At 70.4% G+C, this 55703-nt stretch carries 55 protein-coding genes and 4 pseudogenes (2 of these 59 cut by a window edge); 35 read left to right on the top strand and 24 right to left on the bottom strand.

Annotated features, from left to right (window positions below):
- The 9 genes and pseudogenes from OG385_RS31200 to pgm all read left to right on the top strand — a co-directional run.
- Positions 1-546, top strand: partial view of a LacI family DNA-binding transcriptional regulator gene (locus OG385_RS31200; RefSeq protein ID WP_266859839.1) — the 3' portion only. Its footprint begins 546 nt before the window's first position; 546 of the gene's 1092 nt are visible here — the last part of the coding sequence; the start codon falls outside the window, past its left edge; the stop codon is at positions 544-546.
- A gap of 100 nt (positions 547-646) precedes the next feature.
- Positions 647-1600 (top strand): ABC transporter substrate-binding protein, encoded by a 954-nt coding sequence (locus OG385_RS31205; protein ID WP_266859841.1) that lies wholly within the window; start codon positions 647-649, stop codon positions 1598-1600.
- Between the two features lies 1 nt (position 1601).
- Positions 1602-2588, top strand: coding sequence for an amino acid ABC transporter permease (locus OG385_RS31210; RefSeq protein WP_266859843.1), 987 nt, complete (start codon positions 1602-1604; stop codon positions 2586-2588).
- Entirely contained in the window at positions 2585-3355 is a 771-nt protein-coding gene (locus tag OG385_RS31215; RefSeq protein ID WP_323183919.1) for an amino acid ABC transporter ATP-binding protein, read from the top strand. Before OG385_RS31210 ends, OG385_RS31215 begins: the two co-directional genes overlap by 4 nt.
- Positions 3355-4599, top strand: coding sequence for a M20/M25/M40 family metallo-hydrolase (locus OG385_RS31220; protein ID WP_266859845.1), 1245 nt, complete (start codon positions 3355-3357; stop codon positions 4597-4599). The genes OG385_RS31215 and OG385_RS31220 overlap by 1 nt, the downstream gene beginning before the upstream one ends.
- Before the next feature lie 102 nt (positions 4600-4701).
- Positions 4702-5622: a MurR/RpiR family transcriptional regulator gene (locus OG385_RS31225; protein ID WP_266859847.1), complete on the top strand. Its 921-nt coding sequence runs from the start codon at positions 4702-4704 to the stop codon at positions 5620-5622.
- A complete protein-coding gene (locus tag OG385_RS31230; RefSeq protein ID WP_266859849.1) occupies positions 5622-6389 on the top strand; it encodes a class I SAM-dependent methyltransferase in 768 nt (255 codons plus the stop codon). The genes OG385_RS31225 and OG385_RS31230 overlap by 1 nt, the downstream gene beginning before the upstream one ends.
- Before the next feature lie 163 nt (positions 6390-6552).
- Positions 6553-7596: pseudogene (locus OG385_RS31235) on the top strand (chitinase); the annotation flags it as partial.
- Positions 7597-7801: 205 nt separating this feature from the next.
- Positions 7802-9442, top strand: a complete 1641-nt coding sequence (gene pgm, locus OG385_RS31240) for a phosphoglucomutase (alpha-D-glucose-1,6-bisphosphate-dependent) (RefSeq protein WP_266859851.1) — start codon at positions 7802-7804, stop codon at positions 9440-9442.
- A 33-nt stretch (positions 9443-9475) separates the two neighbouring features.
- On the opposite strand, the gene rho is transcribed toward pgm, so the two are convergent.
- On the bottom strand, positions 9476-10624 hold the full coding sequence (gene rho / locus OG385_RS31245; RefSeq protein WP_266859853.1) for a transcription termination factor Rho: 1149 nt from the start codon (positions 10622-10624) through the stop codon (positions 9476-9478).
- Between the two features lie 435 nt (positions 10625-11059).
- Here rho and OG385_RS31250 point away from each other — a divergent pair, with 435 nt between their 5' ends.
- Positions 11060-11557, top strand: coding sequence for a DUF5709 domain-containing protein (locus tag OG385_RS31250; RefSeq protein ID WP_266861281.1), 498 nt, complete (start codon positions 11060-11062; stop codon positions 11555-11557).
- A 58-nt stretch (positions 11558-11615) separates the two neighbouring features.
- Here the strand turns inward: OG385_RS31250 and OG385_RS31255 are convergent, their stop codons facing one another.
- Positions 11616-12755, bottom strand: coding sequence for a chemotaxis protein (locus tag OG385_RS31255; RefSeq protein ID WP_266859855.1), 1140 nt, complete (start codon positions 12753-12755; stop codon positions 11616-11618).
- Positions 12756-12852: 97 nt separating this feature from the next.
- Here OG385_RS31255 and glsA point away from each other — a divergent pair, with 97 nt between their 5' ends.
- Complete coding sequence (glsA, locus tag OG385_RS31260; protein ID WP_266859857.1) at positions 12853-14175, top strand: glutaminase A; 1323 nt, start codon at positions 12853-12855, stop codon at positions 14173-14175.
- A gap of 186 nt (positions 14176-14361) precedes the next feature.
- On the opposite strand, the pseudogene OG385_RS31265 reads toward glsA, so the two are convergent.
- Positions 14362-15228, bottom strand: a pseudogene (locus OG385_RS31265) (family 16 glycosylhydrolase); the annotation flags it as partial.
- A gap of 475 nt (positions 15229-15703) precedes the next feature.
- Here OG385_RS31265 and OG385_RS31270 point away from each other — a divergent pair.
- Complete coding sequence (locus OG385_RS31270) at positions 15704-16330, top strand: LAETG motif-containing sortase-dependent surface protein (RefSeq protein ID WP_266859861.1); 627 nt, start codon at positions 15704-15706, stop codon at positions 16328-16330.
- A 158-nt stretch (positions 16331-16488) separates the two neighbouring features.
- On the opposite strand, the gene OG385_RS31275 is transcribed toward OG385_RS31270, so the two are convergent.
- Genes OG385_RS31275 through dhaK form a run of 3 tightly spaced genes read right to left on the bottom strand, consistent with a single transcriptional unit; the run spans position 16489 to position 18512 of the window.
- The gene (locus tag OG385_RS31275; RefSeq protein WP_266859863.1) at positions 16489-16893 is read right to left on the bottom strand and encodes a PTS-dependent dihydroxyacetone kinase phosphotransferase subunit DhaM; all 405 of its coding nucleotides are present in this window, start codon (positions 16891-16893) and stop codon (positions 16489-16491) included.
- Positions 16890-17486: a dihydroxyacetone kinase subunit DhaL gene (gene dhaL, locus OG385_RS31280; RefSeq protein WP_266859865.1), complete on the bottom strand. Its 597-nt coding sequence runs from the start codon at positions 17484-17486 to the stop codon at positions 16890-16892. The genes OG385_RS31275 and dhaL overlap by 4 nt, the downstream gene beginning before the upstream one ends.
- Before the next feature lie 33 nt (positions 17487-17519).
- Positions 17520-18512 carry a dihydroxyacetone kinase subunit DhaK gene (dhaK, locus tag OG385_RS31285; protein WP_266859867.1) on the bottom strand — a complete coding sequence of 331 codons (993 nt, stop codon included), beginning with the start codon at positions 18510-18512 and terminating at the stop codon, positions 17520-17522.
- Positions 18513-18630: 118 nt separating this feature from the next.
- Between dhaK and OG385_RS31290 the strand changes: the two genes are divergently transcribed.
- The 3 genes from OG385_RS31290 to OG385_RS31300 all read left to right on the top strand — a co-directional run bounded on the left by OG385_RS31290 (position 18631) and on the right by OG385_RS31300 (position 20603).
- Positions 18631-18774, top strand: coding sequence for a hypothetical protein (locus OG385_RS31290; RefSeq protein ID WP_266859869.1), 144 nt, complete (start codon positions 18631-18633; stop codon positions 18772-18774).
- An 87-nt stretch (positions 18775-18861) separates the two neighbouring features.
- Complete coding sequence (locus tag OG385_RS31295; RefSeq protein ID WP_266861283.1) at positions 18862-19716, top strand: oxaloacetate decarboxylase; 855 nt, start codon at positions 18862-18864, stop codon at positions 19714-19716.
- Positions 19717-19787: 71 nt separating this feature from the next.
- Positions 19788-20603 carry a hypothetical protein gene (locus tag OG385_RS31300; RefSeq protein WP_266859871.1) on the top strand — a complete coding sequence of 272 codons (816 nt, stop codon included), beginning with the start codon at positions 19788-19790 and terminating at the stop codon, positions 20601-20603.
- Here OG385_RS31300 and OG385_RS31305 read toward each other — a convergent pair.
- Together OG385_RS31305 and OG385_RS31310 are read right to left on the bottom strand one after the other, a co-directional pair.
- A complete protein-coding gene (locus OG385_RS31305; protein WP_266859873.1) occupies positions 20584-21954 on the bottom strand; it encodes a sensor histidine kinase KdpD in 1371 nt (456 codons plus the stop codon). The two genes, OG385_RS31300 and OG385_RS31305, sit on opposite strands and share 20 nt — an antisense overlap.
- Positions 21951-22616 (bottom strand): response regulator transcription factor, encoded by a 666-nt coding sequence (locus OG385_RS31310; RefSeq protein WP_266859875.1) that lies wholly within the window; start codon positions 22614-22616, stop codon positions 21951-21953. The genes OG385_RS31305 and OG385_RS31310 overlap by 4 nt, the downstream gene beginning before the upstream one ends.
- A 626-nt stretch (positions 22617-23242) precedes the next feature.
- Between OG385_RS31310 and OG385_RS31315 the strand changes: the two genes are divergently transcribed.
- From OG385_RS31315 to OG385_RS31330, 4 genes are all read left to right on the top strand, one after another.
- Positions 23243-24511, top strand: coding sequence for a glycosyltransferase (locus tag OG385_RS31315; RefSeq protein ID WP_266859877.1), 1269 nt, complete (start codon positions 23243-23245; stop codon positions 24509-24511).
- A complete protein-coding gene (locus OG385_RS31320; RefSeq protein ID WP_323183920.1) occupies positions 24508-25113 on the top strand; it encodes a polysaccharide deacetylase family protein in 606 nt (201 codons plus the stop codon). The genes OG385_RS31315 and OG385_RS31320 overlap by 4 nt, the downstream gene beginning before the upstream one ends.
- 286 nt (positions 25114-25399) lie before the next feature.
- Positions 25400-25783, top strand: a complete 384-nt coding sequence (locus OG385_RS31325; RefSeq protein ID WP_266859879.1) for a BlaI/MecI/CopY family transcriptional regulator — start codon at positions 25400-25402, stop codon at positions 25781-25783.
- Between the two features lie 3 nt (positions 25784-25786).
- Entirely contained in the window at positions 25787-26707 is a 921-nt protein-coding gene (locus OG385_RS31330; RefSeq protein ID WP_266859880.1) for a M56 family metallopeptidase, read from the top strand.
- A 51-nt stretch (positions 26708-26758) separates the two neighbouring features.
- Here the strand turns inward: OG385_RS31330 and OG385_RS31335 are convergent, their stop codons facing one another.
- Positions 26759-27775, bottom strand: coding sequence for an NADP-dependent oxidoreductase (locus tag OG385_RS31335; protein ID WP_266859881.1), 1017 nt, complete (start codon positions 27773-27775; stop codon positions 26759-26761).
- Between the two features lie 111 nt (positions 27776-27886).
- Between OG385_RS31335 and OG385_RS31340 the strand changes: the two genes are divergently transcribed.
- Positions 27887-28492, top strand: a complete 606-nt coding sequence (locus OG385_RS31340) for a TetR/AcrR family transcriptional regulator (protein ID WP_266859883.1) — start codon at positions 27887-27889, stop codon at positions 28490-28492.
- Here the strand turns inward: OG385_RS31340 and OG385_RS31345 are convergent.
- The 3 genes from OG385_RS31345 to OG385_RS31355 form a co-directional block, all read right to left on the bottom strand.
- Positions 28478-28600 carry a hypothetical protein gene (locus OG385_RS31345; protein ID WP_266859884.1) on the bottom strand — a complete coding sequence of 41 codons (123 nt, stop codon included), beginning with the start codon at positions 28598-28600 and terminating at the stop codon, positions 28478-28480. The genes OG385_RS31340 and OG385_RS31345 overlap by 15 nt on opposite strands.
- A gap of 137 nt (positions 28601-28737) precedes the next feature.
- On the bottom strand, positions 28738-29598 hold the full coding sequence (locus OG385_RS31350; protein ID WP_266859885.1) for an RNA polymerase sigma-70 factor: 861 nt from the start codon (positions 29596-29598) through the stop codon (positions 28738-28740).
- Positions 29595-30173: a carboxymuconolactone decarboxylase family protein gene (locus tag OG385_RS31355; RefSeq protein WP_266859888.1), complete on the bottom strand. Its 579-nt coding sequence runs from the start codon at positions 30171-30173 to the stop codon at positions 29595-29597. The genes OG385_RS31350 and OG385_RS31355 overlap by 4 nt, the downstream gene beginning before the upstream one ends.
- Positions 30174-30375: 202 nt before the next feature.
- On the opposite strand from OG385_RS31355, the gene OG385_RS31360 reads away from it, so the two are divergent.
- Together OG385_RS31360 and OG385_RS31365 are read left to right on the top strand one after the other, a co-directional pair.
- On the top strand, positions 30376-31146 hold the full coding sequence (locus OG385_RS31360; RefSeq protein WP_266859890.1) for a class I SAM-dependent methyltransferase: 771 nt from the start codon (positions 30376-30378) through the stop codon (positions 31144-31146).
- A pseudogene (locus OG385_RS31365) lies at positions 31133-31237 on the top strand (IS5/IS1182 family transposase); the annotation flags it as partial. The gene OG385_RS31360 and the pseudogene OG385_RS31365, both read left to right, overlap by 14 nt.
- A gap of 8 nt (positions 31238-31245) precedes the next feature.
- Here the strand turns inward: OG385_RS31365 and OG385_RS31370 are convergent.
- Positions 31246-32169 (bottom strand): CDP-diacylglycerol diphosphatase, encoded by a 924-nt coding sequence (locus OG385_RS31370; protein ID WP_266859892.1) that lies wholly within the window; start codon positions 32167-32169, stop codon positions 31246-31248.
- A 486-nt stretch (positions 32170-32655) separates the two neighbouring features.
- Entirely contained in the window at positions 32656-33873 is a 1218-nt protein-coding gene (locus tag OG385_RS31375; RefSeq protein WP_266859894.1) for a glycosyltransferase, read from the bottom strand.
- Between the two features lie 109 nt (positions 33874-33982).
- On the opposite strand from OG385_RS31375, the pseudogene OG385_RS31380 reads away from it, so the two are divergent.
- Positions 33983-34168 (top strand): annotated as a pseudogene (locus OG385_RS31380) (MerR family transcriptional regulator); the annotation flags it as partial.
- Between the two features lie 19 nt (positions 34169-34187).
- On the opposite strand, the gene OG385_RS31385 reads toward OG385_RS31380, so the two are convergent.
- The 4 genes from OG385_RS31385 to OG385_RS31400 all read right to left on the bottom strand — a co-directional run bounded on the left by OG385_RS31385 (position 34188) and on the right by OG385_RS31400 (position 38784).
- Positions 34188-34802: a cysteine hydrolase gene (locus OG385_RS31385; protein WP_266859896.1), complete on the bottom strand. Its 615-nt coding sequence runs from the start codon at positions 34800-34802 to the stop codon at positions 34188-34190.
- Positions 34803-34980: 178 nt separating this feature from the next.
- Entirely contained in the window at positions 34981-37239 is a 2259-nt protein-coding gene (locus tag OG385_RS31390) for a cation-translocating P-type ATPase (RefSeq protein WP_266859898.1), read from the bottom strand.
- Positions 37240-37350: 111 nt separating this feature from the next.
- On the bottom strand, positions 37351-37617 hold the full coding sequence (locus OG385_RS31395; RefSeq protein WP_266859900.1) for a heavy-metal-associated domain-containing protein: 267 nt from the start codon (positions 37615-37617) through the stop codon (positions 37351-37353).
- Positions 37618-37773: 156 nt separating this feature from the next.
- On the bottom strand, positions 37774-38784 hold the full coding sequence (locus tag OG385_RS31400; protein ID WP_266859901.1) for a cation diffusion facilitator family transporter: 1011 nt from the start codon (positions 38782-38784) through the stop codon (positions 37774-37776).
- Positions 38785-39681: 897 nt separating this feature from the next.
- On the opposite strand from OG385_RS31400, the gene OG385_RS31405 reads away from it, so the two are divergent.
- Positions 39682-40332: a DUF305 domain-containing protein gene (locus OG385_RS31405; protein WP_266859903.1), complete on the top strand. Its 651-nt coding sequence runs from the start codon at positions 39682-39684 to the stop codon at positions 40330-40332.
- A gap of 109 nt (positions 40333-40441) precedes the next feature.
- Here the strand turns inward: OG385_RS31405 and OG385_RS31410 are convergent, their stop codons facing one another.
- On the bottom strand, positions 40442-40648 hold the full coding sequence (locus OG385_RS31410) for a hypothetical protein (protein ID WP_266859904.1): 207 nt from the start codon (positions 40646-40648) through the stop codon (positions 40442-40444).
- Between the two features lie 290 nt (positions 40649-40938).
- On the opposite strand from OG385_RS31410, the gene OG385_RS31415 reads away from it, so the two are divergent.
- Together OG385_RS31415 and OG385_RS31420 are read left to right on the top strand one after the other, a co-directional pair.
- Positions 40939-41751, top strand: a complete 813-nt coding sequence (locus OG385_RS31415) for a hypothetical protein (RefSeq protein WP_266859906.1) — start codon at positions 40939-40941, stop codon at positions 41749-41751.
- A 124-nt stretch (positions 41752-41875) separates the two neighbouring features.
- Positions 41876-43177: a PP2C family protein-serine/threonine phosphatase gene (locus OG385_RS31420; protein WP_266859908.1), complete on the top strand. Its 1302-nt coding sequence runs from the start codon at positions 41876-41878 to the stop codon at positions 43175-43177.
- A gap of 18 nt (positions 43178-43195) precedes the next feature.
- Here OG385_RS31420 and OG385_RS31425 read toward each other — a convergent pair whose 3' ends face one another.
- Positions 43196-43906: a DedA family protein gene (locus OG385_RS31425; RefSeq protein ID WP_266859910.1), complete on the bottom strand. Its 711-nt coding sequence runs from the start codon at positions 43904-43906 to the stop codon at positions 43196-43198.
- A gap of 377 nt (positions 43907-44283) precedes the next feature.
- Between OG385_RS31425 and OG385_RS31430 the strand changes: the two genes are divergently transcribed.
- Together OG385_RS31430 and crcB are read left to right on the top strand one after the other, a co-directional pair.
- The gene (locus OG385_RS31430) at positions 44284-44763 is read left to right on the top strand and encodes a CrcB family protein (RefSeq protein WP_266861285.1); all 480 of its coding nucleotides are present in this window, start codon (positions 44284-44286) and stop codon (positions 44761-44763) included.
- Between the two features lie 97 nt (positions 44764-44860).
- The gene (gene crcB / locus OG385_RS31435) at positions 44861-45235 is read left to right on the top strand and encodes a fluoride efflux transporter CrcB (protein ID WP_266859912.1); all 375 of its coding nucleotides are present in this window, start codon (positions 44861-44863) and stop codon (positions 45233-45235) included.
- A gap of 75 nt (positions 45236-45310) precedes the next feature.
- On the opposite strand, the gene OG385_RS31440 is transcribed toward crcB, so the two are convergent.
- From OG385_RS31440 to OG385_RS31450, 3 genes are all read right to left on the bottom strand, one after another.
- The gene (locus tag OG385_RS31440) at positions 45311-45958 is read right to left on the bottom strand and encodes a phosphatase PAP2 family protein (protein ID WP_266859914.1); all 648 of its coding nucleotides are present in this window, start codon (positions 45956-45958) and stop codon (positions 45311-45313) included.
- 229 nt (positions 45959-46187) lie between these two features.
- Positions 46188-46916 (bottom strand): dipeptidase PepE, encoded by a 729-nt coding sequence (gene pepE / locus OG385_RS31445; RefSeq protein WP_266859916.1) that lies wholly within the window; start codon positions 46914-46916, stop codon positions 46188-46190.
- A 73-nt stretch (positions 46917-46989) separates the two neighbouring features.
- The gene (locus tag OG385_RS31450; protein ID WP_266859917.1) at positions 46990-47802 is read right to left on the bottom strand and encodes an IclR family transcriptional regulator; all 813 of its coding nucleotides are present in this window, start codon (positions 47800-47802) and stop codon (positions 46990-46992) included.
- Between the two features lie 128 nt (positions 47803-47930).
- Here OG385_RS31450 and OG385_RS31455 point away from each other — a divergent pair, with 128 nt between their 5' ends.
- Genes OG385_RS31455 through OG385_RS31465 form a run of 3 tightly spaced genes read left to right on the top strand, consistent with a single transcriptional unit; the run spans position 47931 to position 51595 of the window.
- Positions 47931-48884 (top strand): DUF1177 domain-containing protein, encoded by a 954-nt coding sequence (locus tag OG385_RS31455; RefSeq protein WP_266859919.1) that lies wholly within the window; start codon positions 47931-47933, stop codon positions 48882-48884.
- Positions 48885-50261: a cytosine permease gene (locus tag OG385_RS31460; RefSeq protein ID WP_266859921.1), complete on the top strand. Its 1377-nt coding sequence runs from the start codon at positions 48885-48887 to the stop codon at positions 50259-50261.
- A complete protein-coding gene (locus OG385_RS31465) occupies positions 50258-51595 on the top strand; it encodes a M20/M25/M40 family metallo-hydrolase (protein WP_266859923.1) in 1338 nt (445 codons plus the stop codon). The genes OG385_RS31460 and OG385_RS31465 overlap by 4 nt, the downstream gene beginning before the upstream one ends.
- Positions 51596-51780: 185 nt before the next feature.
- Here the strand turns inward: OG385_RS31465 and OG385_RS31470 are convergent, their stop codons facing one another.
- On the bottom strand, positions 51781-52269 hold the full coding sequence (locus OG385_RS31470; RefSeq protein WP_266859925.1) for a MarR family winged helix-turn-helix transcriptional regulator: 489 nt from the start codon (positions 52267-52269) through the stop codon (positions 51781-51783).
- Positions 52270-52495: 226 nt separating this feature from the next.
- Here OG385_RS31470 and OG385_RS31475 point away from each other — a divergent pair, with 226 nt between their 5' ends.
- From OG385_RS31475 to OG385_RS31490, 4 genes are all read left to right on the top strand, one after another.
- Positions 52496-52687 (top strand): ferredoxin, encoded by a 192-nt coding sequence (locus OG385_RS31475; RefSeq protein ID WP_266859927.1) that lies wholly within the window; start codon positions 52496-52498, stop codon positions 52685-52687.
- Between the two features lie 52 nt (positions 52688-52739).
- The gene (locus OG385_RS31480; RefSeq protein WP_266859928.1) at positions 52740-53954 is read left to right on the top strand and encodes a cytochrome P450; all 1215 of its coding nucleotides are present in this window, start codon (positions 52740-52742) and stop codon (positions 53952-53954) included.
- Positions 53955-54148: 194 nt separating this feature from the next.
- Entirely contained in the window at positions 54149-55054 is a 906-nt protein-coding gene (htpX, locus tag OG385_RS31485) for a zinc metalloprotease HtpX (protein WP_266859929.1), read from the top strand.
- Positions 55055-55160: 106 nt separating this feature from the next.
- Positions 55161-55703, top strand: the 5' portion of a protein-coding gene (locus OG385_RS31490; protein WP_266859931.1) for a hypothetical protein. The gene runs 45 nt beyond the window's last position; only the first 543 of its 588 coding nucleotides appear in the window; the start codon lies at positions 55161-55163; its stop codon lies off the right edge, out of view.

Consider the following 55703-nt stretch of genomic DNA (forward strand, 5'->3'; position numbering starts at 1 on the left):
CGCAGGCTGGCGTTCGTCTCCGGTTCCGTGCACAGCGTCAACCGCCGGGAGCGGCTGCGCGGGTTCCACGCCGCGCTGGAGGCGGCAGGGCTCGACCCGCGGGACGCGGTGGTCTGGCCGGGCGCGGTCACCACGGAGTTCGGTGACAAGGACGCGGCCGAGCTGGGCCGGAACGCCGCGCGGGAGCTGCTGACCGGGGACCGGCCGCCCACCGCGTTCGTCGCCATCAACGACATGTGTGCGATCGGGATCTGCCGGGGCGCCAAGGACGCGGGGCACAGGGCGGGGCAGGACGTCTCGGTGGTCGGCTTCGACGACATTTTGCTCGCCGACCTCTTCGAACCGCCGCTGACCACCGTGCGCCAGCCGCTGCCGGAGATGGCGGCCGAGACCTTCCAGCAGTTGCGGGCCTGCATCGAATCCGCGCCCGCGGCCGGCCGGTCCCTGCTGATCCGGCCGCGCCTGGTGGTGCGGGAGTCCACCGCACCGGTCCGCAGCGGACGGTCCGGCCGGGTGGCGCGACGTGAGCCCGTTACCGGGATGTAATAGAAATTACAGTAGAGCGATAATTACATGAGTGTGTAACGTGCCAGATGCCATCCGGCGGTGAACCCACCGCACGGGACATCCGTGGGAGGCATCTGTGTTGCACACCCGCTCATTCCGTCGCGCAGCAGCGGCGACCGCACTGTCCATTTCGTCGGCCATCTCGCTGTCCGCGTGCGGAGAGCACACGGACAGCGGGGGAGCGGCCCAGCCGGCCACCGCGAACATCGCCGGTGTGCACGTGACGCGCGACGCGGCCCTGCACGCCGCTCTGCCCGAGCCGGTCAGGTCCTCCGGAACGGTCCGGGTCGCCACCGACGCGCCGTACGCGCCGTTCGTCATGTTCGTGACCGACGGCGAGCCCGCGCTCACCGGCATCGACTACGACCTCGGGCAGGCAATCGGCGCCAAACTCGGCGTGCGATTCGCCTTCACACCACAGAAGTTCGACGGCATCGTGCCCGCCATCCAGGCGGGCAAGTTCGATGTGGTGATGTCGGCGATGACCGACAGCAAGGCGCGCCGGCGGGTCCTCGACTTCGTGGACTACTCCGTTTCCGGCTCCGGGATTCTCGTCACCAGGGGAAACCCGCACAGGATCGCCCGCCTGGACGACCTCTGCGGCAGAAAGGTGGGTGTGGAGGCCGCGGCCCACCAACTGGACGTGCTCAAGGCGCATCAGTCCGCGTGTGCCCACATCGGCAGGGCCCCTATCGCGATCCAGAGCTTCCCCAAGGACTCCGACGCGCAACTCGCCCTGCGCTCCGGGAAGGTCGCCGCCGATCTGCTGACGGAACCCGCGGCCGGGTGGACGGCGCGGACCGCCGACGGGGGCCACACCTTCGCACTCGTCAAGGACCCGGCGCACGGCGCGGGTTACGACGCCACCCCCAACGGCATCGGCGTCACCCAACGGCTTCCCCGGCTGACCGGCGCGATCCGGAAGGCCCTGCGGGAACTGATCGGCGACGGCACACTCAGGAAGATCTGCGCGAAGTACGGTGCGGCCTCCATCGCCGTGAAGGACGCGACCAGCAACCCGGCGGTGTCCTGATATGCATGCCACCACACCGTCGGGAGCCACGCAGGGCAGCGCCACGACCGTGGCACCGCCCGTGCCGCAGAGCCTCACCGTCGTACCGGTCCGCCACTGGGGCCGCTGGATCGCCGCCGCGGTCGCGGCCGTCGCTCTCGCCGGACTGATCGGTTCGCTGGCCGGAAACAGCAACCTGCACTGGTCCGTCGTCGGGCGCTACGTCTTCAACGGCCTGGTCTTCCGCGGTCTGGCCACCACACTCTGGCTCACGGCTGCCGCCATGGCGCTCGGCCTCGGCCTCGGTGTCCTCGTGGCCGTGCTCCGCCTGTCGCACAACCCGGTCCTGAGCACCCTGTCGACCTCGTTCGTCTGGTTCTTCCGGAGTACCCCGCTCCTGGTCCAGATCATCTTCTGGGGATACGCGGGCGCGCTCTACCACCACGTACTGATCGGCGTCCCGTTCACCCACATCACCTTCCTCAGGGCGGACACCAACTCACTGCTCACCCCGGCGGTTGCGGCGCTGCTGGCCCTGGGGCTGAACGAGGCCGCGTACATCAGCGAGATCGTCCGGGCCGGCATCCAGTCCGTCGATCCGGGGCAGGCCGAGGCGGCCCACTCGCTGGGGATGGGGCCCGCCCTGACCACCCGGCGCATCGTGCTGCCCCAGGCCATGCGGGTGATCATTCCGCCACTGGGCAACGAGACGATCAACATGCTCAAGATGACCGCTCTGGTCTCCGTGATCTCGGCGCACGACCTGATGTCCAACATCCAGGACGTGTACGCCCAGAACTACCAGGTCATGCCGATGCTCGTGGTCGCAGCCATCTGGTACCTGATCCTGGTCACCGCGCTCAGCCTGCCGCAGGCCTGGCTGGAGCGACGGTACGGCCGCGGCGCGACCGTACCGGCCGCCGGTCCCGTGAAGCGCCTGGTGACGGGCGCCTTCCTGCGCATCGCCCGGCCCGGCCCCCGACCCGACGAACCGGACATGGAGCGATGACTGTGGGAACACCGATGGTGCACGCCGACGGCGTACGCAAGAGCTTCGGGAAGGCCGCCGTGCTGCGGGGCATCGACCTCACCGTGGAACGCGGCCAGGTCTGCTGTCTGCTGGGCCCCTCCGGTTCGGGGAAGTCGACCTTCCTGCGCTGCATCAACCACCTGGAGAAGCTCGACGCCGGCACACTGACCGTCGACGGAGCCCCGGTGGGCTACCGCCAACAGGGCGGCAGGCTGCACGAACTGAGGGAGCGTGAAGTCGCCCTCAGGCGGCGGCATATCGGGATGGTCTTCCAGAGGTTCAATCTCTTCCCGCACATGACGGCGGTGCAGAACGTGATGGAGGCCCCCGTGAGAGTGGCCGGCGTCCCGAGGGCCGCGGCGCACACCGATGCGCTGCGCCTCCTCGACCGGGTCGGCCTCGCCGACCGCGCCGACTGCTATCCCTCCCGGCTCTCGGGCGGCCAGCAGCAGCGTGTGGCGATCGCCAGGGCGCTGGCGATGCGGCCGGAACTGATGCTCTTCGACGAGCCGACGTCGGCACTGGACCCGGAACTGGTCGGCGATGTACTCGACGTCATGCGTCAACTCGCGGCGGACGGAATGACGATGATCGTCGTCACCCATGAGATCGGTTTCGCCCGGGAAGTCGCCGACACCGCCGTCTTCATGGACGGCGGGGTCGTGGTCGAGTCGGGAGATCCGCGGCAGGTACTCGGCGAGCCCCGGCACGAACGCACCCGCGCCTTCCTTTCGAAGGTCCTGTGATGGCCCGCGTACGGCAGCACGGCACGGCTGCCCACGCCGCTGCCCTGCTGCTGCCCGACGCCGTCGCCCGTCAGGACCGGTACCTGGCCGATCTGGCACACCTCGTGTCGATCGACTCCGGCTCCTACACCCCCGCGGGAGTCAACCGGGTCGCGACCTGGACCGTTCGCCGGCTGGCGGCCATGGGATTCGAGACGGACCGGATACCGGTCACCGTCGACCGCGCCCATGGCGCTGACCGCCCCGGTCCGGAGTGCGGTGATCTGGTTGTGGGACGACTGCACGGCCGCCTCCCGGTGGAAGAGGGCGGGCGGCGCATCCTGCTGGCCGGGCACATGGACACCGTCTTCGAGGAGGGAACCGCGGCGGAGCGGCCCTTCGCCGTGGACGACGGATTCGCCCGCGGCCCCGGATGCAGCGACGACAAGGGCGGCCTGCTGGCCGGTCTCGCCGCGGTCGAACTCCTGGTGCACCGGCGGATGCTGGATTTCGCGGAGGTCGTCCTCCTCGCCACCCCCGACGAGGAGATCGGTTCCCCGGCAAGCCGGCCCGTGACGGCCTCGCTCTGTGCGGGCATCGACTACGGTCTCGGCCTGGAGTGCGCGCGGGAGAACGGTGACCTGGTCATCGCCCGCAAGGGTGTGGTGGACCTCCTCGTCACCGTCACAGGGCGGGCGGCCCACGCCGGTATCGAACCGGAACGCGGCGCGAACGCCGCGCTGGCCGCCGCGCACCTTCTCATCGACTGCCAGCGGCTGAACGGACGCTGGAGCGACGTGACCGTCAATGTGGGGATGGTCAGGGCGGGCAGCCGTATCAACATCGTCTGTCCCGAAGCCGAGTTGCACGTGGAGATACGGTCGTCGACCGCCGAGGGCATCCGGTGCGCGAAGGAGGCGGTCACAGCCGCCGCTGCCCGGCTGTCCGTGCCGGGCACGACCGCGACCGTACGGCAGACCGACAGCTGTCCGCCGATGGAGGACACCGCGCGGGCCCGCGGCATGCTCGGACAGGCGCGGGAGGCGGCGGAGGCTCTGGGAATCGGTCTGGGAGCCGCTGCCACGGGCGGTGTCGGTGACGCCAACACCATCGCCGGAACCGGAGTACCCGTCCTCGACGGTCTCGGCCCGGTCGGCGGCGGCGATCACAGCCCGGACGAGTGGCTCGACGTCAGCACGGTGCCCGTCAGGACCGCCCTGCTGGGAGCCCTGATCGTGGCGCTCGGGGACGCGCGGAGCGGCTGACCGGCCTCGCGGAGCGGGCCGCCGGCGGGCGGCCCGCCCATGCGATGTCACGGGGAGCGGCCCGCCTGCGTAATCTGAAGCCTCTGAAAGGTGGCGTGGTCCATGTCCTCACTTGCCGAAGAGATCCGGCACAGACTCGGCGACCTGAGTCCCGCCGAGCGCAAGGTGGCCCGGGTACTCCTCGCGGGCTACCCGTCGGCGGGCTTCGAGACCGTGGCCACACTCGCCGAACGGGCCGGGGTGAGCGCCCCCACCGTGATCCGCTTCGTCAACAGGCTCGGATACAAGGGGTTCCCCGGCTTCCAGGCAGCGCTCCGCGACGAGCTGGAGGAACGCAGCGCCTCGCCGCTGGAGCTGTACAGCACGCGCGGATACGGCAGTGGTCCGCTCCTCCCGCAGCCGGACGACGCACCGGAGGAGGGAGCGCGGGAACAGGAGGAGGAGCAGGGAGAGGGCGACCGGGAACAGGACGTGTTCAGCGCGGCGGTGGCCCGTACGCTGCGCGAACTGCCGCCGCACGACCTGCGGGCCGCGGTCGGACTGCTCAGCCATCCCAAGCACCGTGTCGTCCTCGTCGGCGGCCGGTTCACGCATCTGCTGGCCCAGTACCTGGCTCTGCACCTGATGCAGCTGCGCGACGATGTGGTGCTCCTGCCCGACCGCGACGTGGAGCGGACCGCCGTGCTCGCCGGACTCGGCAAACAGGACGTCCTCGTCGTCTTCGACTACCGCCGCTACGAACCGGACAAGAGCGTCATCGGTGAGATGGCACGGCGGCGCGGCAGCAAGATCGTGCTCTTCACCGACACCTGGCTCTCCCCGGTGACCAACGTCGCCGATGTCGTCCTGCCGAGCCAGGTGGCCGCCCCCTCTCCGTACGACAGCCTGGTGCCGACGCTGGCCACGGTGGAGACGGTCCTCGCTGGGGTGCTCGGACAGCTGGGCGAGGCGGGACGCAGCCATCTCGCGCACAGCGAGGCGGTGGCCCGGCAGGCAGGGCTCCAGCCGGAAGGGGGCAGCTGATGGCTTCCCGGGTCAGGGCCGCGCTCTCGGGCCTGCGGCGGCCGTTCGCCCCGCAGGGTCCGACCCTCCGGGAGCTGACCGTGCAGGCGCTCTCCTCGATCGAGCGGGGATACGACCTGCTGGCACCGAAGTTCGACCAGACCCCGTTCCGTACGCCCGACCGCGTCCTGGACGCGGTCGGCGGCGCGCTGCGCCCGCTCGGCCCGTTCGGGGCGGGGCTCGATGTCTGCTGCGGGACGGGAGCGGGCACCCAGGTGCTGCGCTCGCTCTGCCCGGAGCGCGTCACCGGGGTGGACTTCAGCGCCGGGATGCTGGCCGCCGCCCGCCGGGCGGAGGCGGGTGCCGCCGTACCGGTGGCCGAGTGGGTACGCGCCGACGCCCGGGACCTGCCGTTCCGGAGCGCCTTCGACCTGGCCGTGAGTTTCGGCGCTTTCGGCCACTTCCTGCCCGCTGAACGCCCCGGCCTGTTCGCCGGGGTCCACCGGGCGCTGCGGCCCGGCGGAGTCTTCGCCTTCCCCATCGGGGCGCCGCAGTCCTTCCGTGACCCGCTGTACTGGACGCTGCTCGGCTTCGACTCGGTGATGCGGGTGCGGAATCTGGTGTGGCGGCCGCGGTTCGTCATGTACTACCGGACGTTCCCGCTGGGCGCGGTGCGGGACGATCTGACCCGGGCCGGATTCTCGGTGGAGCTGCTGCCGCTGGAAGAGTTCGGCCGGAGGCCGGACGGCAGCCCGCGCTGGCGCCTCGTGGTGGCCCGGCGGATGTGACCGGGGCGCCGTAATGATCTGACTCAACGTCAACTCTGTTCTCTGGCAGGGGAGTACAAGGCAAACACTCAGGCACGAACTGGTCTGGACCCTTGACGTCATGATGGTCCAGACCAATCATGGGGCCCGGTCCGCCTGTTGTCCCACCCCACTGGGAGCCCCCATGAGACTGATGAGATCCGTTCGCGCCCTGCTGACCACCCTGGCGACCGCCGCGGCCTCCGCTGGGATGGTCCTGACCGGAAGCGGCGCGGCGCACGCGGCCGCGACCCCCCTGCCCGCGCACGTCTTCGCCCCGTACTTCGAGGCGTACAACGGCGACAGCCTCGCGGACCTCTCGCAGCAGTCCGGCGCCAAGTACCTGACCATGGCCTTCCTCCAGTCCGACGCGCAGGGTTCCTGCACGCCCTACTGGAACGGCGACACGGGCCAGCCGGTGTCCTCGTCGGTGTACGGAGCGGACATCACGACGATGCGCTCGCGCGGCGGCGACGTGATCCCGTCCTTCGGCGGGTACGCGGCGGACGACGGCGGCACCGAGATCGCCGACAGCTGCACCAGTGTGGACTCCATCGCCGCGGCGTACGAGAAGGTCATCACGACCTATGACGTCTCGCGTCTCGACATGGACGTCGAGGACAACTCGCTGACCAACAAGGCGGGCATCGACCGCCGTAACCAGGCGATCAAGAAGGTGCAGGACTGGGCGGCGGCCAACGGCCGCCCGGTGCAGGTCTCCTACACGCTGCCCACCACCACGAGCGGCCTCGCGAGCAGCGGGCTCGCCGTGCTGAAGAGCGCGAACACCTACGGTGCCAAGGTCGACGTCGTCAACCTCATGACGTTCGACTACTACGACAACGCCACCCACAACATGGCGGACGACACCCGGACCGCGACGAGCGGTCTGGAGAAGCAGCTCGCCTCGCTGTACCCGTCGAAGACCGAGGCACAGCTCTGGGGGATGATCGGCGTCACCGAGATGCCGGGCATCGACGACTTCGGGGCCGCCGAGACGTTCACCACGGCCGACGCGGCCTCCGTCTACGACTGGGCCACCACCAAGGGGCTCAGCACCCTCTCGTTCTGGGCGTTGCAGCGCGACAACGGCGGCTGCCCCGGGACGGGTGGCTCCGACACCTGCTCCGGTATCGCACAGGACACGTGGTACTTCAGCCACACCTTCGCCCCCTTCTCCGGCGCTGGCAGCGCGCGGGGGAGCGACGGCGTTCCGCTGAGATGAGATGACCTGAGCCGAGCCGCCCCGGGCCCGGCCGGTGGCCGAGGCGGATACCGCGCCCGTCACCGGCCGGGCCCGCCGCCGTACGGCGGGGCATCCGCCGAACACGCCGCAGACCCGTGAGGATGAGCTGACAAACTGATTCCGACGACCGATGTGGAGGAGTGGGCAGATGGCGCACGAACGAGCGGGGCAGCCGGCGCGACCGGAGGACCTCACCGATGTCGCCCGGCTGGTGACCTCGTACTACGCGCTGCACCCGGACCCCGACGAGCCCGCCCAGCGCGTGGCGTTCGGCACCTCGGGACACCGTGGCTCGTCCTTCGCCACCGCGTTCAACGAGGACCACATCGCCGCCACCAGCCAGGCGATCTGCGAGTACCGCGCACAGCAGGGGACCGACGGTCCGCTCTTCCTCGGCGCCGACACCCATGCGCTGTCCGAGCCGGCCCGGGTCACCGCCGTCGAGGTGTTCGCGGCCAACGAGGTGACCCTGCTTGTCGACTCGGCCGACGGCTACACCCCGACCCCGGCCGTCTCGCACGCCATCCTCACGTACAACCGCGGCCGGACCTCGGGGCTCGCCGACGGTGTGGTGGTCACCCCCTCGCACAACCCGCCCGCCGACGGCGGGTTCAAGTACAACCCGCCGAGCGGCGGCCCGGCCGGATCCGACGCGACCGGCTGGATCCAGGACCGCGCCAACGAGATCATCGCCGCCGGTCTCAAGGACGTACGCCGGCTGCCGTACACCCGCGCGCTGACCGCCTCCACGACCGGGCGCTACGACTTCCTCGGTACGTATGTGAGCGACCTGCCCGCCGTGCTGGACCTGGACGCCGTACGCGCCGCCGGCCTGCGGATCGGCGCCGACCCGCTGGGCGGGGCATCCGTCGCGTACTGGGGCCGGATCGCCGAACAGCACCGCATCGACCTGACCGTGGTCAATCCGCTCGCCGACCCGACCTGGCGGTTCATGACCCTGGACTGGGACGGGAAGATCCGGATGGACTGCTCTTCGCCGTACGCGATGGCGTCGCTGATCGAGCGGTGTGACGAGTACCGGATCGCCACCGGCAACGATGCCGACGCCGACCGGCACGGCATCGTCACCCCGGACGCCGGGCTGATGAACCCCAACCACTATCTGGCCGCCGCGATCTCGTACCTGTTCACCCACCGGGAGCGGTGGCCCGCGGGCGCGGCCATCGGCAAGACGCTGGTCTCGTCGGGGATGATCGACCGGGTGGCGGCCGGCCTGGGCCGCGAACTGGTCGAAGTTCCGGTCGGGTTCAAGTGGTTCGTGGACGGCCTGGTGGGCGGCTCGCTGGGCTTCGGCGGCGAGGAGTCGGCGGGAGCGTCGTTCCTGCGCCGCGACGGGTCGGTGTGGACCACCGACAAGGACGGCATCATCCTGGCCCTGCTCGCTTCCGAGATCCTCGCGGTCACCGGGAAGACCCCGTCCGAGCACTACACGGCGCTCACCGAGCGCTTCGGCGCGCCCGCCTACGCCAGGATCGACGCCCCTGCCGACCGTACGGAGAAGGCGGTGCTCGCCAGGCTCTCACCGGGGCAGATCACCGCGGACACCCTGGCGGGGGAGCGGGTCACGGCGGTGCTCACCGAGGCACCCGGCAACGGCGCGGCCATCGGCGGCATCAAGGTGACCACGGAGAACGCCTGGTTCGCGGCCAGGCCGTCGGGTACCGAGGACGTCTACAAGATCTATGCCGAGTCCTTCCTGGGGGCCGGCCATCTCGGGCAGGTCCAGGAGGAGGCGAAGGCTGTCGTCTCGGCGGCCCTGGCCGGCTGAGGCTCCCCGGCGGGGGCCCCGTGCGCCGGGAGATCAGGCGCCGGGGACCGTGCGGTGGATCTGGCGCAGGAAAGCGGCGTTGTCCGGCGTGTGCCGGATCTTGTCGAGCAGCGCTTCCAGCGTCGTCTGCCCGTCCCTGGAGCGCAGCGCCCGGCGCAGCCCCCGTACGACAGCCAACTCGCCCTCGGCGAGGAGCAGTTCCTCGTGCCGGGTGCCCGAAGGTGTGATGTCGACGGCCGGGAAGACGCGCTTGTCGGCCAGTGCGCGGTCCAGCCGGAGCTCCATGTTGCCGGTGCTCTTCAGCTCTTCGAAGAAGTAGTCGTCGGCGCGGGAGCCGGTGTCGACCAGTGCAGTGGCGAGGATGGTCAGTGATCCGCCCTCCTCGGCGAGGCGCGCGGCGCCGAAGAGCCGCTTGGGGCCCTGCACCGCCGCGGCGTCGACACCGCCCGACAGGGTCCGGCCGCCCGATGCGGCCGTGTTGTTGTGCGCCCGGCAGAGCCGGGTCAGGGAGTCGAGCAGGATGACGACGTCCTCGCCCTGTTCGACCAGGCGCTTGGCACGCTCCACCGCGAGGTCGGCGAGTGCGATGTGCTCCTTCGCCGGCCTGTCGAAGGTCGACGCGAGGACGTCGCCCCGTACGGAGCGGCGCATGTCGGTGACCTCCTCGGGGCGTTCGTCGAGCAGCACCACCATCAGATGGCACTCCGGGTGATTGGCCGCGACGGCGGCCGCGAGCTGCTGGAGCAGCACGGTCTTACCGGTCCTGGGCGGCGCGACGATCAGGCCGCGCTGCCCCTTGCCGATCGGGGCGATCAGGTCGATGAGGCGGGTCGCCGCGGCGCCGCCCGGCGTTTCGAGGCGCAGCCGCTCACGCGGGTGCAGAGGTGTCAGGTCGCGGAAGTGCCGGCGGCCCCGAAGGGCCTCGGGCGGGCGGCCGTTGACCCGGTCGACCCGGGCCGGGGCGCCGGGCCGTGGACAGGTTCCTTCGACGAAGTCGCCTGTACGCAGGCCGAACTGGCGAATCTGAGCGGCCGTCACCTGGACATCGTCGGGCGACGGGCGGGAGCCCGGCCCGGCGTGGGTGCGCAGCAGGCCGTGCCCCCGGCCGGTGACATCGAGGACGCCGGAGGCGGCGACGGACAGATCCTGCTGGACAGGAGGGCGTTCGAGTGTGGTGGTCATGGCGAGTCCTTTCGCGGGCATGCCGTCTCGGGGCATGCGGAGGAGAGACCCGGCGGGGGCGGTGTCGGCACGCCCCGTGCGACGGGCGGAAGAGCCCGGGCCGGGAGAGGTGGTGCTTGTGAGCCGGATCGCCGATCATGAGAAGAAAGGCGCAGCAGCAAGAGAACGCGATACGCGGTAAATGCGATAACTGGCACCGGCGCCCATCGAGGGGCGTACACAAGTGCTGATCGCACCGTACCACATATCCCGCACCGCGCCGCCGGCCCGTATCGGCCGGTACGGCTGCGGCCCCCGCTGGGCCGTCCGGGACCTGCGGCGTTGTCGTGGCACGGATATGCGAGCACGCTGGAAGGAAGACAGGTCCTGCCGGGCGAGCGGCCCGGAGGCATGAACGGACGCACCGAGGGACGGACGGAGGAGCACACCGTGGCGATGGGAGCGGACGACGCCAGGGGTGACGACGTCTACCAGCCGGACGGCAGTGAAGTCACCGAGGACTCGGGCATTCTCGACCGCGAGGACACACTCAACGGCCGGGCCTCCGATCCGTACGACGAGGGCTGGTCCCCGCCGGAACGGCCGCTGGGCGTCTACCACGCGGGAACCACCCAGGGGGAGCAGGAGGAGGGCGAGACGCTGGACCAGCGCCTGGCCGAGGAAGTGCCCGACCCGGCGCTGCTCCGCGCATCGGGCGGCGACGGCATCGGCGACACGTCCGACAGCGACGGGGAGCCGCTGGACGACGAGGTGGGCGACGGCCGGTCGGGCCGACTGGTCGCCCCGGACGAAGGGGCGCACGAGGAGGCCGAGAAGGACATGCTCGCGGAGGACGTGGGCATCGACGGCGGCGCGTCATCCGCTGAGGAGGCCGCCGTGCACGTCGTCGGTGACCCGGCGGCGGCCGAAGGCGGCCGGCCGCCGGGCCAGTAGCGCGGACAGGGCCTGTAGCGCGGACCGCAGCCACGCGGTCAGTAGCGCCGCCACGCGGTCAGTAGCGCAGGTCGGCCGCGATGCGGTCGTGGTCGGCGAGCGTCCCGTCGGGGAGGAAGACGACTTCGGCCCCGGTGTCGAGGGCCAGCTCCACGAGCTCGTCGACGATGTCCTCACGGACGGCCTCGCCGTTGGAAGCGGGCGCCCCCGTTTCCTCCGGATCGACCGGGATCAGGTGGCCCTCCTTCACCCGTACGGTCCGCTGGAAGTTCTCCTCGACCGCCACCAGGGCGACGCGGCCCTCCCGTACCGACTCCCACACCTCGTCGAGGCCCGCGGCGAAGGTCCGCCTGCCGCGCGCGGCGTTCAGCCGGTCCGCCGTCCGCTCGGCCGTCTGCTCGCGGAATGCGCGCAGGCTCGGCTCCAGCTCCCTGTACAGCGCGGGTGCCGGGCCGTTCACCAGCCCGCCGGTGAGGACCTTGGCCACCGCGTGCCGGGTGGCGGTCCCCACGTCCTCCAGGAGACTCAGCGCGGGGGCCAGGCCCACCACGTAGAGCGGGCGGGGGGTCGCGGCGAGGACCGCGGCGAGCGCGCTGTCCACGTCACGGAGGAACCGCCGGGTCTCCTCGTCCTGGAACGTACTGGCCACGTCGCCGATGCGTTCCTCGCGCTGCACATCGGTCTGCAGCTCGTCGGGGGTGACCGGGAAGCTGTTGCCCGTGTGCTCGCGCACCGTCCCCTGCGATCCGTGCCAGAGCGTGGCACGGGTCGCGGCCACGACGAGCACCCAGTACGGGGTGGCCCGGGCCCGCGCGGCGACCAGGTTCCTGGTGAGGTAGCTGTCGCTGATCACCACGCGCTCCGGAACCGCTCGCGGCAGTACCCAGCTCTGGTACGCGTCGGCACTCGCGAAGATCACCAGCCCGTCCAGGGAGTACCGCAGGTCGACGTCCGCGTGCGCCCGGTCGAGCTGGGCCCTGAGCCCGGCCCGCACCTCCCTCGGCAGTGGTTCGCCGGAGTCGTCGGTCCAGGTGTCGATCCGGTGGCCCGCCTCGGTCACGAGATTGCGCAGCCGTACCCCGTCCTGGGCGTTGTCCGGCTCGCGCCGGTGCGTCGGCATACTCACGGACACCACCGGACGGGGCTGCTTCTTGCGCAGGCTCTGCAGGACCGCAGGCGTCAGAGCGTTGGTTTCCATGACTCCCTTTCTGGTGCTGGTGCCCCTTCACGATCCACCAGCCGCCGCACGGCTGCATCCGGACGCGGCCCGCCCATATCCGTGATTAGCATGACGAATGGCGAAGGACAGCCCCGTACTCGATGTGGTGACGGAATCCCTTGCGGAGCTCCACGACCGGCTCGGCGCACTGCGGGACGGCGCGGTCGCCACCTACATCCCGCAGCTGGCGCTCGCGGACCCGGACACCTTCGGGCTCTCGCTGGTGAGCATGTACGGACACCGGTACCGGGCGGGCGACGCGGAACTGCCGTTCACCATCCAGTCGGTGTCGAAGCCGTTCGTGTACGCGCTCGTCCTCTCGCTGCTCGGCCTCGACGAGGTGACCCGGTGGGTGGGTACCGAGCCGAGCGGCGAGGGTTTCAGCGCCATCAGCCTGGAGCCGGACACGGGTCGGCCGGACAACGCGATGATCAACGCGGGGGCCATCGCCACCACCGCCCTGGTGCCGGGGCCCACCGACGCGGAGCGCTTCGAGCGCATCCTGGACTGTCTGAGCCGCTTCGCCGGCCGCCGGCTGGACGTCGACGAGACCGTGCACGCCTCCGAGGCGGAAACCGGTGACCGCAACCGCGCGCTCGCGTATCTGATGAGCAGCCTCGGGGCACTGCCCGGTCCGCCCTCGGTCGTGGACACCTACTTCAGGCAGTGCGCGGTACGGGTCACCACCGGCGACCTCGCGGTGATGGCAGCGACCCTGGGCAACGGGGGCGTCAACCCGGTGACCGGCGAGACGGTGGTGTCCGAGACCGTCGCCTGCCAGGTCCTCGCAGTGATGGCGTCCTGCGGGATGTACGACGCGTCCGGTGCGTGGCTGCTGCGGGTGGGTCTGCCCGCGAAGAGCGGGGTGTCCGGCGGGCTCATCGCGGTGAGCCCGGCCCGGTTCGGGGTCGCCGTACACAGTCCGCCCCTCGACGCCACCGGCACTCCGGTGCGCGGTATCGAGGCGCTGCGGGAGCTGTCCGAGCGGTTCGGGCTGCATATGATGCGCCACCCCACGCTGTCCGCCCCCACGATCACCGAGGCGGACCACGGGACGCGGACGGGGCTGGTGGCCGCACAGGGCGCCCTTGACTTCACCGCGGCCGAACGGCTGCTGCACGGGCTGTCCGATGTGGTCCCGGAGTCCGGCGGCTGGGTGGTGCTCGACCTGCTCGACGTCACCAGCGTGGAACCCTCGGGCGCCTCGGTCGTGGCCTCCGCGCTGGCCCGGCTGGAGGGGGAGGGGCACCGGGTGGCCGTCGTGGTCGATCCGCGCGCGCCGGGCGGATCGAGACTGACGCCCTGGCGGCGGTTCCCGTCCCGTGAGGAGGCCGTCGCCTGGTGCGAGCGGGGGCGGTCCGCCGGGAGCGCGAACGACCCTCGTACCGGGGCGGGCTGAGGAACTCAGGGCCGCTGCCGGCGGCGGACGAGCCGATCGGGGGCGGACCCGCGCAGTCTCGCGGATCCGCCCCCCGGGTGTCTCAATGCGGGCAAGTCGCCGTGCTGTTGGTGTGCTGGTGCCGCCGTGTCCGAACGCAGCCGTGTCTCAGTGCTGCCGGGCTGTCCCGGCCGCTGGTGCGGTGTTGCTGGTGGTGACCTGTACGTCGTCGACGACCAGCTGCTGCGGGAAGGCGGTGCTGCCGTCCGGGTCGCCCGGCCAGTATCCGCCGACGGCCAGGTTGAGGATCAGGAAGAAGGGCTTGTTGAACACCCACTGGTTTCCGCCCACGTCGGCGGGCGTACGGGTCTGGTAGACGTTCCCGTCCACGGACCACTTGATGGAGTCGGGCGCCCAGTCGACGGCGAACGTGTGGAAGTCGTCGGAGAACGCCTGGCCGCCCGGGAGTGAATAGGGGGCGCCGATGCCGGCCGAGCCGGAGTAGCCCGGGCCGTGGATGGTGCCATGGACGGTCGACGGTTCGAAGCCGACGTTCTCCATCACGTCGATCTCACCGGAGTTGGGCCAGCCGACCTGTCCGATGTCGTCACCCAGCATCCAGAACGCGGGCCACATGCCCTGCCCCTTGGGGATCTTCATCCGGGCCTCGACATGGCCGTACGCGGCCGAGAACTTGCCCGAGGTGTTCAGCCGCGCCGATGTGTACTCGCACGAGCCGTACCAGCACTGGTAGTTGTTCGGATTCTCCTTGCGTGCCGTGATGACCAAATGGCCCTGGCCGTCGAGCGCGGCGTTGGCGTTGCCCGGGGTGTAGTACTCGCGTTCGTGGTTGTCGACGTTGTCGCCGGTCTCCGTCTGCCACTTGCTGCCGTCGACGGCGGAGCCCGCCGGACCGTCGAAGGTGTCGGAGAAGGCTCCGCCGGCCGCCTTCACTGCCGGACGGCCGGTGGATGAGGGGTTGTCGGCGCTCGCGGTGGACGCGACGACCGGGGCGAGGAGCAGGGCTGAAGCGGTGGCGACGAGGAGCCGCCGGGTCAGGCGTGTGGAGGCCATGGTTCTCCCTTCCGGTGCACGGATCAGGTGCGCTGAACGGGCATGTATGACATGGATATGACAGACATGCGCAACAAGGCCGCCCGGGGGAGCGCGGCGGCCGGGGTGGGGGGTGCGCGGTTCACTTCGAGATTTAAGAAGTGAACCAACCCGCTGTCAAGGCCTTGGTATGTACCACTCCGGGTAAAGGTGAATTCATGCCTGAACGCATGGAAGTGAAAAGGGATATGTGTCCGAGTTGTGTGTTCGAGAACTGAAAGGAGAGCGCGCCGGGAGGGCTTGACGATCCGTCCGGACCGGACCCCCGGAATTCACCAGGGCGACAGCGGCCGGGACCCCGTACGCCAACTGACCGGTGATCCACGGTGATTGGTTACGGGAGTGAAGCCCGGGGCGCCTGTGCGACCGGTGGCGCGGGGGCGGTACCCTGCGCGCGCACCGCCAAACGGGCGGCGCAGCATGTGTGGAGGATTCTGTGACCGTTTCCAATAGATCGTGGCGGCTCCGGGGGGCTTTCATAGCCGCAGCGGCGAGTGTGGTCGGCGTCGGTCTGTGTGCTGTCCCGGCTCAGGCGCACACTCCGACGTGGAGCGTTTCGTGCTCCGAGGTCACCCTTGACCTCACGGCGTACAACCCCGGCGTCACCAACACCGTGACCGTCAGCGTGGACGGGAAGGACATCCTCCCCACGGAGAAGTTCGGCTCGTCGGTCAACAAGACCCTGCCGCTGGGTGAGCACACCAAGCCGCTCACCGTGCACCTGGTCGTGAAGGCCGGCGACGGGGACCAGTTCTCGAAGGACGACACGAAGACGGCACCGGTCTGCGCCACGCCGCCCCCCACGGCGCCGCCCGTCACGCAGACCCCGACGGGGGCCCCGAGCTCCGCGGCCCCCGCCCCGAGCAAGTCCCCGAGCTCCGCGCCCAGCAGCCCGGCAGCGGCGGCCCCCGCGCCGTCGCCGAGCGCCAGTGCGCCGTCGGACCTGGCCGAGACCGGTTCCTCCAGCGCCACGCCGCTCATCGCGGGTGCGGCTGCCGTGGTCATCCTCGCCGGTGGCGGCATCATGTTCGCCGCACGCAAGCGCCGCAGCAGCGAGAACTGAACCACCACGACTGCCGGCGCCTCCGTGTGAGCGCCGGCAGTTCTGTGTGCGGGGGCTTCGGTGTCCCGTTCCGGAGGACATGCCCTACTGCCCTACCGGCTCAGCATGGCGCCGCCATTGACGTGCAGGATCTGTCGGGTCAGGAGAGCCGGATGCCCTCACACCTTGCGGTAGTCGTACGCCTCCACGGCCGCGGCCTCCACCGCGTCCAGGTCGCCCCCCGCTGAGGCGGTGACCATGGCCGCCACCGAACCCTCCAGGAACGGCGCGTCCACCAGCCTTGTGCCGTCCGGGAGTTCGTCGCCCTCGGCCAGTAGCGTCTTCACGGTCAGTACCGCGCTGCCGAGATCCACGAGGACCGCCACACCGGCACCCCGGTCCACCGCCGCGGCTGCCGCCGAGATCAGCTCCGAACTGGTACCGAGGCCGCCGTCCGGAGTTCCGCCCGCGGCAGCGACCGGGGCGGTCGTCGCTCCGCCGGCCAGACCGGTCGCCAGCTCGGCAACAGCCGCCGCGACCGGCGCGCTGTGGGACACCAGGACGATCCCGACCAGGGCGCTCATGCGGCGGCCTCCGCCAGGGCGCCGAACAGCAGCGCCGAAGACGTCGCCCCCGGATCCTGGTGGCCGATGCTGCGCTCGCCGAGATAGCTCGCCCGGCCCTTGCGCGCCAGCATCGGTACGGTCGCGAGAGCACCGTCACCCGCTGCCTTCGCCGCCGCGGCGAAGGACTCCCCGAGCGCGTCGGCAGCGGGCAGCAGCGCATCCAGCATCGTCTTGTCGCCCGCGGCCGCGCCACCGAGCCGGCCCACCGCCTCGGTCCCGGCCTTCAGCGCAGCGGACAACTGCTCCCGGTCGACGGAGGGGGAGTCGCCGAGCGTCTTGCCGGTACGGCGCAGCAGCGTCCCGTACAGCGGTCCGGACGCCCCGCCGACGGTGGAGATGAGCTGCCGGCCGGCCAGTGTGAGGATCGCGCCCGGAGTCTGCGGGGCCTCCTTCTCCAGCGCGTCCTGCACGGCGGCGAACCCGCGCCGCAGATTGCTGCCGTGGTCGGCGTCGCCGATGGCCGAGTCGAGTTCGGTCAGCCGGTCCGCCTCCCTGTCGACGGCCGCGGCCGTCCCGGCCATCCAGCGGCGGAAGAATTCGGCGTCGAGCACAGGTCCTCCTTGGTGAGTCGGTGCACGGGACGGTCAGCAGCCCCAGCGCAGCGCGGCGGTGCTCACCGGCGCGTCCCACAACCGCAGCAACTCCTCGTCCACCTGGCAGAGCGTCACCGAGCAGCCTGCCATGTCGAGTGAGGTCACATAGTTCCCCACGAGGGTACGGGCGACGGTCACGCCACGCTCGGCCAGTACCCGGTGCACCTCGGCGTTGAAGCCGTACAGCTCCAGCAGGGGAGTCGCCCCGGCGCCGTTCACCAGCGCGATGACCGGAAGTTCCGGCCGTAGATCCTCCAGGACGGCGTCCACCGCGTAGTCCGCGATCTCCCGCGAGGTCATCATCGCGCGCCGCTCACGCCCCGGCTCGCCGTGGATCCCGACGCCCAACTCCAGCTGCCCGGACGGAAGGTCGAAGGTGGGGCCGCCCTTGGCGGGCGTACTGCAGGCGCTCAGAGCCACCCCGAAGGACCGCGCACTGGCACATACCTTCCGGGCGACGGCCTCGACCCGCTCCAGCGACGCGCCCTCGTCGGCCGCGGCCCCCGCCAGTTTCTCCACGAAGAGAGTGGCCCCGGTGCCGCGCCGGCCGGCGGTGAAGGTGCTGTCGCTCACCGCCACGTCATCGTTGACCAGCACCTTGGCGACCCGTACGCCTTCGTCCTCCGCGAGCTCGGCCGCCATGTCGAAGTTGAGCACGTCGCCCGTGTAGTTCTTCACGATGAACAGCACGCCTTCACCGCTGTCGACGGCTGCCGCGGCCCGCACCATCTGATCGGGCACCGGAGAGGTGAACACCTCGCCGGGGCAGGCGGCGGAGAGCATCCCGCGCCCGACGAACCCGCCGTGCAGCGGCTCGTGCCCCGACCCGCCGCCCGAGACCAGCGCGACCTTCCCGGCCACGGGTGCGTCGCCCCGTACGATCACCCGGTTCTCGACATCGACGGACAGCTCAGGATGCGCGGCCGCCATGCCTCGCAGGGCGTCCGCGACCACCGTTTCCGGGACATTGATCAGCATGTTCATTGGTGTCCTCCAGTGACGCAGGCGGGTAGGCCGCTGAGCTGTCTTTTCCCTGGTCGGGCAAGGTGCCGCTAGTTGTTGGTCCTGGATTTTTATCAGCATAGTCGTCAGGCGGGGGAGTGTGGAGGACAACCAGCGGGTGTCGGGCGCGAGCGGGACACCGGAGCACAAGCCGATGTACGGCGCGGTGAACCGCGTGGTGCGGTGCCCGGAGGACCGGTCCGGTCGGGCCGGTCTGGCCCGCGTCTTCCTGAACGCAGTCTGAACACGTTCGTTCCCGGCGTGACCCGTGTGGGACGGGCGTTGTTGGGCAGCGCGGAACAGGGTGACCTCCGGTAAGGGAGATGGATTGATGCGTCACGGAAACGCGCTGCGCGATGCGATCGGTGCGGCGGGAACGACGCCCTTGATCGGCGTGTACGACATGTACTCGGCCTCGATCGCGGCCTCGCACTACGACGGGATGTTCGTGTCGGGCTTCGGCTTCGCGGCATCTCACTACGGGCTGCCGGACATCGGGTTCATCGCCTGGCCGGACATGCTGGCCTTCGTGGAGCGGCTCCGCGGAGCCTTCCCGGCCCATCATCTGCTGGTGGATGTCGATGACGGCTACGGCGATCCGGAAGTGGCCTGCCACGTCGTGCGACGTCTGGAGCGTGTCGGCGCATCGGGTGTGATCCTGGAGGACCAGAAGCGCCCCCGCCGGTGCGGACACGTGGCCGGGAAGCAGATCCTGCCGCTCGACGAGTACCTCGACAAGCTGGAGCGTGTGCTGGCCTGCCGGACCGATTTGCTGGTGGTGGCGCGGACGGATGCCACCGACGAGGACGAGATCCTGAGGCGGGCCAAGGCGCTGGCGGCCACCGACGCGGACGTGGTGCTGGTCGACGGGGTGCGCGATGTTGCGGCGATCCGGCGCATCCGGGAAAGCGTCGGTGACAAACCCCTGCTGTTCAACCAGATCGCGGGAGGCCGCTCCCCGCGGCTTTCCCTGCCCGAGCTGGGCGAAGTCGGTGTCGACGTGGCGATCTACAGCACGCCCTGCCTGTTCGCCGCGCACGAGGCGATGGACAGAGCGCTGGCCGGCCTCCGGGCCGCGGACGGGCGACTGCCTGCCGCCGAGGACGAACACGGCATCGGTGTCGTTCAGTCCATCGAGCTGTTGAACCGCAATCTTCGGAGAGCACGCACGGCTCCTGCGCTATGACGCCCGGCATATGAGGGCCAGGGCGCAGCGCTCAGGATGTGTTCAGGTTCCTGATGGCACGGTCTGGCGTCATGACATCCGATACGTACAGCAGGCCCGGCGCAGCTCGTGGTCACGGTCTGCGCTGGAACAAGGTTCCCGAGGTCACCGTCTACTTCTGGGTGATCAAAGTGCTCTGCACGACGGTCGGCGAGACCGGGGCCGACTATCTCAATTCCCAGCTGGGGCTGGGGCTGACCGGTACCTCGCTCGTGATGAGTGTGTTGCTGGTGGTGGCCCTGGTCGTGCAGTTTCGCTGCACCGCCTACCGGCCGGGGATCTACTGGCTGGCTGTGGTGCTGATCAGTGTGGTCGGAACCCTGATCAGCGACAATCTGACCGACAACGTGGGAGTGCCGCTGCAGGACACCACCGCTGTGTTCGCCGTGGTGCTCGCGGTGGTGTTCGTCGCCTGGTTCAGGGCCGAGCGGACGCTCTCCATCCACAACATCGACACGGTGAGCCGGGAGGTCTACTACTGGCTTGCTGTGCTGTTCACCTTCGCGCTGGGCACGGCCGCCGGTGACCTCGTCGCCGAGCAACTGGCCCTGGGCTACTGGGTGTCCGCGGTGCTGTTCGCGCTGGCCATCGCCGCGATCGGGGTGGCGCACTTCGCGATGGGCCTGAACGCCGTATGGAGTTTCTGGATCGCCTATGTGCTCACGCGCCCGCTGGGAGCATCCATGGGTGACTACCTCTCGCAGCCGACCGGCGACGGCGGGCTCGGCCTGGGAACCGTGGTGACCAGTGTGTTGTTCCTGGCGGTGATCCTGGGACTGGTCGTGTATCTGACCGTCGCGCGACGGGATGCGACGGAGCCCAGGGAGCTCATCCGGTCGGCAGACTGACCACGAACCGTGCACCGGTGGTGTGCAGTTCGTCGTAATACACATCACCACCCGCGGAGCGGGCCAGGCGTCGCGCGAGCGACAGGCCGAGGCCCGCTCCGGTGTGCTCGTCGTCGGGGGCCGCGCGCCGCCCGGGGTGGAACAGGTACGGCACGAACGGCTCCGGCACGCCGGGCCCGTCATCGGTGACCTCGATCCGTACGCCGTCCGGCAGGCGGGAAGCGTGCAGGCTGACGCCCGATTCGGCATGACGCAGACCGTTGTCGAGGAGCGGGCCGACGATCCGTTCGAGCAACGCGGGGGAGACCCCGGCAGATACTTCCGGGTCTCCGCCCACGACGGTGAGCCCCGGAGTGCGGGGGCCGTTCGGGCCCTCGGCCAGCCGGTTCAGCACCGGCAGGACGAGGGCGGTGCCGGGTGTGCTGCGAGCGCCCGCGCGCGCGTCGTCCAGCAGGGTCTCGCAGATCGCCTGCATGGACTGCGCGGCGTCGGCGACGGCCAGGTGACAGGTGCGGGTGTCCTGCGCCGAACGGGGACGGGCCTGCAACCAGTCGAGTTCGGCGACGATCCTGGCCAGTGGATTGCGCAGCTCGTGCGACAGCTCCTTGGTGAGCTGCTGCTCGTGTCGCAGCACCGCCCGTATGCGGTCCAGAAGCGCGTCCAACGAGCTGCCCAGTTGGGTGAGTTCGGTCGGCCCCGCCCTGCCGCGGAAGCGTTCGTCGGAGTCGGCGGCGCTCCATCGGGTGGCCTGGTCCGTCATGGTGTGCACCGGGCGCAGTGCCCGCCCCACTGCCAGTCGGGTGAGGGCGTAGGTGCAGGCCAGCATGGTGATGTCCAGTGCGATGGACGCGAAGAGCATGGTGCCGGCGGAGCTGAGGTAGGGCGCGAGGTCCAGTGCGGTGACCACGACTGCGCGAGGCGCGGCGCCGTCGGTCGTCGGGACGGCCACGGCGCACAGCCGGACCGTTCTGCCGGTGTGCAGGGTGGTGCAGCCCTGCCCGCCGTGTCCGGCGAGGGTGTCGGCGGCGCGGGTGAGGGGCTGCACATCGGAGCTGTTCGGCGGATGTTCGAGCAGGAGCCCGCCCGCGTAGATCCACACGTTGTCGTCCAGCAGTGTGTCGTTCGGCGATTCCAGCACTCTTACGGAGCCGCCAACCGTGTCGACCGTCGTGGCGACAGCGGTGGCCCGGGTGCGCAGATGGTCGTCGGCCTGGTGCTGGAGGCGCTGCTGGACGATCGTATTGAAGACGACAGTGAGGATCGCCATCAGCAACAGGGCGGTGGCCACCGCGACCAGGGAGAGCCGGCCGCGCAGGGTGCGTGGCCACCAGCAGGTCGGACGGGCTGTCATGAGAGGCGGTGACCGACACCGCGCGCGGTGCTGATCGTCAGCTCGCTGCCCGCGTCGCGGAGCTTGCGGCGCAGCCGGGTGAGGTACTGGTCCAGAGTGTTGTCACTGACCTGGGCGCCCTCCGGCCAGCCCGCCCTGATCAGCTCGCGCCTGCGGACGATCGCCCCCGCCGCTGCCATGAGTGCGGCCAGCAGTCGGAACTCCGTCGGGGTCAGCCCGGCTGAGGTGCCCCGGACCGTCATCGAGTGCCGGACGGCGTCCAGGACCAGGTCGCCCGTTGCGGTGGGGGAGGGTGGTCCGGTCCGCTTGAGTGCGGCCCGCAACCTGGCGGCGAGCTCGGCGAGATGGAACGGTTTCGGCAGGTAGTCGTCGCCGCCCGCCGAGAATCCGGTCAGCCGGTCGGTGAGCCGGTGATGGGCGGTCAGGAAGACGACGGGGGAGAGGAAACCGTTCGCCCGCAGTGCCTGGCACACATCCCGTCCGTCGGCATCGGGCAGTCCCACGTCCAGCACCACCCCGTCGATGTCGGCTGTCGCCAGCCGCAGGGCGCTCGCGCCGTCGGGTGCGGAGACCGTCTCGAAGCCCTCGTCGCGCAGGCCGCGCCGCAGGACGTCCCGCAAGGCGTGATCGTCCTCGACGACCAGGATCCTCTGCTGCTGCACGGCTCGGTCTCCTTTCTGCGGTTCTCGATGGAGCGGCTGGGCCGTCGGCCGGCGGATGAGGTGGGGACCGGTGCGGGGCGAGAGGCGTGTTCGGGCGCCGGATCGTGCGAGGGGGAGCAGACCGGACCGGAGTGACTCCACCTGACACCTGAACCCATTGTCTACATGACTGTAGACGATAGCTGGAGGTGGGGATTCCGAGGCGCCTGCCGCGAAATGCCCGGCGGGCCCCCTGGGGCGCCTCCTCCACCGCGCCTCTACATCGTGTAGTAGTTTCCTGCGTGCATGCCGCGTGTCGACGCCTGTGCCGACATGGGCACACGTGTGGTTGCGGCTGCCGCCGGGGGTTCGGGGCTCGTCGCGATGTACGTTCCCATAGTTCTACATCATGTAGTAGTTTCGGCGGCGGCCCCCGGCTCCGGCCCGAGCAAGCAGACCGTTCCGGGCGGCGCCGTCCTCGCACGCCTGAAACCGCGGCTCGCCGATGCGACCGAGGCAATTCCCTTTTGCGCCCTTTCCAGCATGGAGGCTGATCGGCTGTGCCCCACCGTGGCAATCCTGCGAAGGCGTGGGCTCTCCCGCCGTCGTCCGACGTCCGGCCGCAGAGGCCGTCCGCCCCTCGGGTCGTGATCATTTCGGCGAGTGTGGGCGCGGGGCATGACGGCGCCGCCGACGAACTGGCGCGAGGCCTCCAGGCCGGCGGGATTCTTGTGGATCGGCACGACTTCCTCGATCTGCTGCCCGCTCGGCTGGGGAGACTGCTGTCCGGCGGATACCACCGGCTGCTCACCTGGGCGCCCACGGGATATCAGCGGATCTACGCCGCCACCGAACGCACCGGGCGCCCGGGGCTCCTGGTCCGCTCCCTGTTCCGTAGCGCGGAGCGCCGTACCCTGCGGGCCATCACCCCCGATACTCGCGCGGTCGTCTCGACCTACCCCGGAGCCGGTCAAGTGCTCGGCGCGATGCGCTCGCGAGGGCTTCTCGGGGTGCCCGCCATCACCTACCTCACCGACTTCTCCGTCCACTCCCTGTGGGTCGCGTCCGGTGTCGACGTACACCTCGCCGTACACGCGATACCGGCCGGACAGGCTCACGCCCAGGGTGCCGCGGGGGTCACGGTGACCGGCCCGGTGGCTGCCGCCCGATTCACCCCCGCCACCGTCGAGGAACGGCAGGCGGCACGCGTCCGCTTCGCTCTCCCCGAACGGTCCCCACTCGCGCTGCTGGTCGCCGGTTCCTGGGGGGTGGGTCCTGTGGAGCAGGTGGCCGCCGAGATCCAGGAGAGCGGTTCCGCGGTGCCCGTCGTGGTGTGCGGCAGGAACGAGGCCCTGGCCGAACGCCTCCGCAAGGCCGGTGTCGAGCATGTGTACGGCTGGGTGGATGACATGCCGGACCTCATGTCCGCCGCTGACGTCCTGGTGCAGAACGCGGGCGGCCTCACCTCGCTGGAGGCATTCGCCAGCGGCCTGCCGGTCGCGAGCTACCGCTGCATACCCGGTCACGGACAGACCAACGCCGCCGCACTCCAGGAGGCCGGTCTCGCCACCTGGATCCAGGATCCAGTCTCCCTCAAACCGGTACTCGACGAACTGCTCAACGGCCCCCTCGGTCACCAACAGCGCGCCCGGGGACTGCAGTTGTTCCGCCCCGGCGACGGCCCGGTGCAAGCCGTGGCCGCCGTGGCGAACTGCGCAGTTCCCCTTCGGGACAGGGTGGCCGGCTCCATGGTCCGACGTCCCGGCCGACGCGTACGCCTCGGAGTCCCGGTCGCGACCGCTGCGGTCGCGGCCACCGTGCTGCTCGGCGTCGGCGCCCCGATGGCCGAGGCATACGGCGACTCCCCGGCGCACCTGGGCGCACTCACCCGATTCCTGGACGGACACGAACGATGACCACGGCCCGAACTCTCCTGCGCGCCGGAGCCGTGACGCTGCCCGCGCTCGCCGCCCTGCACGCCGCGCCGGTCATCTCCACCTTCGGGCCGCTGCGTAACCGGCTCATGCCCCGCCTCTCCGGCCGAGGGCGATCCGACCACGTCGCGCTCACCTTCGACGACGGCCCCGACCACCTCTCCACTCCGCATTTCCTGCGTCTGCTGGAAACCCGGGAGTTGCGCGCGACGTTCTTCCTGCTCGGCTCCATGGCGGTGCGCTCACCCCGGCTGGTGAAAGCCATGCACGGCGCCGGGCACGAGATCGCGGTCCACGGCTGGGCCCACCGCCCGCTGCTGTTGCGGGGCCCCCGGGCCACGTACGACGATCTGGCCCGTGCCCGCGACACGATCGGCGGCCTCACCGGCACCCCGCCCCGTCTGTTCCGGCCCCCCCTACGGCGTCATGACCACCGGCACATACCTGGCCTGCCGCCGTCTCGGCCTGACGCCGGTCCTGTGGAGCGCCTGGGGCGAGGACTGGCGTGCCCGGGCGACACCGGATTCCGTCTACGACAATGTCGCCCGCGATCTGCGCGGCGGAGCCACCGTCCTGCTGCATGACTCCGACTGCACCTCCGCCACCGGATCCTGGCGCAACACCCTCGGTGCGCTGCCCCGCATCCTCGACACCTGCCGAGAGGGCGGTCTGAGGGTCGGACCGCTTCGCGATCACACCGGTACGAGCCCGGAGGAGCAGGGAGCACCCGCACGGTCCTTTCTACAGGGTGTAGTACCTTGAGTCCTCCGTGCACTCCGTCATGTCAGTCAACGACCGAGGCCGACGACCAGGTCCGGTGGTGGGTCGCGGGGTGCCGACGACAAGGGGTGGTGAACAACGGTGGGAAGCGTGAGCGGGCAGGGCGCTGCGGGGGCAGGCCGACGGGCGCCCGGCGAACTGGAGAGCGAAGTCCTGGCGGCCCTGTGGGCAGCGGGAAGGCCGGTGGGTGCGAGCACGGTACGTGAACAGGTGGCCGGTGACCCCGCTTACACGACCGTCCTGACGATCCTGACCAGGCTGCACGACAAACGCCTGGTGACCCGTGAGCGCTCCGGCCGCAGCTACCTGTACTCACCGGTCCAGGACAAGGCCGGGCACACCGCGGCAGGAATGCGCGACCTGCTGGATCGTGGTGGAGACCGGGCTGCCGTCCTCGCCCGGTTCGTCTCCGAGCTTCCGGCCGAGGACGAGCAACTGCTGGAGCAACTGCTGCACGGACCAGCGGAGGACTAGACGGTGTGGATCAGTCTGTGTACACCGCTGCTGGTCAGCCTGATTCTCACGCTGACCGCACCGTGGGCCGCCCGGAGGCTGCCACCACGTACGGCAGCCTGGACGCTCGCCTCCGCCGCCGTGACAGCCGCCGGTGCGTGGGTGACAGTACTGGCGATGGCGGGTTTCACCCTGGTCGGCCAGGACCCGGAGGTGGCCGAGGAGGGGCGCTGGTCTCCCCGCCTGCTCGCCACCGACACCCCCATCAGCCGGCCCGTCGCCGCCGCTTGCACACTGGGTGTACTCATCTGTGCGGTCACCCTGACCGTGACGGCCTGGCGCCGGGTGAGGGTCCTTGTCGACACCCGGCGCGACTGCCGGGACCTTCCCGCCGCCGGAGACCTGGCCGTGCTCGACGACCCTGTGCCCACGGCCTTCGCCCTGCCCGGAACTCCGGGCCGGATCGTGGTCTCATCCGGCATGCTGCAAGCACTCACGCCCGATGAAAGGCGCGCCCTGCTGGCCCACGAACGCGCCCATCTCCACCGCCGCCACCACCTGTTCCTGTTCGTCCTCCAACTCGCGGCGGCTGTCAACCCACTCCTGCGCCCCCTCGCCCGAGCGGGTGCGTTCGCACTGGAACGCTGGGCCGACGAAGAAGCGGGCACCGTCGTAGCCGACCGCGGCCTCGTCGCCCGCGCTGTCGCGCGGGCAGCGCTCGCCACCAAGCGCACCCCGCAACCAGCACTCGCGGCCACCGGCGGACCGGTGCCCCAACGCGTACGAGCCCTGCTCGCCGCGCCCACACCCTTCCGCCGAGGTCTGGCCATGGTGTTCCCGGCCTTGATGATGGTGTGCTGCGCCAGCCTTGCCCTGGCCGCCCACGACATGGACCAACTGTTCGACAGTGCTACGTCCTCCCACACCACTACGCAGGCCCGCTGAACGGCCGCTTGCCCAACCCGGCCCGGCGCCGGACGCGTGGAGGGGAACGGCTCATTCCTGAGCGACCGTGAGTACGATCTTGCCCTGGATGTGTCCCCGGGCGGCGCGTTCGTGCGCTGCCCGGGCATCCGCGAGCGCGAACGTGCTGTCGATCGCGACGCGGACCGTGCCCGCGTCGAGCAGGCGTCCCAGGTCGGCGAGTTGCGCGCCGTTCGAGCGGACCTGGGTGCCCGAGACCGTGACGCCCAGCTTCGCGGTCTCTCCGTCGTCGTATTCGCCGAAGAACACCGGGTACAGAGCGCCACCGCGCCTGAGCGTGCGCAGGAAGCGGCTGCTCTCGCGACCACCGACGGTGTCGAGAACGAGATCGACGCCGTGCACGAGTTCCTCGGGCCGCCTCTTGGTGTAGTCGATGAACCGGTCGGCGCCCAGCTCGCGCAGGAACGATTCATGCGCGCCCGACGCCACCGCGATGACATGTGCACCCTTCCATTTCGCCAGCTGTACGGCGAAGTGCCCCACGCCGCCCGCGGCGCCGTTGATGAGCGCCGTCGTGCCGGCGTCGAGCGCCATCGGGCGATGCTGCGCCGCCTGGAAGGGCGAGGGGTGATCGTGTCCGAGCCCGATCAGGAACTGCCACGCCGTCAGCCCGGCCATGGGCACCCCGGCAGCATGCACATGATCGATGCCGGCCGGCTTGCGTGCGAGGTCCGACGCGGGCGCGGTCACGTACTCGGCGTATGTGTGGCCGTCGAAGCTGGGGAAGCGCAGAAGGCCGAAGACCTCGTCGCCGACGGAGAGGCCGTCCGCGTCCGCGCCGACAGCCTCGACGACGCCCGACAGGTCCGTTCCCGGGATCACCGGCAAGTCGAACTTCGGCCTCGTCTCGGGTGGCAGGTTGGTCAGCCCGTCGCGCAGGTACCAGTCCGGAGGATTGACGCCGACCGCGTGCACACGAACCAGCACCTCGCCCGGCCCCGGCTCAGGAATCGGCACCTCGTCGTAACGCAGCACCTCAGGGCCGCCGTGCTCATGGAGCCGGATCGCCCTCATCGTGCGTGTCGGCATCGTCTTCTCCTGTCTGTGCTGCGGGGTAGGCTTATTCGGATCAGCGGTCCATGTAAGTGAACCACTGATCCGAATATATGGACCACTGATCCGGATAGTCAAGAGGGACAGATGCGGGCCGATGCCAGGAAGAACCGCGACCACCTGCTCGAAGTAGCGGGCACCGCCATCACCGAGCAAGGCGTCGACGTATCACTGCGCGACATCGCGCGCAGGGCCGATGTCGGGCTCGCGACGCTGCTGCGGCACTTCCCGACGCGCGAGGCGCTGCTCGATGCCCTGCTCCGCACGAGCTTCGACGAACTGACAACAAGGGCAGGCGAGTTCGAGACGTCGAACTCGCCCGAGGACGCTCTCGTCTCGTGGCTGCGCGACTGCGTCGCCTGGACAACCGAGTACCGGGGCGTGACCGTGCTGATGGCAGCCGCCATCGAGGACGCCGAATCCGCACTCCACGCTTCGTGCGTCACCCTGCGCGCAGCCGGTGCGCGGCTCCTCACCCGCGCCCAGGCCGCGGGCATGGCGCGGAGCGATATCGATGGCGCCGATTTGTTCGCGCTGATCGCCATGCTCGCTTGGCTCGGCGACCAGCCCTCGCTCGCACCACGTGCCGACCGCCTCTTCGAGGTTGTCGCGAGCGCGATTCTGACGAGCGCAGGAAGCAGCCGTGCCCGGCACACTTCTTCGGGTGTCCGGGAGGTGTCAGTGCCGGATTGAGCCGCCGTCGATGACGAGGGTCTGGCCGGTGATGAAGGACGTGGCGGGCGACAGCAGGAAGCGGACCGGCTCGACGTAGTCCGCCCGCCACGGGCTCCGGTCAGGCATTCCGGCACCGATGGCGAGCCGTTGACGAACGGCGAACCAAGTGACAAGTGGGGTGCGGGACATCGGCAGCGTCCCGGAGGACAACGGAGCCGGCGCGGGTGTTCCGGGTACGTCGTGCCCGCAACACCCGCGCGCGTCTACCTGGTGAGGTCGGCCGGTTCATCGAGTCGCGTCAGCTTCTCCGGGTTGGACGTCGCGTAGATCCGGGTGATGCGCCCGTTCTCGACCACGAGACTGACCGCGGCCCGCCCGCTGTCGGATTCGATCCGGATCGCCGAGGCGCCGTTGAGCCACACCGCCGTGGTCTCGGAGGCGGTCCGGTCGGTGCCGGCGAGCATCGTCGCCACGAGGTCGGCCCCGTGGATGGGGGCCAGTGCGGCGCCGGACAGCCCGCCGCCGTCCGCGATGAGGACCACGTCCGGCGCCATGATCTCCATCAGGTCCTGGATGCGCCCGGTGTGCAGTGCGGCGACGAACCGGGCCACCACGGCCTTGTGCTCCGACCGGCTCACGCTGACGCGTGACTGCCGAGCGGCGATGTGGCTCCGGGCCCGCCGGGCGATCTGCCGAACCGCAGCGGGGGTCTTGCCCACGGCCCCGGCGACCTCCTCGTACGGGACGTCGAAGACTTCGCGGAGCACGAACACGGCCCGCTCGGTGGGGCCGAGCGTTTCCAGGACGGTCAGCATCGCGATGGAGACGCTTTCCGCGAGTTCGACGTCGTCGGCGACGTCGGGGTGGGTCAGCAGGGGCTCCGGCAGCCACTCGCCCACATAGTCCTCGCGGCGGCGGGAGAGTGTGCGTATGCGGTTGAGCGCCTGCCGGGTGACGGCCCGGACGAGGTACGCCCGCGGGTCCTGGACCTGTGACCGGTCGACTTCGGCCCACCTCAGCCAGGTCTCCTGCAGTACGTCCTCCGCGTCGGCCGCGGAGCCGAGCATCTCGTAGGCGACGGTGAACAGCAGGCTGCGGTGGGCGACGCACGGGTCCACGGTCATGCCGTGGACCCGACGCGGGACGTCGTCGGGCGATTGGCGAGCGGGATCGCGCAGGCGTCGGAGAAGCCCTGCGAGGTGACCCCGTTCGCCACGTTGGCCCTGGTCGCCAGGTTGACGTAGGCGATGAACGCGGTGAGCTCCACCATGGCCGGCAGCCCGAGCCGCTCAAGAAGGGCGGCGTACTGCTCGTCGGTGACCGTCGGCGGAGTGTTGGTCATCGCCTCGGCGTACCCCATGACGTCGCGCTCCAGCGCAGTGAACACGTCCGCCTCCCGCCACCGCGGCACCTGGCTCGCCCTGGCCAGGTCCAGCTTCTCGTTCTGTGCCTGGAAATAGCCGACGTCCAGGCACCAACTGCAGCCGACCTGCGAAGCGACGGCCATGTGCGCGAACGATTTCAGGCCCGGGTCGACCGCATCCCACACCCCCACCCTGGCTCCGAACTCCAGGTTGTCCTGGGCCACTCGGGGGCTGTGCCACAGCACCTCGACATTCTCGGGCACGACGCCCAACTGCTTGATCATGTTCTCCTTGAGGTCGGCGGGGAGCTCGGTCTTCGGCAGACGCAGCGTCATGCTGTTCTCTCCTCGATATGCGCCCCTGGTGGGGCTGTTAGGCATGAAGACACCGCCCGGCCCCCGCGTGTGACAACCACCGTCGCCCCCGCATGCCCCCTGGCCCGTCCACGTCCGCGCCTCCTTCTCCTTGGGCGCAGAGCCCCATGTCCATCGAGCACAGTGGTGATCATCGTCTCCGGCACATCAGTAGCCTCGGGCCATGTCTGAGATGCCTGTGGCGCACTTCTACGACGATCTCGCTGACGATTACCACCTGATCTACTCGGACTGGGACACAAGCATCCGCCGGCAGGGGGAGGCTCTGGATGTCCTGATCGGCCCGGATCGCGCTACGGTGCTCGACTGCTCCTGCGGCATCGGCACGCAGGCCATCGGTCTGGCGCTGCGCGGGCACCGTGTCACCGGGACCGACCTCAGCCCCCGCGCCGCCGCCCGCGCTACCCGTGAGGCCGGCCGGCGGAACCTGAGTCTGCGCACGGCCGCCGCCGACATGCGACGCCTCCCGTTCCCCGACGGCCGGTTCGACGCCGTCGTCTGCGCTGACAACTCACTGCCTCACCTGCTGACGGAGCAGGATGTGCACGCCGCTCTCGCCGAGATGCGCCGCGTACTGTGTCCCGCCGGCCGCCTGCTGGTGAGCACGCGCCCCTACGACGACCTGCTGCGCGACCGCCCTGCTTCCACGCCGCCACAGGTCCACCGGAACACCGGCGGCGGCGACGACGAGCGAACGGTCACCTTCCAGCTCTGGCACTGGCACGACGACGGCGAACACTACGACTTGGAACACTTCCAGCTCATCCCGGCAGGGGGAGAATGGCGAGTCCAGGTCCGCCGGACCACCTACTGGGCGCTTGGCCGGGACCGGCTGGCCGCCCTCGCAGCCGAGGCCGGGTTTGTCGACGTCGGGTGGCGACTGCCCCAGGAGACAGGCTTCTTCCAGCCGCTGCTCGTGGCCCGCGCCGGATGAGCGCCGACCGCGCTGCCCCGGCTCCGAGCATCACCTGATCGTCGACCGCCAAGGGACCCCGCTCGCCGTCACGCTCACCGGCGGGAACCGGCAGAGGGCTCAGCTGTACACGAGAAGGTGGTCACATGTATTCGTGCCGTCGTGGAGTGAAGAGTCGCTGTTGAGGACGTAGAAAGCCCCGGCGAATCCCGTAGCCGTCATCTTCGGCACCACGATCAGTGTCTGGTTCGCCATGCTCAGCCCGTTCGGCTTCACCACATACTGTTGCAACTGCGCGAAGAGATTCATCCCGAGACTGGGCAGCCTGAGGGCCCGGTACGTACGGTCCCCCGTCCCGTCCGAGCCCGTGACCGGTACCTGGTACTTCACGGCGGCCCATTGCGCGGGGTTGGTGGCCATGCGTCCCGTCATCTCCAGTTGCTGCAGCCGCCGTTGCGTGCTCGCCCGGACGCCGGCCATGTGAATGTGCAACTGGTCGAGGAACCGGGCGCTCTGCGAGTTGATCCCCAAGCCGATATTGGGATACTGCACGGGGACGCTCCCTCCGCTCCGGGCGTTCTCCCATGCGTCGTTCCAGTAATTCGGCGCGCCAGAGGTCTCGATGAACGGGCATTCGATACCGGTGATCCTGCAACTGGGGGTCAGGAGAAAGTTGTGCTGGCTCGACGGCCTGCCGTGCAGTACGACGTAGTCCGAGGTCACCTTCAGGCAGTCGGGAGGGAACTGCCCGGGGGGCAGGGGTTTGCCCTGCGTGCAGTACTGGACGTCCCGCCACAGCGGATCGTTGTCGGAAGGGCTTCCGCAGAGGGGCTGGAGCTGAGCAGGGGGGCAGGTCGGGGTGCCGCCGGGAGGTGGAGTGGGGCACGTGTCGGGGGCGGGGTCCGCGTGCATCGGGGAGGCTGCCGAAGCGGTGCGTCCGGCCGCCGCTTCCACGCCGGTCAGGAGCGTCGCCGCACCGATAAGGCCGGAGAACGCCACGAACCGACGCCGAGGCAGGTCGTTCGAAGTCTTGTCGTCATTCATGCGTGCTCTCCGATGGTGATGTCCACTGCATGGAATTCCCGGCGCGAGTCAGAAAAGGCGGCCTGCCCCATTCTGGCCTCGCCGATTCGCTCACAGGGTAGGGAGCGAGGTGCGGGTTGCCTATCGACCGGCCCGGTCAGAGTCAGGCGTTCCGCCATTCAGCGGCCATCCCGTTCAGCCTTCTCTTTCTCGGTGGATTGTCGCTGGAGACATTGCCAAACGGTCGATGCCGGTGGAATGCAAGAAGGCTGATCCGCCTATGAGAGGCCCTGGCAAAGGCGTTGGACGTGGTGGTGGGTGATGAGGCAGGTGGTACGGCCGAGGAGACTTCGCGGATGTCGTCGTGTCGCTCTCGGCGGATGCGGAGACGCGGAAGCCGTGGAACCTGGCGATCGAGCCCTCGACGACCATCGGTGAACTCCGGGGCCGGAGCCGTGCAGTACTCCGCGGCGGGCGATGGGGATGCCTGTGAGGGCGTTCTCGGTTTCATCCGTCGGACGCGACGCCGATGCGGGCCAGCACCGCGGCGGTGCCGTCCTCCGTGGCGATACGGCGCGCGAGTTCGACCGCTCGTTGCCGGTGGGCCGGATCGGCCATGCAGGCTGTGATCGCCCCGGCGAGGGCTTCGGCGGTGAGCTCGTGGAACGGCAGCGGTCGCGGGGCGACTCCGAGCCGGTGCAGCCGGGCTGCCCAGAACGGCTGGTCGGCCATGGCAGGTACCGGCACGGCGGGCACCCCGGCGCGCAGTCCGGCCGCTGTGGTGCCCGCCCCGGCGTGGTGGACGACGGCGGCCGTGCGAGGGAACAACCAGTCGTGCGGGAGGTCACCGATCGCCAGGACGTCATCGCCGACCGCGCTCAGGCCGGCCCACCCCGCCTGCACCACCGCGCGCACCCCCGCCCGAGCCACTGCCGCCGCCACCAGCTCGCCCAAGCGTTCCCCCTGGCCCGGTGCCATGCTGCCGAACCCGATGAACACCGGGGGCGGACCGGCTTGGAGGAAGTCGACCAGTTCGGCCGGCGGCCGCCAACCTCGCGGCCGGGCAGGCCACCAGTAACCCGTCACGTCGACCTCGGACGGCCAGTCCGCCGGGCGCGGTACCACCCGTGGGCTGAAGCCGTGGAGGACCTGCCGGATCTTTCCTGCCCCCGACGGCCCCTCGGCGACGGGCAGCCCGAGCCGGGTGCGCAGCCTCGTCAGGACCCCTTCCTGGAGCGTTCCGGCCTGCGCCAGCAACGCCCGGCCCGTGGCGAGGTTGACGTCCGGCCCCAAGTCGTCGGCGCCCGGCACGCCGGGCAGCGGGAATTCCCTCGTGGCAACGGCCGGCGCGAGATAGGTACCGACGACGGGGATGGCAAACGCCTCCCCGGCAGCCTGGCTGAGTGATGCGGGGCCGAACGCGGTGAGCACCAGGTCGGTGCCCTCCGCCACGGCCGCCACCACCCCATCTGCCAGCCGGTCCAAGAACGCCGAGGTCACCGCCCGCGCCTCCTCCGGTGACGTCGCCAGAGCGCGGGCGCGGATCAACTCCTGCGGATCCCCCGGCAGAAGTCGGTGGTCGAGGCCGCACTCGGCTACGAGTCCTGCGAAGGGCAGGTGCGCGGCTACGGCGGCTTGATGCCCGGCGTCCAGCAGACGCTGCCCCAGGCCCGTGAACGGTGCGACGTCCCCACGCGAACCGGCGGTGACGATCAGTATCCGCATGTGATGATCCTTCTCGGCAAGCGCTGCCCCGGGCGCCCGGACGGCGGCGGTCGCCGTGGACGCCAACGGCTCCTGCGTGGTGGAGGTTCAGCCAGCTGTGAGGCACGGCATACATGGAGAGAACACGGTGGGCATCGGCGAGCCGGCCGCGCGCACCGGGCTGCCGGTGAAGACCATCCGCTACTACTCCGACATCGGGCTGCTGCCCGAGAGCGGACGCAGCCGAGGCGGCCACCGCAGGTACACCGCGGACGCGCTGTCCCGGCTCCGGCTGATCCAGCGCCTCCGCGCGCTCCGCCCCCCGCTGCGTACCGTCAGAGGCCGGCGATGACTTCGGCCGACGTCATGGGCATGGAGAACATGGGGTAGTCGTAGGTGATCGCGTTCTCGTGCTCCTCCTGGGAAGTGGCGGCAACGCAGTCGGGCAGCGTGATGACCCGGAAGCCGTTCTCGTACCCGGTGCGCATCGTTGACTCGACGCAGCAGTTGGTGAGGAAGCCTCCGAGGACGATCGTGTCGATTCCCTTGTTCCGCAGGATGAAGTCGAGGTTCGTGCTCGCGAAGGTGTCGAGGCCGCGCTTGCCCTCGATCACGATGTCACCTTCGGCCGGGGCGAGGTCGTCCACGATTGCCGCGCCCCAGGTGCCCTTGACGAAGGCCGAGCCCTCCACGACCCCCTTGAGGATGCCGTACGGGTGCCGGGACAGTTCGCCGTAGCCGGGGGCGAAGGTGATGGGCGCGTGCATGATGGTGACGCCCGCGGCGCGCGCGGCTCCGGCCAGGGCCACGGTGTTCGCGAGCATTCCGGTCTTCTCCATCACTCCGGCCACGGCGCCGTTGAGTGCCCCGCCCTCGCTGGTGAAGTCGTTCTGGTACTCGATCAGGACAAGTGCGGTCTTCGCCGGATCAAGGTGGAAGGTCTCGGACATGACGGCTCCTTGGTGAGCTGGGACATATCAGCGGCATGGACAGCTTGCCTGACGAGGGGGCAACCGGACAGTGGGAAGCCGGATCAGCTGTCCGACACGGTGAGCCGGTCCCTTCGCGCCGGGCGCCGACGCTCCGGCCCCGGCCCCGGCCCCGGGAGATGCCGCCGTGCGGCCGGGGTTACCTGAAGGAGCGCAGCCGGAGGCTGTTGGTGACCACGAAGACGGAGGAGAAGGCCATCGCGGCCCCGGCGATCATCGGGTTCAGCAGCCCGGCGGCGGCCAGCGGCAGCGCCGCCACGTTGTAACCGAAGGCCCAGAACAGGTTTCCCCTGATGGTGCCGAGGGTCCTGCGGGAGAGCCGGATCGCGTCCGCCGCGACGCGCAGGTCGCCGCGTACCAGCGTCAGGTCCCCGGCCTCGATGGCTGCGTCCGTACCGGTGCCCATCGCCAGGCCCAGATCGGCCGTGGCCAGGGCGGCCGCGTCGTTCACACCGTCGCCGACCATCGCGACCGAACGGCCCTCGCCCTGCAGGCGCTTGATGACGTCCACCTTGTCCTGCGGCAGTACCTCGGCGATGATCTCGTCGATGCCCACGGCCCGGCCCACCGACTCGGCCACCGCCTTGTTGTCGCCGGTCAGCAGTACGGGGGTGAGGCCGAGCGCGCGCAGCAGGCCGACCGCTTCGGCGCTGGTCTCCTTGATGGCGTCGGCGACGGTGAGGACGCCCCGGGCCTCGCCGTTCCAGGCCACGACGACCGCTGTACGGCCCTCCGCCTCCGCCGCGGCCTTCGCGTGCCCCAGTTCGGGCGGCAGTTCGATGGCCCACTCGGCCAGCAGTTCCTCCCGGCCGACGAGCACCGCGTGCCCCTCGACGACGCCCTGTACGCCGAGACCGGCGACGTTCTCGAACGTCTCGGCTACGGGGAGAGGACCGGCCACTCCTTCGGCGCCCGCCGCGACGGCCTGGGCGATCGGGTGCTCGGACGCGTGCTCCAGGGCGCCGGCCAGCCGCAGCAGTTCCTTCTCCGCCACACCCGGCGCGGTGAAGACGTCCTGGAGGGCCATCCGGCCGGTCGTGACGGTGCCGGTCTTGTCGAGCACGACGGTGTCGACCCGGCGGGTGGACTCCAGTACCTCGGGGCCCTTGATCAGGATGCCCAGCTGTGCGCCGCGCCCCGTACCGACCATCAGCGCGGTCGGTGTGGCCAGGCCCAGGGCGCACGGGCAGGCGATGATCAGCACGGCGACGGCTGCGGTGAACGCGGCTGTCGCGTCCCCGGTCGCCAGCAGCCAGGTCAGCAGCGTGCCCAGTGCGATGACCAGGACGACGGGCACGAAGACGCCGGAGATCCGGTCGGCGAGGCGCTGCACCTCGGCCTTGCCGTTCTGTGCCTCCTCGACCAGCCGCGCCATCCGGGCCAGCTGGGTGTCCGCACCGACCCGGGTGGTCCGGACGACCAGCCGTCCCGAAACGTTCACGGTGGCCCCGGTGACGGCGTCGCCCGCCTTCACATCGACCGGTACCGACTCGCCGGTCAGTGTCGACGCGTCGACGGCGGACGCACCTTCGGTCACGGTGCCGTCGGCGGCGATCTTCTCCCCTGGGCGTACGAGGAAGCGGTCGCCGACCACGAGCCCGGAGACGGGGATACGGGACTCGCGGCCGTCCCGGAGCACGGTCACGTCCTTGGCGCCCAGTTCGAGCAGCGCGCGCAGCGCGGCGCCGGCCTTCCGCTTGGACCTCGCCTCCAGATAGCGGCCCGCGAGAATGAAGGTGGTCACCCCGGCAGCGGCCTCCAGATAGATGGAGGACGAGCCGTCCGCGCGCGACACGGTGAACTCGAACCCGTGCCGCATACCCGTCATCCCGGCTGTGCCGAAGAACAAGGCCCACAGCGACCAGCCGAGCGCGGCGAGAGTGCCGATGGACACGAGGGTGTCCATGGTGGCGGCGCCGTGCCGGGCGTTGGTCCAGGCGGCCCGGTGGAACGGCAGCGCGCCCCAGACCACGACGGGCGCGGCAAGGGTGAGGGAGAGCCACTGCCAGTTGTCGAACTGCAGGACCGGCACCATCGCCATCAGGACGACGGGTACGGAGAGAGTCAGGGAGACGAGCAGCCGCTGCCTGAGCGAGACCGGTTCACCGTCGGCGGCCGGGGGCCCGGATTCCGCGCGGTCCGCGGTGGCCGGCGGCGCGGGCCGCACGGCGGTGTAGCCGGTTCTCTCGACGGTGGCGATGAGGTCCGCGACGTCCGTTGCCCCGCCGTACGAGACCTTCGCCTTCTCCGTTGCGAAGTTGACCGTGGCGGTGACCCCGTCCAGCCGGTTGAGCTTCTTCTCGACGCGTGCCGCACACGACGCACAGGTCATTCCGCCGATGGAGAGCTCGACCTCGGTGGCCGGGGCCACCGCTTCCTCGTAAGCCGTACTGGTCATTGCGTGTCTCCTGGGGGAGGCCGGTACGTACGGCTTCCGTATGAGCGGGGCGGTGCGTACCGGCGTGGGATCCGCGGCCCGGGGCGGAGCGGCCCCGGGCGGGAGGGAACGTCAGAGACGGCCGGCGAGCTCGTAGCCCGCCTCGTCGACCGCTGCGCGGACGGCTCCGTCATCCAGTGCCGCGGAGGAGATGACCGTGACCTGGCCGGTGGAGGCGACCGCCTTGACCGAGGTGACACCGTCGATCGCCGAGATCTCCTCGGACACCGCTCCTTCGCAGTGGCCGCAGGTCATGCCCGACACCTGGTACGTGGTGGTGACGGGGCTGCCCATGACGTCGGTTGCGGCGCCGGAGCGGGAGTCTGCCTGGGAGGTCATCGCATCGTCCTTATGATCGCTGTGTGTGGAGCAGTCGGGCGGAACAGGGTTTTTCCTGTCTTCCCGACAGTGGGAACACCATACCCAAGGGGGGTATTCCCTCGCTTGTCGGCCCATCCTGCTGAGCGTTGCGCCCCCGGCGTTGCCTCCGGGGGATCAGTGGTCGTGCGGACCCGCGTGGTGTGTGGGGCCGTGAGCGTCCTCGCAGTGTGCGCCGGCGGGTGGAGGGGCGGAGCCGATGGTGAGGCCCTGCCCGGCTGCGGCCGTGTGGGCGTGGTCGACCTGGAGGGTGGTGTGGGTGATCGCCCACTGGTCCGCGAGGAGGCGTTCGAGGTCCCGGCGTACGGCGTGGCAGTCGCCGGCGGGGATGACCAGCACATGCGCGGACAGGGCGGTCTGCTCGGAGCTGATCTGCCAGACATGCAGATCGTGGACCTCCACGACGCCTTCCTGGGCCGCGAGTTGGTCGCCGAGCGCATCGGGGTCGGTGCCCGCGGGTGCGGCTTCGAGGAAGATACGGCCCGAGGCCCGGGCGAGGCCGATACCGGCGCGGAGCATGAGCACAACCACGACCAGGGTGGCGATCGCGTCGGCCCTGGCGAACCCGGTGGTCAGCACGACCGCACCGGCGACGGCGGTGGCGATGAAGCCGTACAGGTCGGTGAGGATGTGCTGGTAGGCGCCCTCGACATTGAGACTGGTGCGGTTGGCCCTGGAGATGCACCAGGCGGCCAGGAGGTTGATGGCGACCCCGACGAGCGCGGTGACCAGGACCGGTCCGCCGCTGACCGGGGGAGGGTCGATCAGGCGTCGCACGGCTTCGTAGGCCAGCCACGCGGCGAGTACGAGCAGGGTGATGCCGTTGGCCTGGGCGGAGAGGATCTCGGCGCGTTTGAGGCCGAAGGTGTAGCCGCCCCTGGCGGGACGCGCGGCCAGCCGCATCGCGACCAGCGCCAGGACGATGGATGCGGCGTCGGTGAGCATGTGGGCCGCGTCGGAGAGCAGGGCCAGTGAGTGCGATGCCAGCCCGACGACGACTTCCCCGGCCATGAAGGCGAGGATCAGGGTGAGGGCCGCGCCCAGCCAGCGGCGGTCCGCGTCCTGGGCCACGCCGTGGCTGTGCCCATGGTCACCCGAGCTCGGATGGTCGTGATCGTGGCTGCTCACGGTGCTGCCCCCTGTGCGGTCGGAGACGGGCAGTGAACCTCAGTACGGGCCATTGGTGCAAAGGCTGCATCGATGTCGGTTACCAGTGTCGTTACCGGCCGCGCCGGCACGCGGTCCGAGGGGCCCGGAAGGACGGCCGCCGCATCGCTCGCCGGGCACCCGGTGGCGGGACCCGGCCGGGTACGGGATACCAGGCCGGGGTATCGTCGGGCCGGGCGGCAGCCGGAATGCCGGAAGACGCACGGGCACAGAGCACAGGACGGGGACGCGGGTGAGCAGCGGAGCGGCACGCGGACGGGCCACGGCCCGACTGGCCGCGGTGTGCGCGGTGCTGTTCGGCCTGTTCCTCATGCATGGCGCTCCGGCCTCCGCGGTCGGCGGTTGTCACGGCTCCCTCCCCTCCCTCTCCATGAACGCTGCGATGTCCGGCGGTACGGACACCGCGATGCCCGGCGGGATGAACGCTTCGATGCCCCGCGGGGCGGACGCCGTGACGATGCCCCACGCCCACGGTGATTCCGTGCCGGCGTCCGCAGCCGGCCACCCGGTCACCGCTCATCCCGGGCCCGCGTTCCGGGCCGGGACCGTGCCGGGAGCGCACGGGGCGGTCTGTGTGTCGACCCCGGCACGTGATCGCACCCTGTTCGGGCCGGCCGGCCTCGGTGGTCTCGCCGTCCTCGCGCTCCTGGCCTTCCGGCCGTCGCGTGGCCGGCCGCTGCCCCCGGGCCGGACCGGGCGAAGAGGGTCGCCGAGAAGCGGGCGAAGTCTGCTGCTGCAGGTGTGTGTCGCGCGGGCGTGACAGGACCGCGCCGGACCCGGCCGAAACGGCCAGGACGTCCGGCCATGGTTCCCGCTCACCCGCGCGCCATGGGGCGCGCCCATCCGGAAAGACCTGACATGTCTGTTCTCCCGTACCCCTCCGTGCACCGTCGCGCCGTCGTGGCCACCGGTGTCGTCGCCGTTCTCGCTCTCGGGCTCGCGGCCTGCGGCTCCGGCGACAAGTACACGTCCGCGCCCGCAACGCACCACGGAAGCAGCCACTCCGCCTCCGCCTCCGCGTCGGGGGACTTCGACCAAGCGGACGTGACGTTCGCGCAGATGATGATCCCGCACCACCAGCAGGCCGTGTCCATGGCGAAACTGGCCGACGGCCGGGCCTCCGACCAGGAGATCAAGACCCTGGCCGCGGACATCGAGAAGGCTCAGGGCCCAGAGATCAGCACGATGCAGGGCTGGCTGGCGTCATGGGGCAAGCCCGCTTCCCCGTCCATGGACCACAGCATGCCGGGCATGAGCCACGGCAGCGGCGCGTCCATGCCCGGCATGATGTCCGGCAAGGACATGACCGGACTCAAGGCCGCTAAGGGCAAGGACTTCGACAAGAGGTTCACCGAGATGATGATCGGGCACCACAAGGGCGCGATCACCATGGCCGAGGACGAGCAGAAGAACGGCCGTGACCCCGCGGCCAAGAAGCTCGCCGTTGCCGTGGTGAAGAACCAGCAGGCTGAGGTCGACAAGATGCACAAGATCCTCGACCGGCTCTGAGCTGCGCCGCTGAGTGATCGGTACGCCGTAGTCAGTCCCTCGTAACCCTGTTCCGGGCTCTCCTTGAGGAGGGCCCGGAACAGCGCCGGCGGGCAGCTGTGCGCTCCCGTCAGGTACCGGCTGCCGCCCGGCCGGACAGGAGCCGTGTCTCCGCCCGGTGCGGGCGCAGGTCCCTGAGGACGGACTCGACTTCGACGAGGAGGGCTTCGTAGGAGACCAGGCGCTGCCACTCGGGGTCGGGCACACCCGGCACCGTGGCGCCGCGTGCCGTCCACTGGGCGGCCAGCTCGGAGTACAGCGGAGTCCGTGCCTCCAATCGCCCGAATGCGTGCGCCCTCGAATGCCTGCCCGGTGGCGGGGGAGGGACTTGGGGCGCCATCAGCTGCGGCGGGGGTACCCGCTGGGCCTGTGCGGGGGGCGGAATGAAGACCCCTGAGCCTCTGGCCGTGGTGGTAGCGGGCGCGCGTGCGTTCATGACGGGGGTAACGACCGCCGCCCGCCGGGGTAACTCCGAACGCGACAGAACGATAAACTGTGATTTCACCTTTTGCGGTGCAATTCATTGTGAAGTCGCTTCAAAACGGGCAATGCGGCGTTGGTGCGGGCATGGATCCCAGGGAGCTGTGGGAGCGTCATGCCGTCCTGGCACAGGCGTTCTGCGCGAATGACGAAGAGGTGCGCCGTGCGCAGGGCGCGCTGGACGAAGGGCACGCGGTGCGTACGCGGACGCTTGCCGCGTTCGCGGTGACGCTGGGGAGCGACGGGACCGTCGCGGGGCTGCTGGGGCTCCCCGAGCGTGAAGTGCGCCTCGCCCGGCGCACTGTGGGCAAGGACGACGCCCGGGCGGTGGCACAGGCGCTTCTGGCGGAGCACACGGCCGAGCAGCTCCCCGAGCCGTCTCCGATGGACTGCGCGGACAGCGTTCAGCTGCAGCCGGAACCGGACGTCGCTCAGCCATTCCACACGACCATCCCGGGGCCGCGCCCCGCGCAGGTCCCCGGAGCCGCTCCCGTTCCCGAGGAGCCGCTCCATGAGCCCGTCGCGTCGCCAGCCGTGGACGCCGTGCTGGTCGGTGCCTGGAGTACCGGGGTCGATCTCTCCGTACTGGCGAACGAGCTCGGTCTCGATCTGGCCCACCTGGTCGCCAGGGCGCGCTTTCTGGAGACCCAGGGCCGTCTCGCGTACGCCCCGCAGCCTCCCGCCGACCGCTCCGGGCGCCACCGCCGCTCCGGTGCCGAGGCGGCTGCCGCCGCACCGTCCCAGCAGTGGTACCACCCCGCCCAGCACCAGCCGGTCCACCAGCAGAACCCCTGGGACCCGCAGCCCCCGCTCGCCGATTTCACCACCGGTCAGATGCACGACTGGGACGGCATCCTCAACCAGTGGGACGCGAACTCCAACCCGACGATCAGCTGGTGACGGCGGGCGCCGGGGGGTGTCGGACGCCGTCCGCGTACCGCGGTGGGCGACCTGGTACGGGCAGCCGGAGGCGGTCCGGTGCCGTCCAGGTGGTGGTGCGGTGCGTCTCGTGCAGACTTGCGGTGTGGCCACAGACGACGCGGAGGACCGGCTCGCGGCGGTCAGACAGGATCTGGAGCGGGCGACCGCCCGCCTGCGGCTGCTCGCTGATGCCAGTACCGCCCTGTCGAGTGTTCTCGACGCGGACGAGGCGCTCAACCGGCTGGCACGGCTGATCGTCCCTCAGGTGGCCGACGCGTGTGTGGTGGATCTGGTCGAGGACGGCGGGGTGCGCCGGCTGGCCGCCGTGCACCGCGACCCGGCACGGGAGCTGCCACCGGCGCCGGAGAGCCTGCCCTGGTCCGACGAGTTCTCCGCACCGCTGGCCCGGGTGCTGCGCGGAGCCGGACCGGTGACGGTGACGGACTTCGGAGCGCACGCGGCGGCCGGCTCCCTCCAGTCCGCGCAGCTGGAGCTCTACCGTGCCCTCGAAGCCAGGACGGTGCTGATCATGCCGCTCCAGGTGCGCCGGGAGGTGTTCGGCGCCCTCAGCCTCGTCCGTACCGGCTCCGCCGAGCCGTTCGGGGAGGAGGAGATCTCCCTCGTGGCCGACCTGGGGCACCGGGCCGGGCTCGCCGTCGAGAACGCCCGGCTGTACGCGATCCAGCTGCGTACGGCTGAGCAGTTGCAGCTCTCGCTTCTGCCCGATCTGTCGGGAATCGAGCACCTGGAACTCGCGGCCCGGTATGTGCCGGCCCGGGAGGGGGCTGAGGTCGGTGGTGACTGGTTCGACGCCTTCAGGCTCTGCGACGGCTCGACCATGCTGGCCATCGGTGACGTCGTCGGACACGATCTCACCGCCGCCGTGGGAATGGGGCAGCTGCGCAACATGCTGCGGTCACTCGCGTACGACAGCGGAGACTCGCCCGCAGGGGTGATGCGCCGTCTGGACAATGTCATGCAGGGGCTGAGCAACACCGAACTGGTCACGGGCGCCATCGCACGCGTCTACACGCCCCCGACCGGGCCGTGGTTCGTGCACTGGACCAACGCCGGGCACCCGCCCCCCGTGCTGACCAGCCCCACGGGCAGCAGCAGACTGCTGGAGGAGGGGCTGGCCCCGGTCCTCGGAGTGGATCCCGCCATCGAGCGGGAGGACGCGCTGGCCGTACTGGAACCGGGCTCCACCCTGCTGCTGTACACGGACGGGCTCATCGAACGCCCCGGCGAGGACATCGACCGGGGATTCACCAGGCTGCGGCAGCACACGGCGAGCCTGGCCGGCGAGCCGCTCCAGACCTTCTGCGACGAACTGCTGGTACGGCTCACGGACGGCCACTTCGACGACATCGCGGTACTGGCGCTGCGCGTTCCCCCGGCGCCGTAGGACGCCGGCCCCGGGTGCTCAGTCGTCGTGGCGCGCGGTGCCGTCGCTGTCGGCGCCGCCGTCCTCCGGCTCCCCGGACGTGCCACCGCCGACGTGCTCGTCGCCGGCGGCGTCCTCGCCGTTCTCGCTGTCCCTGCGGCGCCGCCGGACGTGCCTGACCACCAGCACGACGACGACCAGCGCCACGAACACCAGGGCGGCGCCCCGGCCGACGAAGTGCTCGATGCTGCTGTACGCGTTGCCCGCGGCGTAACCGATCAGGGTGAAGCCGACACCCCAGACGAGGCCGCCCAGCGCGTTGAAGAGGAGGAAGGTGCGGTAGGGCATGCCCGATGCACCGGCGAGCGCCGGCATGACAGCCCGGAAGAACGCCACGAACCGGCCCAGGAAGACGGCCACCGGCCCCCTGCGGCGGATCAGGTCCCGGGCGGACTCGATGCTGTTCCGGTGGCGGCGCAGCGACCGCGCCGCCAGCAGCCGCGGCCCGAATCTGCGGCCGATCTCATATCCGACGGAGTCTCCGGCGACGGCCGCTGCCACCACGATGAGGGCGAGCCAGTAGATGGACACCTGGTGCCGTGCGGCGAGTACGCCTCCGATCACGGCAGCGCTCTCGCCGGGGATGACGAAGCCGAAGAACAGCGCGTCCTCGCAGAAAACCAGACCGGCGACGACGGCGTAGACAGCGGCGCCCGACAGCCCGGACAGCCAGTCGGTGATCGTGCCCACCGGGTCTCCTCCCTGCCGTCGCGCTCGTGGTGCGGTGCTCATGGTCCCGGATCCGACCCATGCTCACGGCCTCGGTCCGACGCGTGCTCACGGCCTTGGAACGATCGAGGGTCGTGGTGTCCGAGGCTTGCAGCCGACACGGTGTTCCGCACCACGGGGGCCGCCACCACGGGCCGCCGGCGCCTGGAGCGGGCCAGGGGCCGCACGGTATGATCCGGAGGAGCGAGGGGCCGGTGGCCTCACGCGCGGCGGTGGGGCCCGCCGTACCCGAACTGCGGCGATCGTGCCGCCAACGGTCCCTACTTGCGATGGTGCGCGCCCCGGTGCGCGCGGTGACCGCCGAGTAGGAGAACCACGTGGCAGAGGCCCCCGTCCCGATGACGGACGACCCCGTCAGTTCCGGCCCCGACGCGGGCCTCCCCGTCCCCGTGCAGCGTGGACCGGCCGCTGGGCAGCCGATCGCGCAGTGGCCTGTCGTGACGGCGGTGTCACTCGGCGGCATCGCCGGGGCGTCCGCACGGTACGGCGCCGGGCTCCTGTGGCCCACGGCCGGCGGGGCCTTTCCCTGGACGACGTTGGTGGTCAACACCGCGGGCTGCGCGGTCATCGGGGTGTTCATGGTGCTCATCGCCGAGGCCCGGTCGGTCCACCGGCTCGTACGCCCCTTCTTCGGCACCGGGGTCCTGGGCGGCTTCACCACCTTCTCCACGTACACCGTGGACATCCAGGGGCTCGTCAACGGCGGACATGCCCGCACCGCGCTCGCGTATCTGGCGCTGACGCTGCTCTCGGCGCTGGCGGCCGTCTGGGCCACGGCGTCCCTGACCCGCCGCTTCGTCGCAGGGAGGCGCTCATGACCGGGCCCGTGACCGCGGACATCCGTGCGGACGCCGGCACCCAGGGGAGCACGGGCGCCGGTGCGAGCGCCTGCCGAACCGGCTGCGAGGAGGAACGTTGAACTGGTTGCTCGTGATCGTGGGGGCGGCCGTCGGCGCCCCGCTGCGCTATCTCGCCGACCGCAGGGTCCAGGCGTCGCACGACACCGTCTTCCCCTGGGGGACCTTCGCCGTCAACGTCTCCGCCTGCCTGGTCCTGGGCCTTGTCACCGGCGCGGTTGCCGCCGGGGCCGCGTCGTCCCAGGTGCAGCTGCTGATCGGGACGGGGCTCTGCGGGGCGTTGTCGACGTACTCGACGTTCTCGTACGAGACGCTGCGCCTGGCGCAGGACGGGGCCCACTTCTTCGCCGCAGTGAACGTCACGGCGAGCGTGGTGGCGGGGCTGGGCGCGGCGTTCGTGGGCGCCTCACTGGCCCAGGCGTTCTGGGGCTGAGGGCGCCGCACGCGGACGGTCGCCGGGCGGTGTGCCAGTGGGCCGGTCGGCAGTGTGACCCAGTGGGCCGATGGGTCAGCCGGCCGCGTGGGCGCCGGCCGGTCCCGCCGTCAGGACGGGAGCCAGGACTCCGGTACGCAGCCGCTCGACCAGCGGGGTGGCCAGGCGGCGCAGGGCCAGGCTGGTCAGGAATGCGATGGGCAGGGCGAGGAGGGCCGAGCCGAGGACGTCGTGGGGGTAGTGCGCGCCGACGTAGACGCGGGTGAAGCCCTCGAAGAGCGCGAAAAGGGCGGCGATGGCGCACAGCTTCCGGTTCAGCAGGTAGAGGGCGGCGACGGTCGCCGCTGCCGTCGTGGTGTGACCGCTGGGGAAAGCGAAGTCGGACGGGGCCGGGCAGGTCTCGACGATGAACGCGTGCGGCATCGAGCGGCAGGGCCGCACCTCCGACACGAGCTTCTTGACCACCTCGGCCGCGGCGAAGGCGACCACGACGCTCACCGGCACGGCCAGGGCGAGAGCCATCGACGCGCTGTCGCGGCGCCGGGCCTGCCACCACCCGACGATCATGAGGATCGCGAACACGCCCAGACCGATGTTGGTCCACGATTCCAGCGGCGCGTTCAGCCACCGGGTGTCACGTGCGAAGTCCGTGACAGTGGTGAACAGCGAACCGTCGATGTGAGAGCCGTTGAAGGCCAGCGGCATCGGGGAGACAGCAGTCATCAGGCGGGAACTCTCAGCTCGGTCGGGGCTGCCCGCTCCGCGGGAGACGTGCGGCATCCACGGTCTGACATGTATCTACAGGACTGTAGACGGTGCCCTGGGGGGAGCCAAATCATGGGCAGCGGGTGACTTCCGGCTGAACGGCGGGTGGTGCCGGGGGCGGCGGGGCGCGGTCTGCGGCCGGGCGGCCGGTGCCGCGCCCCGCCGCCGCTTCAGCGTGTGGTGTCTCTCACGCCGCCGGTGAGTCGAACCGCGGCTCGGTGCCGAGCAGCCCGGAGACATCGCTGTCCACCGGCAGCTCCCGGGCGGGCGCACCCCGGGTGAACAGGACACCGGGGCGTTCCCCGGCGAGCGTGGCCACCGCTCCGTCCACCCGCAGCCAGCTGCCCTCGCGCAGCCCCAGCACGGGCACGTCGTTCTCCTCCAGGAACTCCGTCAGACGCTCGGCGCGCGTCTCGCCCTTGTGCGTGCTGCCCGGGTCCGGGTCGAGGTAGTGCGGGTTGATCTGGAAGGGCACAAGGCCGAGCGCGTCGAAGGACGGCGGCTGCACGATGGGCATGTCGTTGGAGGTACGGAGCGTGGGCGCGGCCATGTTGGTGCCCGCGCTGGCACCCATGTAGGGGAGCCCGCCGCGCACGGCGTCGCGTACCGCCTCGCGCAGACCCGTACGGTACAGGGCGCTCAGCAGGCGGAAGGAGTTCCCGCCGCCGATGAACACGGCGTCCGCTGCGGCCAGTTCGGCCAGCGGGTCGCTGTTCTCGTGGACACCGCGCACGGAGATCCCGGCCGGTTCCAGCGCGCCGCGCACCCGTGCCGTGTACGTGTCGTGGTCGGCCAGGGCATAGGGGACGAAGGCGAGCCTGGCGCCCTGCGGCAGGAAGCCGGTGACGGTGTCCAGGGCGTGTTCCAGGTAACCGCGTCCGTACTGGGTGGAGTTGGACAGCAGCAGGAGATTCACGGTGGCGCTCTTTCAGTGAAGGGGCAGTGTTCCGGGGGAGGTTCGGTTCTCTCCGGAGGGAGGGGAGAGGGCGTCAGGCGCGTGGGCGCCGGGTGCGCTGGGGCGGGTGGGTGAGCCGCTTCTCCAGGAGCTGGGCGGCCTTTCTGAGACTGTCGAGGCGGGGCTCGGGGCCGTCGGCGAAGCGCTGCTCGGCGCCGCCCAGGCTGAGACTGCCGTACGGCTCCCGGCCGAGGAACACCGGGACGGCGAGCGTGGCGATCCCGTTGTCGTACTCGCCGACCGTCCAGGCGTATCCCTGGGCACGGATGCGCCGGAACTCCTCCTCCAGGAGGTCGGCGTCGGTGACGGTGCGGTCGGTGAAGCGGGCCATCGGGCGGGCGCGGAAGAGCCGGTGGCGCTGGTCGTCCGGCAGGAACGCGTAGTACGACTTGCTGGTGGCGCCCGCGTGCGCCGGATACAGCTCGCCGACCAGCGGGTAGTACCGCAGCGGTCCCGCTTCGCCCTCCTCGGCCGCCACACAGCGCATATGGAAGCTGTCCGGCAGGCAGAAGAGCACGGTGTCACCGGTGGTGTGGCACAGCTCTTCCAGCACCGGCCCCGCCAGCAGTTCGAGGGAGCCCGAGCGCTCCCACTGCCGGCTCAGCCGCAGCACGGCGGGGCCGATGCGGTAGCGCCTGGTCGCCGGGTCGGAGACCAGGAAGCCGCGGCCGGCCAGCGTCGACAGCAGGCGCTGGGCGACGGAGGTGTCCCAGCCGAATTCGGCCGCCACCTCGGTCACCCCCCAGTCGGGCCGGGTCCGCTCGAAGGCCAGCAGGACGAGCAGCGCCCGGTCGACGGTCTGCAGCGCGCCCGCGGGCTTGCGACGGTCCAGGTCGATCTCGGCCATCGTCATCTCACCATCCAGACCCGAATTGCAAATAGAGGGAAACAGTTGCGCTCAACGCTATCGGATCCCGAATCTGCTGTCAGCACCCCCGGAACTCAGCGGGTGCGACGCAGCGAGAAAGGCCCCTCATGTTGAAGTACGTCCTGGACATCGTGGATCTGCTGGACGATCCCGCGGCCGACGGAAAGCGCGTCGTCGAGTACCTCGACGCGGTAGCGGGTCCCGAGGGGTCGGGCGCCGGGATCACCACGGTGGCCGGTGAGCGCGGCTCCACCGACTTCGTACAGATCCGCATCCCGGGCAGCCACGGCCGGTCCTCGGGCGGTACGGCCCGCACCCTCGGTGTGGTCGGCCGGCTCGGGGGAGTGGGCGCCCGGCCGGAGGTGACGGGACTCGTCTCGGACGCCGACGGAGCCGCCGCCGCGCTGGCCACGGCCGCCAAGCTGCTCGATATGCGCCGCCGCGGCGATGTCCTGCCCGGTGACGTGATCGTCGCCACCCACATCTGCCCGGACGCGCCCACCGAACCGCACGACCCGGTGCCGTTCATGGGCTCGCCGGTGGACATCGCCACCATGAACCGCCACGAGGTCACGGACGAGATGGAGGCGGTGCTCTCCATCGACACCACCAAGGGCAACCGCATCATCAACCACAAGGGCCTCGCCCTGTCGCCCACCGTCAAGGAGGGCTGGGTGCTGCGGGTGAGCGAGCAGCTCGGTGAGCTGCTCGCCGTCGTGACGGGTGAGCCGTTGGTCACATACCCCGTGACGACACAGGACATCACTCCGTACGGTAATGGGGCACACCACATCAATTCGATTCTGCAGCCCGCCACGGCGACCGCCGCTCCGGTCGTCGGCCTCGCCATCACGTCGGCTGCCGCGGTGCCCGGTTGCCAGACGGGCGCGAGCCACGAGACGGACATCGCTTCCGCCGCCCGCTTCGCCGTCGAGACCGCCAAGGTCTACGCCGCCGGGCAACTCGACTTCCACGACACGGTGGAGTTCGACAACCTCGTCAACCGCTATGGGTCGCTGTCGCACCTGCAGACCCTCGGCCGCCAGCCCAGGGAGTCATGAATGGCAACTTCACCACCCGCTGACGAAGCCACCACGGGCATCGGCAGCGACGACTACGCACTGTCCCGCGTCCCGCGCGACAAGCGCTTCGGCTTCGGCAGCATGCTGCTCCAGTGGCTGGCCCAGTCGGGGTCCATCTCCCAGTTCACGCTCGGCGCCACCATCGGTGTCGGCATGACGTTCGGCCAGGCGTTCCTCGCCTTCACGCTCGGCGCGGTGACCCTGGAGATCGTGATCTTCGCCATCGGCCTGGCCGGAATGCGCGAAGGTCTCGCGACCCCGCTGCTCACCCGCTGGGTCGGCTTCGGCCGCAACGGTTCGGCGCTGGTCAGCTTCGTCATCGCGGTCAGCCTGGTGGGCTGGTTCGGCGTACAGAACACGATCTTCGGGGACAGCGTCTCCTCGCTGGTCGGCGGCCCCTCCTGGATGTGGTGCGTGCTGGCCGGGCTGGCCGTCACGCTGCTGGTCATCTTCGGCTTCAAGTACATGGCCGTCTTCGCCAAGATCGTCACGCCGCTGTTCTTCGCGCTGGTCGCCTGGTCGGTCATCTCGACCCTGACCAAGCACTCCTTCATGGACCTGGTCCACTCGCCGGCGCCGGCCCAGCACATATCGCTGGCGGTGGCCGCCACCGCCATCGCGGGCGGCTTCATGACGGGTGCGATCGTCGCGCCGGAGATGACCCGCTTCAACAAGAAGGGCTCGCACGTCTTTCTGCAGAGCGCTTCGTCGATGATCCTCTCCGAGTACATCGTCGGGATGACGGGCGTACTGCTCGGCCACCTCGTCAAGAGCAACCAGGTCTCGCAGATCGTGCTGAGCACCTCGGGCGCGGTCGGCGTGGTCGTGGTGCTGATGTCCACCGCCAAGGTCAACGACTGGAACCTGTACGGCTCCTCGCTCGGCGTCGTCAACTTCTTCCAGGTCGTCTTCGGCAAGCGTCTGCACCGCGGCGCGGTCACCATCGTGCTGGGGCTCGCGGGCACCCTGCTGTCGGCGGTCGGCATCATGACCCACTTCACGGACTTCCTGTCCCTGCTGGGCGTCGCCATCCCGCCGATCGGCGGGATCATCGTGGCCGAGTACTGGATCGTCCGGAGGATGCGCAAGCCACTGGACGAGACCCGCGAGGCGCAGACCCTGCCGGCCACCTCGCCCACCTGGGTCCCGATGTCCCTGGTCATCTGGATCGCGGCGTTCTGCGTCGGCAAGTTCTACGACGGCGGCATCCCCGCGCTGAACTCCCTGATCACCGCATTCGTGCTGTACGCGGCGCTCGGCCTGCTGGGCTGGATCAAGCCGTACGGCACATCGGCGGTGGAGGCCTCCCCGGACCTCCCCGTCGCCGACAACAACACCCCCGTGGGAGCGGCATGAACACCCCTGACCCCGACACGAACACGTCCGGACTGGTCCCCGCCTCCGAAGAGGCACAGCGCGAAGTGGTCGACCTCTGTGCCGAACTGATCCGCTTCGACACCTCCAACCCCATCAGCAATGAACGCGCCTGCGCCGACTGGGTCGTGGCCAGGCTGGCCGAGGCCGGTATCGAGTCCGAGCTGATCGAGAGCGCGCCAGGACGGGCCAGCGTCATCGCCCGTATCGAGGGCGCGGACCGTGAGCGCGGTGCGCTGATGGTCCACGGCCACCTCGACGTCGTACCGGCGGACGCCTCCGAGTGGCAGGTGCCGCCGTTCTCCGGAGAGATCCGCGACGGCTACCTCTGGGGCCGCGGCGCCATCGACATGAAGGACACGGTGGCCGTCATGCTGGCCACCGCCCGCCACTTCGCCCGGACCGGCACCCGGCCCTCCAGGGACCTGGTCCTGGCCTTCCTCGCGGACGAGGAGGCGGGCGGCAGGTTCGGCGGCCACTGGCTCGTCGAGAACCGGCCCGAGCTGTTCGACGGGGTCACCGAGGCGATCGGCGAAGGCGGCGGATTCTCCTTCGCCATCGACGACACCCGCAGGCTCTACCCGATCGAGAACGCCCAGCGCGGGATGGCCTGGATGGAGCTGACCGCCACCGGCCGGGCCGGTCACGGCTCGTCGCCCAACGACGAGAACGCCGTCACCGATCTCGCCGAGTCGCTCACCCGCATCGGGCGCCAGACCTTCCCCATCCGCCTCATCGAGCCGGTGCGGGCCCTGCTCGCCGAGGCCGCCCGGCTGTACGGGGTCGAGTTCGACGAGGACGACATCGAGGGCAGTCTCGCCCGGCTCGGCCCGGTCTCGGACTTCATGCAGGTGGTGCTCCGCAACTCCGCGAACCCCACCATGTTCCAGGCCGGCTACCAGACGAACGTCATCCCCGGCCGGGCCACGGCCCGGGTCGACGGCCGCTTCCTGCCCGGCCACGAGCAGGAGCTGATCGACACCATCGACTCCCTGCTGCTGCCCTCGGTCAGCCGGGAGTGGGTCAACCACGACCTCGCGATGGAGACCACGTTCGACGGCCCGCTGGTGGACGCGATGTGCGACGCGGTGCGCGCCGAGGACCCGGACGGCCACCCGGTGCCGTACTGCAATCCGGGCGGTACGGACGCCAAGGCCTTCACCCACCTGGGCATCCGGTGCTTCGGCTTCAAGGGGCTCAAGCTCCCGCACGACCTGAATTACGGGCGGCTCTTCCACGGAGTGGACGAGCGGGTGCCGCTCGAAGGACTGCGGTTCGGTGTACGGGTGATGACCCGGCTCTGGCAGAGCGCCTGACCGCCCTGCCACGGGACCCCCACCGGTCCGTATACGCGTACGCCCTCGACGTCACGGACGCCGGGGGCGTACTGCGTGCACCCGGGGCGAGGGGGCGAGGGGGCGCGGTGCGGGGGGAGTGGGCGAGACCCCGTAATCGCGCCATTCGTCCGCGCCGCCCGGGGCCGCGCGGCTCCCGGCTGTGCTCAGGGATTCTGCGCAGGAGCCTCTGCTCCGGGGTTGCGGTACGCCTCGACGACACGGCTGATCACCGCGGCCGCCGTGATCAGCTCGTGCGGGGCGAAACCCTCCAGGGCGTCGTCGAGCCAGCGCCGGCCGGCCTCCTCGGCGCGTTCCACGACCTCACGGCCCTCCTCGGTGACGGCGATACGGCGGGCCCGGTGGTCGCCCGGTTCCCGGACCGTGCGCACCAGGCCGCGCTCCTCCAGGCTGCGGATCTCCCGGGTGACATGGGGCGCCTGCACCAGCAGGGCCTGCGCGATCTCGCCCATCCGCAGCGGGGACGGCGCCGCTGTGAGGGTACGCAGCAGGGCGAGGGAGGCGCGGTCGACCGCGACTTCCGCCTGGACGCGGAGCCGCATGTGCGCACGGTTCCCGGCCATGGTGTAGGCGAGGTCGGCGAGTGATCTGTAGAGGTCTTGGGCGGCGGAGCCGCCGGGTTCGGGATGGGCCACGCCACGATGATCCCGTACGCCGCATGCTGCGGCTCCCCACTCGCACGGACTGACCGGGACCGACGGCGCGACCGGGCCGTCCCGGTGGCCGGTTCGGGAAGTGGCCAGAAAGATGCCCCATGCATGGACCGGGGGTTCCCCGGGAGGTGAACGGAGTACTACCGTCCGCGATGGGAAGTTACTTTTGTTAAGTAACGCGCCCATCCCCTAGTGCTGGAGGAACGACGTGCAGATCACCGTGGACACCGACAAGTGCTGTGCTGCGGGCCAGTGCGTACTCGCCGCCCCCGACGTGTTCGACCAGCGGGACGAGGACGGGATCGTCGTCGTACTGAACAGCAGCCCGCCCGCCGAACAGCACGCCGCAGTGCGGGAGGCCGCGCAGATCTGCCCGGCCGCCGCCATCACCCTGTCCTGACCGGACGGCCCGGCTCCCGGAACACCTCACACCCCACTGTGGAAGGACGACGATGACCGAGGTCCCCACCGCATCACCCGCGTACACCACCCGCCGCGCCGCCGGATGCCCCTTCGACCCGCCGCCGGAGATGGCCGGGCTGCTCAGCTCGGAGCCGATCTCCAAGGTCACACTCTGGAACGGCGCCACGGCCTGGTACGTCACCCGGCACGCCGACCAGGTGGCGCTGCTGCGCGACGAGCGCATCAGCGCCGACAACAGGCGGCCCGCCTACCCGAGCTTCAGCGCGGGCAGCGAGGCGACCCGCGCCCACAACCGCACGTTCATCACGATGGACGAACCGGAACACAACGAGCAGCGCAAGCGGTTCACCGGTGACTTCACCATCAAACGGACCCAGGCGCTGCGGGAGCGCATAGAACGCATCATCGGCGAACTGCTGGACGACATGGAGAAGACCGGGCCGCCCGCCGACCTGGTCACGTCCTTCGCGCTGCCGCTGCCCTCACTGGTCATCTGCGAGCTGCTCGGCGTCCCGTACGAGGACCACGGGTTCTTCCAGCGGGCGAGCGCCGTCATCGTCGACACCCGCAGCAGCGCGCAGGATGCCCTGGACGCTTCGCAGGAACTGGTCGACTACCTGGGCGACCTGGTGCAGAAGAAGGCGGAGCACCCCGGCGACGACCTGCTCAGCCGGCTCGCCGCGGACTATCTGGTCACCGGGATCAGCACCCGTGACGAATGCGCCAAACAGGCGCGGCTGCTGCTGGTGGCCGGGCACGAGACCACGGCCAACATGATCGCCCTCGGTACCTGCGCGCTGCTCCAGAACCCCGAACAGCTGGCCGCCGTGCGCGACGGCAGCCCCCAGCGGGTCGCGGGCGCGGTCGAGGAACTGCTGCGGTATCTGTCCATCACCCACCTGGGGCGGCGCCGCGTCGCCACCGAGGACATCGAGGTCGGCGGGCAGCTCATCAGGGCCGGTGAAGCGGTCATCTGCGCCACCGATGTCGCCAACCGCGACCCGGAGGTCTTCGAGGAGCCCGGCCGGCTCGACATCGACCGGCAGGCCCGCAGGCACCTCGCGTTCGGCTCGGGCCCCCACCAGTGCCTCGGCCAGAACCTCGCCCGCGTCGAGCTCCAGCTCGCCTACCCCGCTCTGCTGCGCCGTCTGCCCGGTCTGCGGCTCGACCGCCCGCTCGACGAGATCAACTTCCGTACCGACATGGCCGTCTACGGCGTCCACGAACTGCCCGTCGCCTGGTGACACCGCCGGTGCCGCGGACCGTCCCGACACCTGGGGCGGTCCGCGGCACCGGCGTGCCCCGGCGTTCGTCCGGCGCCGCTGCCGGGGGCCGGGTATCCGGCAGAACGGAGAATTCCCAGAACCCGCCGCATACCCTGTCTTTACGCGGAAGGAGGACAATTGACGAAGGGGGAGAACCTCTACAGGAGACAAAGATGACCCGAAGCCGCTACACCCTCGACCGCGGTCTCACCACGCGCATGGTGACCACCATGTTCCTGATCGGACTGCTGTACGTCGTCCTGGTCGGCGTGCTGCTCGTCCTGCTGCACGGTGCCTGGGTGGTCATTGTGGCGGTCGCGGGTGCGCTCTTCATCGCTCAGTTCTGGTTCAGCGACAAGATCGCCGCTGTCACCATGGGGGCGCACGAGGTCACCCCCGAAGAGGCCCCCGAACTGCACGGCGCCATCGACCGGATCTGCGCGCTGGCCGACATGGACAAACCACGGGTGGCCATCGCCCGGAGCGATATCCCGAACGCCTTCGCCACCGGCCGCAGCGAGCGCACCGCACTGGTCTGTGCCACGACCGGTCTGCTGCGCCGGCTGGAGCCCGAGGAGCTTGAGGGCGTTCTCGCGCACGAGATGTCCCACGTCGCCCACCGCGACGCCGCGGTGATGACGATCGCCTCGTTCCTCGGCGTGCTGGCCGGACTGATCACCCGGGTCGCCCTGTGGAGCGGCCTGGCCCGCAGTGCCAGGAACGCGGGACCGCTCGGCCTCGCGATCGTGCTCGTCCCGCTGGTCAGCGCCGTGGTGTACGTGATCAGCTTCATGCTGACCCGGCTGCTCTCCCGCTACCGGGAGCTCTCCGCCGACCGGGCCGCCGCCCTGCTCACCGGCCGCCCGTCGGCCCTCGCATCGGCGCTCACCAAGGTGAACGGCCAGATGGCGCGGATCCCGACCGAGGACCTGCGGAAGGCGGAGCCGTACAACGCCTTCTACTTCATGCCCGCGTTCTCCTCGCAGGAGAGCCTGAGCCGGCTGTTCTCCTCCCACCCGACGCTCGAACAGCGGCTGGACCAGCTCGCCCGTATCTCCACCGAACTCGCCCGCCCGTGACACCGCGGCCCGCGGCTCGTCGTACGGGGCCCGGCGCATCCGTCCGTGACCGAAGAACGGCGGGCGTCCGGCGTCCGGCCGTGCTGACCCCGTAGGAGTACGTCTCGTGGGATTTCTCGACAGCATCCTCGGCCGGAGCAAACCGGTCCGCCCCGATCTGGACCAGCTGTTCGCCCTGCCGTCCGCCGCACTCACCCTTGAGGCGGGTGCCGGATTCACCCCCACCGGGATGGGGTCCGTCTGCTTCGCAGGTGTCGAGGGCGGCGGCTTCGCCCGCATCAAGCAGGACGTCGAGGAACTGCTCGACGCGGACACCGGGCGCGGCGGCTCCCCGGTCCGGTTCAGCCAGGACTCGTACGGCTACACCTGGCTACTGGCCCAGCAGCCGCCCGACGACATGGCAGGGCTCGTCAACGACCTGCACGCGGTCAACTCGCTGCTGGAGGACGGTGGTTTCGGCCAGCAGCTGCTCTGCTCGCTGCTCGCGTTCAAGGACGGCGAGCAGCGTCCGCTCGCGCTGGTCTACCTGTACAAGCGGGGCACGTTCTTTCCTTTCGCGCCGATGCCGGACGGTACGGAGAAGCGGAACAGTGCACTGGAGCTCCAGGTCAAGGCGGTCCTGGGGGACGACCTGCGCATCGAGCCCGAC

Source organism: Streptomyces sp. NBC_01306 (assembly GCF_026340465.1).
Taxonomy (GTDB): Bacteria; Actinomycetota; Actinomycetes; order Streptomycetales; family Streptomycetaceae; genus Streptomyces.

Coding starts and splice junctions, on each gene's coding strand:
- OG385_RS31210 (WP_266859843.1), top strand. CDS start 1,602: ATGCATGCCACCACACCGTCGGGAGCCACGCAGGGCAGCGCCACGACC.
- OG385_RS31215 (WP_323183919.1), top strand. CDS start 2,585: ATGACTGTGGGAACACCGATGGTGCACGCCGACGGCGTACGCAAGAGC.
- OG385_RS31220 (WP_266859845.1), top strand. CDS start 3,355: ATGGCCCGCGTACGGCAGCACGGCACGGCTGCCCACGCCGCTGCCCTG.
- OG385_RS31225 (WP_266859847.1), top strand. CDS start 4,702: ATGTCCTCACTTGCCGAAGAGATCCGGCACAGACTCGGCGACCTGAGT.
- OG385_RS31230 (WP_266859849.1), top strand. CDS start 5,622: ATGGCTTCCCGGGTCAGGGCCGCGCTCTCGGGCCTGCGGCGGCCGTTC.
- pgm (WP_266859851.1), top strand. CDS start 7,802: ATGGCGCACGAACGAGCGGGGCAGCCGGCGCGACCGGAGGACCTCACC.
- rho (WP_266859853.1), bottom strand. CDS start 10,624: ATGACCACCACACTCGAACGCCCTCCTGTCCAGCAGGATCTGTCCGTC.
- OG385_RS31250 (WP_266861281.1), top strand. CDS start 11,060: ATGGGAGCGGACGACGCCAGGGGTGACGACGTCTACCAGCCGGACGGC.
- OG385_RS31255 (WP_266859855.1), bottom strand. CDS start 12,755: ATGGAAACCAACGCTCTGACGCCTGCGGTCCTGCAGAGCCTGCGCAAG.
- glsA (WP_266859857.1), top strand. CDS start 12,853: ATGGCGAAGGACAGCCCCGTACTCGATGTGGTGACGGAATCCCTTGCG.
- OG385_RS31275 (WP_266859863.1), bottom strand. CDS start 16,893: ATGAGCGCCCTGGTCGGGATCGTCCTGGTGTCCCACAGCGCGCCGGTC.
- dhaK (WP_266859867.1), bottom strand. CDS start 18,512: ATGAACATGCTGATCAATGTCCCGGAAACGGTGGTCGCGGACGCCCTG.
- OG385_RS31295 (WP_266861283.1), top strand. CDS start 18,862: ATGCGTCACGGAAACGCGCTGCGCGATGCGATCGGTGCGGCGGGAACG.
- OG385_RS31300 (WP_266859871.1), top strand. CDS start 19,788: ATGACATCCGATACGTACAGCAGGCCCGGCGCAGCTCGTGGTCACGGT.
- OG385_RS31305 (WP_266859873.1), bottom strand. CDS start 21,954: ATGACAGCCCGTCCGACCTGCTGGTGGCCACGCACCCTGCGCGGCCGG.
- OG385_RS31320 (WP_323183920.1), top strand. CDS start 24,508: ATGACCACGGCCCGAACTCTCCTGCGCGCCGGAGCCGTGACGCTGCCC.
- OG385_RS31335 (WP_266859881.1), bottom strand. CDS start 27,775: ATGCCGACACGCACGATGAGGGCGATCCGGCTCCATGAGCACGGCGGC.
- OG385_RS31340 (WP_266859883.1), top strand. CDS start 27,887: ATGCGGGCCGATGCCAGGAAGAACCGCGACCACCTGCTCGAAGTAGCG.
- OG385_RS31345 (WP_266859884.1), bottom strand. CDS start 28,600: ATGCCTGACCGGAGCCCGTGGCGGGCGGACTACGTCGAGCCGGTCCGC.
- OG385_RS31350 (WP_266859885.1), bottom strand. CDS start 29,598: ATGACCGTGGACCCGTGCGTCGCCCACCGCAGCCTGCTGTTCACCGTC.
- OG385_RS31355 (WP_266859888.1), bottom strand. CDS start 30,173: ATGACGCTGCGTCTGCCGAAGACCGAGCTCCCCGCCGACCTCAAGGAG.
- OG385_RS31360 (WP_266859890.1), top strand. CDS start 30,376: ATGTCTGAGATGCCTGTGGCGCACTTCTACGACGATCTCGCTGACGAT.
- OG385_RS31370 (WP_266859892.1), bottom strand. CDS start 32,169: ATGAATGACGACAAGACTTCGAACGACCTGCCTCGGCGTCGGTTCGTG.
- OG385_RS31375 (WP_266859894.1), bottom strand. CDS start 33,873: ATGCGGATACTGATCGTCACCGCCGGTTCGCGTGGGGACGTCGCACCG.
- OG385_RS31385 (WP_266859896.1), bottom strand. CDS start 34,802: ATGTCCGAGACCTTCCACCTTGATCCGGCGAAGACCGCACTTGTCCTG.
- OG385_RS31390 (WP_266859898.1), bottom strand. CDS start 37,239: ATGACCAGTACGGCTTACGAGGAAGCGGTGGCCCCGGCCACCGAGGTC.
- OG385_RS31395 (WP_266859900.1), bottom strand. CDS start 37,617: ATGACCTCCCAGGCAGACTCCCGCTCCGGCGCCGCAACCGACGTCATG.
- OG385_RS31405 (WP_266859903.1), top strand. CDS start 39,682: ATGTCTGTTCTCCCGTACCCCTCCGTGCACCGTCGCGCCGTCGTGGCC.
- OG385_RS31415 (WP_266859906.1), top strand. CDS start 40,939: ATGGATCCCAGGGAGCTGTGGGAGCGTCATGCCGTCCTGGCACAGGCG.
- OG385_RS31430 (WP_266861285.1), top strand. CDS start 44,284: ATGACGGACGACCCCGTCAGTTCCGGCCCCGACGCGGGCCTCCCCGTC.
- OG385_RS31440 (WP_266859914.1), bottom strand. CDS start 45,958: ATGACTGCTGTCTCCCCGATGCCGCTGGCCTTCAACGGCTCTCACATC.
- OG385_RS31450 (WP_266859917.1), bottom strand. CDS start 47,802: ATGGCCGAGATCGACCTGGACCGTCGCAAGCCCGCGGGCGCGCTGCAG.
- OG385_RS31455 (WP_266859919.1), top strand. CDS start 47,931: ATGTTGAAGTACGTCCTGGACATCGTGGATCTGCTGGACGATCCCGCG.
- OG385_RS31460 (WP_266859921.1), top strand. CDS start 48,885: ATGGCAACTTCACCACCCGCTGACGAAGCCACCACGGGCATCGGCAGC.
- OG385_RS31465 (WP_266859923.1), top strand. CDS start 50,258: ATGAACACCCCTGACCCCGACACGAACACGTCCGGACTGGTCCCCGCC.
- OG385_RS31480 (WP_266859928.1), top strand. CDS start 52,740: ATGACCGAGGTCCCCACCGCATCACCCGCGTACACCACCCGCCGCGCC.
- htpX (WP_266859929.1), top strand. CDS start 54,149: ATGACCCGAAGCCGCTACACCCTCGACCGCGGTCTCACCACGCGCATG.